This is a genomic window from Shewanella fidelis ATCC BAA-318, assembly GCF_000518605.1.
GTDB lineage: Bacteria > Pseudomonadota > Gammaproteobacteria > Enterobacterales > Shewanellaceae > Shewanella > Shewanella fidelis.
The window spans coordinates 67,741-125,411 of the sequence record NZ_KI912460.1 but is presented as its reverse complement, the minus strand read 5'-3'; the positions used below and the strand labels follow the sequence as shown (position 1 = coordinate 125,411).

The following is a 57,671-nucleotide window of genomic DNA, read 5'->3' as shown; positions in this document are numbered from 1 at the left end:
TTAACGCTGCTATCGAAGCGGCTCGAGCAGGCAGTCACGGTCGTGGTTTTGCGGTTGTGGCCGATGAAGTTCGCGCCCTTGCCAATCGCACTCAAGACTCAACCAACGAGATCCAAAATATCATTAAAGATATTCAATCTGGTGTTAATCAAGTTGTAACCAGTAACGAACAAAATCAAACTCAATCACAACAGGTGCAAACGCAAGCAACTGAAGTAAGTGACTCTTTAAGCGATATTTTACAATTGATTGCCCATATCAGCGATATGAACACACAGCTAGCGAGTGCGACAGAGGAGCAATCTATCGTGACCGAAGAGATAAATCGTAATGTGTGTAAAATTACTGAGTTAACTGAAGTATCAGTAAAAGCAAATGAAAGTAATCATAACGCCGCCGTTTCACTACAAAAAATTAGTCAAGATAGTGCTCAAACACTTGGACAATTTAAAGTGGATTAAACAACGAAACTAAACGTTTTTCTATCAAAGCGCGAGGTGTTTTACACCTCGCGCTTTGTTTAAAATATGGTAAGCTGAATCACTCAAGGGATCGTGAAAGAGTGAGTAATACCTATGGCTAGAATGACGTTAGCAATCCACCCTGCACTTTACACTATTCATAGTTTCTCAGCTGATACGCCAATTCCAGCAGAAGTATTTCAGCAACCTATGTACTTTATTGGCAAAACTAAAGAAGAAGTATCAGTAGTTGTCCCCTCTACGCTTAAGCTCAACAGCCTTGAACAGGAAGATGATTGGCGTTGCTTAGAAGTGTTAGGGCCACTCGGATTTTCTATGACAGGTATTCTCGCTAATGTCTCCGGCACATTAGCTGATGAAGACATCAGTATCTTCGCTATCTCCACCTTTGACACTGACTATATTCTTGTTAAATCAAACACCTTAATTGCCACCATAAAAGCACTAAAAAAGAAAAATTACCACATTATTGATTATCCGAACTAATCTCAATAAATTAATGCTATGTACTGGCGCATATTGCGCTGAGGTATAGCATTAACGCAAACCCTATGAGCCAAACAATATGTATGAAAAAGTAGTCACCATTACAGCAGAACATGGTATCCACACTCGCCCGGCTGCGCTTGTTGTAAAAAAAGCGCGATCATTTCCCTGTGAAATTTGGGTTCAATGTAATGGCAAAGAAGTGAGTGCCAAAAGCTTATTTAAATTACAAACCTTAGGCCTTTATAAAGGCGTATCGGTTAAAGTGATTGCTAAAGGCGAGCAAGCGCAGCAAGCGGTTCAAGAAGTTTCAGAGTTAATTATTACACTAAGCTAAAAAGGGTACATTATGTCGGTTACTGGAATTGTCGTTTCACCGGGTATTGCTTTTGGTAAGGTGTTGCATTTAAATTTTTATCACGAAAAAGTTGATTATCGACTCATACCAACTAACCAACTTTCCGACGAATCCAAACGCCTAAAACAAGCATTCGCCAACCAAAAACAGTATTTAGAACAAAGTTTAAGTAAGCTTGAAACTGATTCAACCCACGCCTCCCTTATTGAAGCTGACCTATTACTTCTTGAAGATGAAGATTTAATATTAGAGATTGATGCCACTATTAGTAAGCTTCAGGTGAGTGCTGCCGTTGCTATTGAGCGGATATTTGGCCATCAGGCCGATGAGCTTGCAGCTTTAGACGATCCATATCTTGCTAATCGAGCTGAAGATGTACTCTGTTTAAGCCGCAGGCTTATCGCTCGCTTAAACGGTGCCCAGCACATTAATTTAAGTCAGCTGCAACAAGACACTATTATTTTAGCTGCAGATTTAACGCCCGCTGAATTTGCCATGCTGCCGCTAGAACATATTGCTGGCATAGTACTAAATACCGGCGGCGTCACTAGCCACACTGCGATTTTAGCGCGAAATGCCGGGATCCCCGCCCTGCTGAGTTGTCAATACGAACCAGCCAATATAGCCAATGGTACAGAGGTTGTGCTCAATGGTGTTGACGGCGAACTGGTTATTGCACCCAATCAAGCAAAAATTGCCGCTTTATCCAGCCTAAAACAGCAAGATGAAGCACGTAAACAACAGTTGTTAATGTTAAAAGATCTGCCTACGCAAACACGAGACGGCAAAGCGATTGGCCTGTTAGCTAATGTGGGCAGCTTAAATGATATTAGCCATTTGGCCGACGTTGGCGCCGAGGGGATTGGGCTTTTTCGAACAGAGTTTATGTTGATGAATACCAACACTCTCCCAGATGAAAAAGCACAATATCATTTCTATTGCGACGCGCTACATTTAATGGCTGGCAAAACGTTTACAATACGTACCTTGGACGTAGGCGCAGATAAGGAACTCCCCTGCTTAGCAAGTATGCAAGAAGATAATCCAGCCCTTGGATTACGGGGGATCCGCTATAGTCTCGCGCATCCAGAACTGTTCAAAACGCAAATTAAAGCCATACTCAGGGCGGCGAATCATGGGCCAATTAGATTAATGTTCCCAATGATTAACCAAGTAGAAGAGTTGGATGCACTATTTGAGCATATCGAACAATGTAAAGCGCAGTTAACTGAACAAGAGAAAGGCTTTGGCGAACTCAGCTATGGTATTGTCGTTGAAACCCCATCTGCAGTACTTAATTTACAGTCGATGTTACCATCACTTGACTTTATCAGTATTGGAACCAATGATTTAACCCAATATACTATGGCTGCAGATAGAACTAACCCAGCCCTAACCAAACAGTATCCATCGCTAAGTCCAGCTGTATTAACTTTAGTCCAACACACCATAGATATTGCGCATCAAAACAAGGTACGCGTATCTCTATGTGGCGAGTTGGCCAGCGATCCTAAGATTGCGCCTTTGCTCGTAGGAATGGGAATTGATGAGTTAAGTGTTAATTTAAGCGCTTTATTAGAAGTAAAGTCAGCATTACGAAATATTAATTATCAAACTTGTTTATCCCAAGCGCAACACGCTTTAAAATTAACAAGAATAGATGAGTTAACGCATTATATTAACGGCATAAATTGAGCCGAATTTTAATCGTTTAATTCTTTCAGAACAATAAAACGCCAAAGGGGCAATGAATGGGATTTTTGAGCCGTATAAGACGCCTGATCTCAGGACAAACCGAAATCTCGGGAGTCGTAAATGTCTATGCGCCAGTATCAGGCAAAGTCGTTGCAATTGAAAAGGTGCCTGATCCGGTTTTTTCAGAGAAAATTGTTGGCGATGGGTTAGCTATTGAGCCAAAAGGCAAACTGATCAAAGCACCAATTGATGGCCGCATAGGTAAAATCTTCGAAACTAACCATGCGTTTAGTATTGAATCTCCCCAAGGGTTAGAGATTTTTGTGCATTTTGGTATAGGAACGGTAGAACTTAGAGGCAATGGATTTAAACGACTCGCAGAGGAAGGCCAAGAAGTAAACATGGGCGATCCGATTTTAGAGTTCGATTTAGATTACCTAAAACAGCACACAGACAGTTTGTTAACGCCGGTACTCATTGCCAATATGGAAGACATTCAGGCAATCGACAAGAATCAAGGTCAACTTGAAGCAGGTAAAGATGTCATCTTTGCTGTAAAGCTATAAGCCTCTATATCTTGTTTAAAGTCTACAAAAGAGCCTATTTATCAACAGGCTCTTTTTCATCACTGCAAACAAATTTCAACATTTGAAACCCTGCTCATCAAAAACTCGTGAATAACGTTCAACAATGCTATTTAGCAGCAATTCACCCTTGAGCAGAATCACAAGCAATGACACAATGCTGGCAACCTATAAAAATTAGATCGGAGTACCCTTTTGATACTTTTTGGAATTAAAAATTGCGATACCGTACGCAAAGCGCGCAAATGGTTGGAAGCGAATCAGTTAGATGTCGCTTTTCATGATTTTCGTGAAGATGGACTCGCAGAAGAACAAATTGAACAATGGGTTGCCGCTGTCGGTTGGGAAAACCTATTCAACAAGCGCAGTACAAGTTTTAGAAACTTAACTGATACCGAAAAAAGCGATCTAAACGAGAAAAAAGCCATTGCCCTTATGGCCTTGTATCCAACGTTAATCAAACGTCCGGTTTTGGTTACTAATGATCAAGTACAAGTAGGCTTCAAAGAAGCAGACTACCGCAAGTGGTTTAACCTATGAGCGGTGTAGAAGATTCTGCCGTTCTCGCGTTAGCGAAAGACCTGATCTCGCGACCATCAGTCACTCCCTTAGATGAAGGCTGCCAACAACTCATGGCAGAGCGACTCGCTAAGATAGGTTTTAACATTGAATCAATGGTCTTTGAAGACACCACTAATATGTGGGCTCGCAAAGGCACGGATGCACCACTATTTTGTTTTGCAGGCCATACTGATGTCGTCCCTGTTGGCGATCTTAACCGCTGGCATACACCTCCATTTGACCCAGTTGTTATAGATGGTTATTTACATGGCCGCGGCGCTGCAGATATGAAAGGTTCATTAGCAGCAATGCTAGTGGCAACAGAGCGCTTTATTGCCAAACATCCTGATCATAATGGCTCAATCGCCTTTTTAATCACCAGTGACGAAGAAGGTCCCTTCATTAACGGCACTACACGCGTTATTGATACCTTAGAAGCGCGTAATGAAAAAATCACTTGGTCTTTAGTTGGTGAGCCTTCGTCGACCCATAAGCTCGGTGACATCGTTAAAAACGGTCGCCGTGGTAGTTTAACAGGTAATCTGACTGTTAAAGGGATCCAAGGACATGTGGCCTACCCTCACCTTGCTGATAACCCGATTCATAAAGCAGCACCTGCATTAGATGAACTTGCGAGAATGAAGTGGGACAATGGCAATGAGTTTTTCCCGCCAACCAGCTTTCAAATTGCAAACATTAACGGTGGTACCGGAGCATCAAATGTGATCCCAGGTACGCTTGAGGTGATGTTTAATTTCCGTTATTCAACTGAAGTGACCGCTGAGATCTTGATTCAACGCGTGCTTAACATACTTGATGCACATGGCTTAGATTACGACATTGATTGGGTATTTAATGGACTACCTTTTCTTACCGGCGAAGGTCCATTATTAGAGGCGACAAAAGCTGCTATTAAGCAAGTAACTGGTATAGATACCGATCCGCAAACATCAGGTGGTACATCTGATGGTCGCTTTATTGCTCCTACTGGTGCCCAAGTGATTGAACTTGGTCCTGTAAACGCCACCATTCATAAAGTGAATGAATGCGTGAAAGTTGCCGATCTTGAACTTCTCACCGATTGTTACCAAGCAATTTTGGAACACTTACTTTGCAAATAAATCAAAGTATTCTGTATGGTCTAGACAGCCAACATTTAGTTGACTGTTTAGGCTATCGTTTGCAACAGCAAACCGCCAACGCTTTTATTGCAATGCAAAGCGCAGCAAAAGCTGATGGTATTGATTTACAGATCTGTTCAGCATATCGAGACTTCGATAGGCAATTGTTGATTTGGAATAATAAAGTCAGCGGCAACCGCCCGGTACTAGACCAAAACTCTGTCCCTGTAGACATTCGGTTTTTGACCGCAAATGAATTGATCGACTACATCTTATTATGGTCAGCCATTCCAGGTATGTCCCGCCATCACTGGGGTACAGACATCGATGTTTTTGATGCCAATAAAATAAACAAGCAAGAACTACAGCTAGTATCAACTGAATATCAAGCAGACGGTCCCTGTTTCAAGCTAAATCAGTGGCTAGCGCAACACGCGCAACAGTTTGGTTTTTACTTGCCCTTTCAACAGGGGCTTAGCGGTGTAAGTCCTGAACCTTGGCATTTAAGTTATTATCCAGTCGCAACGCATTATATTAAACAATTTAATCCAGCCGAGTTAGCGGCGGTACTTACAGCATCAGATGTAAGTTTAAAGCAACACATTTTAGCGCAACTCGATGAGCTCGTAGCAGAATACGTCTATCGAGTCGCCCCTGCGCCTCAAGAAGCATGATAAAGCGCTTATTGTAAGCATATTAATTCAACCTATTTGTTAGAGAATTCACCACACATGAGCACCACTAGCCACTCTTTTAGCCAACATAGACATCAAATTGAAATCGATGACAGTACGCTAAGCTACCTCGATATAGGCCAGGGTCCTGTATTACTTATGGGCCACAGCTATTTGTGGGATAGCCAAATGTGGGCACCACAAATTAGTCTGTTAAGTCAGCATTATCGCTGTATCGTACCCGATCTATGGGGGCACGGTTTTTCCGGTCCGGTACCAACAAGCTGCCGTAATTTAAGAGATGTTGCGGCCAATATGCTATCGCTAATGGATAACCTTAAAATCCAAGAATTTTCAATCATAGGTTTATCGGTTGGTGGCATGTGGGGAGCTGAACTGGCACTTAGTGCCCCATCACGAGTAAAAAGCTTGGTTATGCTAGGTAGCTTTATTGGCTATGAGCCTGAAATCACTCGAGATAAATATTATGCAATGCTTGATGTTATTAAAGCTGAACAGACTATATCGAGTAAAATCACTGCCGCTATTTCGCCACTGTTTTTTGCTAACAATCCAAAGCCGGAGTTAGTTAATCAGTTCGAGCAACATCTGCAGCAAATTACTGCAAATGAAATCGATTCAATTTACCAAGTTGGCAAAATGATCTTCGGCCGCCGTGATACCATGGACGATGTAGAGCAATTTACTCTTCCTTGTCTAATCATGACCGGGGTAGAAGATAAAGCCCGCAGTGTACTTGAGGGCTACTTAATGCATGACGCAATCACTGCAAGTCAGTACATTCATATCCCCGAGTGTGGACATATTTCGACACTTGAACAACCTGAGTTTATTAATAAGCATCTAACTGAGTTCCTGTCGAACAATATCAGTTGATATACGGCTCAGTAAAAGCAATTCTGCCTTTCAGGTTTGATGTTTCCTTTGCCACACATAGATAACAACAGACCTGCAACGCAAAACAAATGAAACCAAATTGCAACAGAATTAACAAACATTTAAGGCAACGAGTCTATATTACTGAGTAGACCAGCAAGCAATAGTAAAAGTGTTAGACTACGTTTGCTAAGCGTTTTTCTTAACTGACCGAATAGATAAGAGCAGCATGAAACTACTAAAACCACTTTTTGATAATAACCGCCGCTGGGCGGGTAGAATTTTAGAAGAAGATCCAACATTTTTCGAAGAACTTGCAAAGCAACAAACTCCAGAATACTTATGGATTGGTTGCTCTGATAGTCGCGTGCCGTCAAACCAAATTATCGACTTAATGCCTGGTGAAGTGTTTGTACACAGAAACATTGCCAACATGGTTATTCATACTGATCTCAACTGCTTATCAGTGCTGCAATATGCAGTTGAAGTGCTAAAAGTTAAGCATATTATGGTTGTTGGTCATTATGGCTGTGGCGGTATTAAAGCTTCAATGGGTACTGATAAATTAGGGCTGATTGATAACTGGCTTGGTCACATTCGTGACATTTATCGTATCCATCGTGCAGATCTAGATAATATGGATGAAGATGAACGTTTTGACCGTTTATGTGAATTGAACGTAATGGAGCAAGTGGCTAACGTAACCAGTTCAACCATAGTTCAAGATGCATGGGATAGAGGCCAAGAACTTGCTGTGCACGGTTGGATTTACAGCGTAGAAAACGGCTTATTGTCTGATCTAGACGTTACCGTCAACAACGAAACAGCTAAAGACTAACAAAACGCCATCTAACCGCTTGGTGAATTGTTGTATGTTAAAGCTAATTCAGTAGATTACTGAGTTAGCTTTTTTGTATCTCAAAGGGTAAAAAAACCATCACTTGCATCAGTAGTTACAGGTGTTTTCTGTAACAACGCAAAAAAAACAACAACCAATAGAGCTTCCAGTTTATAATTATTTTTAGTCAAAACAAAGCAAACGTAAATACGTGTTGATGCTTAGTTTTAAATCACTTAGCCGCATGCGGTAACAAAAACCCGCCGACAAAATGCTCAAAGGGTTGTTTCCGCGGATTTTACAAGCATGTATGGTTTCGAGCGTTGAAGCCGATAATTATTAAATAGGTAAATTGAATGAATGTAACCTTGTTAATCCCTGCCCGTTATGGCTCAAGTCGCTTTCCTGGTAAGCCTTTAGCGCCTATTTGTGGCAAGCCAATGATCCAACATGTGTACGAGCGCGCAGCGTTAGCAAAAGGCATCAAAGAGATCTATGTTGCGACCGATGATGTACGTATTAAAGATGCAGTAGAAGGTTTCGGTGGTAAAGTCGTAATGACTGGTGAAAACGCCGCCTCTGGCACTGACCGTATCGATGAAGCGATTTCAATCCTAGGGCTAGCACAAGACGATCTAGTGATTAACTTGCAAGGTGATCAACCTCTGATTGATCCCATTGCGATTGAGCAACTCGTTAGCCTATGTGAGCGTCATCCGGGTGAGTTTGATATGGCCACTTTAGGTGTAGAGATCAAAGATGAAGCCCAGCTAAACGATCCAAACCATGTAAAAATGGTATTCGACAATAACCATAACGCTTTGTATTTCTCTCGCGCACGCATTCCATTTGGCCGTGACACCAGTGAGTATCCAGTTTACAAACACATAGGTATTTACGCTTATACGCGTAAGTTCATTCAAACATTTGCTAAGTTGCCATTAGGCCGCTTAGAAGAGTTAGAAAAATTAGAACAACTGCGAGCACTAGAGTACGGTTATAAAATTAAAGTGGCTATCAGCGCGTTTGACTTCCCTGAAGTCGATACACCTGAAGACATTCGCATCTGTGAAGCACGACTTGCAGTAGACTAAACATGAGGCTATTTAGGTTATGTCAGATCTTGAAGTTGGACTGTTAATATTACTCGTTTTAGGCGTCATAGGTAGTAATCTTGCAGTATTAAAATATAGCGCTAAGCACAAGATGACTCATTTTGGTAAAGATCACCATAAGCGTGAGAAATCAGAGCAAAAAGATCAACCAGCATCTGCAGATACAAAACCGAGTCAAGCTGAAGATAAAGACAAAGCTTAACTTGAATTTCGATATAACCACAAAAAAGGCGCTTAACGCGCCTTTTTATATCTTGATGATCTAGCAGGCTAGTCAGCCAGCTCCTTCTCAAGTTGTTTAGCTATCATTTCTGGAGAGCCAGAGTTTTTAGCCATTAATGAGTACGCTACAGGAATAACAAATAAAGTAAAGAAAGTGGCTAGCGTAATACCAGACAGTACCACCACACCTATAACAAAACGTGTTTCAGCACCGGCTCCATCAGCGAGAACTAAAGGTATAGCCCCTGCTGCGGTGGTGATCCCCGTCATTAAGATTGGCCTTAAACGCTGACTTGCTGCTTGGATAATAGCATTTTGGAACGCCATACCTTTATCTCTAAGTTGATTAGCAAACTCTACGATCAGAATACCGTTCTTGGCTGCTAGCCCCACCAGCATGATAATCCCAATCTGGCTATAGATATTGAGCGTTTGTCCTGTCGCCCATAACCCAATAAGTGCACCTAAAGTCGCCAAGGGCACTGTTAGCATAATCACCATAGGATGAATGTAACTTTCAAACTGGGCCGCTAACACTAAAAATACAATACCAAGTGCGAGAATAAATACAAAGTACATCGAATTACCAGAGTCTTGGTAATCCAGCGATTGACCTTTGTAGCTGACGATTGCCTCTGCAGGTAGGTATTCATGTGTCAAATCATTCAAATAGTCGAGCGCTTCTCCCAAACTATATCCATCAGCTAAACTTGCCTCTAGGGTAATGGCTCGCATTCGGTTATAACGATTTAGCTGGCTAGCATCCGCATACTCTTCTACATGAACTAAATTCGATAACGGGATCAGCTCTTTAGTTCGATCTGAACGCACATAGATATTTTCCAGATCCGTAGCCGTATTTTGATTATCACGATTACCTTCGATAATCACATCGTACTCTTCACCATCACGCATAAAGGTGGTCACTAATCTTGAACCTAGCATTGACTCAAGTGTACGTCCCACGTGAGAAATAGACACCCCAAGATCTGCTGCTCTGTCTTTGTCGATAATCACTCTTAACTGCGGCTTGGTTTCTTTATAGTCATGATCTAAGCCAACCAGATTAGGATTTTCTTTGGCTTTTTCTAGAATAATATCGCGCCATCTAGCGAGTTCTTCATAACTTGGGCCACCTAGTACAAACTGCACAGGTTTGCCAACGCCTCGGCCAAACGCCTGGCGCATAACCGGAAAAGCGCGAACACCAGCTAAGTCAGATAAGCGACCTCGAATATCACCGATAATTTCAAAAGCACTGCGCCTTACAGCCCAATCTTCGAGAACAATAATAGCCATACCATTTGAAAAGTTTGCACTGCGGCCAAAACCTCTCGGCGCTCGGATCAATAAGCGCTTGATTTCGCCAGCTTCAACCAATGGCATTAAGCGGTTTTCAATCTCATCCATATAGGATTCAATGTACTCGAAACTAGCACCTTGTGGACCGTTAACAATCAAGAACATCGAGCCACGATCCTCACGAGGAGCAAACTCTTGTGGTACTTCTTTCGCTAAAAATACGCTCGTCATTAATGCAATTAGGATGATTGAAGAAACCAAATAAGGATGTGCCATCGCTCGTTTTAAGCTACGACGATATCCCTCTGCAAGTTTATCCATGCCCGCATCGATTTTACGTACTAGCCAAGGGTCTTGTGCCGAAGGTTTGAGCACCTTTGAACACATCATCGGGCTTAATGTAAGCGCAACAATACTTGAGAAAATTACCGCGGCACTCATGGCAACAGCAAACTCTTTAAATAGCTTACCTAAATCTCCCTCTAAAAAGGTGATAGGCATAAACACAGCGACTAAAACAAGGGTTGTTGCAATAACCGCAAAACCGACTTCTCTAGCACCAAGATAAGCAGCTTTTAATGGAGAATCGCCCTCTTCTATCCTTCTATGAATATTTTCGAGCACAACAATGGCATCATCAACGACCATGCCAATGGCTAAAATCATTGCCAGCAAAGTTAGCAAGTTAATGGTGTAGCCTAAAGCGAACAACACAATAAAGGTTGCCATTAACGATACCGGCACAGTCAATGCTGGGATTAACATCGCCCTTACACTGCCTAAGAACAGATAGATCACCACTATGACGAGGAACATGGCAATAAATAAGGTTTGATAAACCTCTTTTACTGATGCCTCAATAAATACTGAGCTGTCATAAGAGCGCTTAATTTCCATGCCAGCGGGCAATGTCGGATTAATTTGGTCAACCAGTTTGTTCGCTGCACGAGCCACATCTAACGTATTCGCGGTTGATTGTTTAGACACCCCAAGACCAATCATATTCTCTCGGTTGCCCCTGAAGGTGATACGCTCCTCTTCAGAGCCTATTTCTACTTTAGCGACATCACCTAGCTTAATCAGGTATCCATCATCGCCTTCAGCTAAAACCAAGTTAGCGAAATCATCGGCGGTTCTAAAGCTTCGCTCCAAGCGCACAGTAAAATGACGCGCTTTTGATTCGACACTACCAGCGGGTAATTCAACGTTCTCCGAGCGCAGAGCCGATTCAATATCCGCAACGGTCAGATTTCGTGCAGCCAATGCCTGACGGTCAATCCATACGCGCATTGCGTAGACTTTACCGCCGCCCAAGCGCATATTCGCCACGCCGTCGATAACAGAGAAACGATCGATAATGTAGCGGCGCGCGTAATCTGTAAGCTGTAATGTGGTCATTTGGTCTGAAACCAAGTTTAACCACATAATCACTTCATCACCGCCATTGGCTTTTTCAACCTCTGGTGGTTCGGCCTCTTCAGGTAAATTGTTTAACAGCCCTGAAACTCGGTCGCGTACATCGTTAGCTGCCGCTTCAATGTCGCGGCCAACTTCAAATTCGAGGGTGACATCAGAGCGACCATCACGGCTAGATGAGGTAATGTGTTTAATTCCCTCAACACCACTAATTCTATCTTCTACTAGCTGGGTGATCCGGCTTTCAACCACCGCAGCACTTGCGCCACGATAATTGGTTTGGATCGACACCACAGGTGGATCAATATTGGGATATTCACGCAGTGGTAACTTTTCGAATGCGACTAAGCCAAAGATAATTAATAATATACTGATAACAGAAGCGAATACCGGCCGCTTAACCGACAGATCAGTTAAAATCATACCACAGGCTCCACACTCGCCTGCTTAAGAAAACTAAAGCGCTCACTGAAGGTCACTTTGACTTTATCACCGGGTCTCACTTTTAAGATCCCTCGCACCACAATTTGCTCATCAAGTGCAATACCATCAAGGATCTCAACCCAGCCACGTTTTCTTAGCCCAAGCTCTACCTGCTTTTGTTCAATCACTCCTTCATCATTTACCCAATAGACATAATGTCTATCTTGGATAGGAATGATGGCTGACTCAGGTAAAATCAGCGCATCACGGCTGGTTTTAATTAATTTCACCTTCATCAACATCCCAGGCAATAGACGTTGATCAGGGTTAGGGATTTCAGCTCTTACAATAACTGCACGAGTGCTTGGATTAATACGGCTATCTATCGATACCACTTTGCCTTGAAACACTTCACCGTCAAAAGCCACAGCTTGCGCTTCAACTTTCTTTCCTAGCGCTAAAGATTGAATAAAACGTTCAGGCACTGAGAAATCAAGTTTAATAACCGATATATCATCTAATGTGGTAATCGCGTTGCCCGGAGACACTAAAGCGCCAGTACTCACTTGACGTAATCCTAAAGCTCCACTAAACGGTGCGATAATTTGGCGATCACTCAATGCTGATTGCGCCTGTGCCAATTCGGCTTTAGCGGTATCGATTAATGTTTGTAGACGGTCTCGCTCAAGCTCTGCAATCGTTTGGCTGGTCACCAAGGTTCTAATCCGCTCAAGCTCCCTTTGATGATCGTTAACTTTCACCTTCGCCACTGTCACACGTGCACGCTGTTCACTGTCTTGCAGTTGCACCAAAAGGCGACCTTTTTTGACTAGATCACCATCATCAAAGTTAACTTGAGTAACCACTTCAGTCACCTTGGGAGTCACAGTAATAGACTCATTAGCCTTACTGGTGCCAAGCGCTTCCACTTCATCCCTAATAGGTTCCATGGTTGCTTTTGTTACCACGACATTTGGTATTGGACGAGATTTTTTGACTTGCTTGACGGGTTGTTGCTGCTGAAAATAGAAATAGCCAGCACCAATTAGGAGGAGTAAGACAATTATTATTTTTTTCATGAATGCCTGCATAAACTTCTTTTATTTTGGCTTAGTTTACTCAGACACAAATTAGCTTCAATACGCTTTACCTTTTCTTACAAATTACACAATTCAGTCACACATAGTATAAGTACAGCGTTAAATCAGTTTACTAGTGAAATATGCGCCAAATAGTCAAAATCACATGCAGTCAATCTACTAACTCTTGTACAGAAGCAATGATCTCTGCAGCCAATGATAATTAAATTACTGCTGCTTTCAATGTCGTTGAAAACAGTTTATTTATATCGATTGGTATTTAAGTACAGTTTCAAAATACAAAAAAGGAGCCATTAGGCTCCTTTTTACATAATTATTTCGTTAACTAACGTACTTTACGGTCTTCTTGCATTAGCTCAGAGAAACCATCATATACTGCGCTAACGACTTCGTTAGACAAAGGTTCATTTTCTGAATTAAGTAAATGGATCTCAGTCTTATCGTCTGCACCATCTTTTAGCTCAATACGGTATGAACCCGCTTCGATTGGTAGCTCTTTTTCACTCCACAATGAACTCCAGAAACCAGAGTCATCGGTTACATTGATATAGAGTAAACCTTTGTTACTATCCATATCGACGATTTCAAAGCCCATTTCAGGCAGTACGATACGTAATCGATCCCAAGTACGCTTAAACTTCGCATCGGCTAACCAATAGGCTTGCTCTTCCGCTTCATTGATTAAATTAACGTCAATACCTAGGCTTTCTTTTAAACGCTTAGCTTTAAGCGCCTTAGCACGCTCGATACTGATAAAACTGATCGAGTCATTTAATCTATCAATCGTGTAGCGACGCTTATCTTCACCACTTAATAAAACATCTTGCAGATCGCCATCATAGCTTTCTTCGTGTTCAACTAAATCAATGGTGAGATTGCCGCTGCGACCATGTGGGCGCACATCAACTGTATACAGGTAGCGTTGCTTAAGTTTATAAACTTTGTCACTGCCCCATAAGCTAGACTCAATGACTTCGTCACTTTCAATCCAATCCGTTTCAAGGGTGCCTTTTTCAAAGTTTTCACTGCGTAATGAAATAGACTTCTTGGCAAAGTACTCTTTAAGCGCGTCAAATAATTCTTGTTTTAACGAAATATCGTTATCGATTGATTCAACAACTACTTTAATATTTTCACTGCCCTCTTCCACACGGGTTCCTTCTGCCATAGGCAAAACCTGTAACGGTGGACGAATATCAAGTCTATTACCAGTTAAGCTTTGGTCAACTTTAGCGCCGACCTCTGGGATCTCGTACTCTTTACTATAAGTTGGTTCATTCAACCCTTCAGGGATGATCAACTTAGGCGTAGCAGTTAAGTCTTGATAGTTTTGATCAATATCATTTGCTAACTTTCTTTCAGTTGGTGTACTGCAAGCAGATACCGCAACAACTAAAACTAAAGGGGTAATTTGCTTTAGCATTTATTATTTAACCTCTATTCGGGCATTCTTCATCGCTTCTAGCAACAGACCATGAAACTCACTAGAAAGTTCAGTCAAAGGTAAACGAATTTCATTTTGACTAATAAGTCCCATGCGGTGAGCAGCCCACTTTACAGGTATTGGATTAGCTTCGCAAAATAGTACTGAAAATAAATCTTTAATCGGTTCTTCAGCTGCAATAGCTGCTGCAACATCGCCAGCAAGTGCAGCAGAGCACATAGCTTTAAATTGCGCAGGAACTATGTTGTTAGCAACAGAAATAACCCCGTTACCACCTAAAGTTAAAAATTCTCTCGCAGTTGCATCATCACCACTGTAAAGCATAAATTCGTCACCGCATAAACGACGCAGTTCTGCCACTCGCGACAAATCACCCGTAGCTTCTTTAACACCAATGATGTTAGCCACATCAACCAATTGCGCCACAGTTTCTGGTTTCATATCAACAGCAGTACGACCTGGTACGTTATATAAAATTTGTGGGATATCGGTACTTTGCGCAACTGCAGTGTAATGTGCAATCAAGCCTTTTGGCGTAGGTTTATTGTAGTAAGGTGTTACACCTAACATTGCTGCCACGCCAGTTGTCGATAGCGCTTTGGTTAACTCAATTGCTTCAGCTGTCGCATTGGCACCATTGCCACCAATAACGGGAATTCGACCGGCGGCAAACTTAACAGTTTGCTTAACAACTTCAATGTGTTCTTTTGGGGGGAGTGTTGCTGACTCGCCAGTAGTACCTACGGCCACTATGGCATCAGTACCTTGGGCAATGTGGTACTCAACTAAACTTTCAAGACTCTTATAATCTACTGTGCCATCACTGTTCATTGGTGTGATTAAGGCAACGATGCTTCCGTATATCATGTGTATTCCCCAAGGGTTCAGGACTGGCTATGGTACTGATGCAATCCACTAAAAACAAGCACTAGAACGCAAGACTTAAGCATAATCGTCATCAAGTTGAAACATATTAAATTAGCCAACAGATCACAATGACAAAGATCGCAAACGTATCAACTTGTGATAGCATAAGCGACCACAAATAAAATACGCTGAAATTCAGGCGAATTTTTAGTCTAAAAATAATAAATATGGGGTATTAAATGTCCAATCACTTAGTCGTTACTGCAATGGGGGCAGACCGCCCTGGTATTGTGAGTAAGTTTGCACGACTTGCGAGTGAGTGTGATTGCGATATCGTAGATAGTCGCATGGCACTATTTGGTAATGAATTTACCTTAATTATGATGCTTGCAGGTTCATGGCCATCAATCACAAAAATGGAAACCTCGTTACCAAGTTTAAGTGTGGAACTTGAATTACTTACTGTAATGAAACGTACGTCTAAGCATACGCCACAAAACTACATTTGCCGTTTCGACATTACTTTCAGCGGCCGCGATCAACGTGGAACAATGGGAAAAATCACCCAGTTTATGGCTGAGCGTTCGCTTGATATCGCCGCGGTAAAATCTCATGCCGAAGAAGATGAATCAGGCAATCCGACTCAAAATATTAATTTAACCATTAATGTACCGGAAAAGGTTGATATCGATAAACTCGAAGTGGGAATACTTGAACTTGCAACTGAGTTAGCACTTGAATGTACCATTGAACGTATGCAAGGTGTAGAAAGCTAAACAACAGGATAATAGAGAGAATATGAATACCTTAACAGCAGGCGATAAAGCGCCACTATTTACTCTACAAAACCAATTTGACGAAACCATTAGCCTAGAAGCAGAACTACAAAAAGGCCCAGTACTGGTTTATTTCTATCCTAAAGCATCAACTCCAGGCTGTACTGTACAGGCATGTGGCTTAAGAGATAGCAAAGAGTCGCTTAACGACCTATCTGTGACCGTTCTAGGCTTAAGCCCAGATCCTGTCGCAAAATTAGCTAAGTTCTCTGACAAACAGTCACTTAACTTTTCACTACTGAGTGACGAAGACCATGCTATTGCAGATGCTTTCGGAGTTTGGGGCGAAAAGAAATTCATGGGTAAAGTTTATGACGGTATTCACCGCTTAAGCTTTTTAATTGGCCAAGACGGTAAAGTAGCCCATGTGTTTAATAAATTTAAAACCAAAGATCATCACGAAGTTGTGTTAGCCCATCTAAAAGGCAATTAAGCATTCGTATAATAAAGATAAAGGAGCCTTTAGGCTCCTTTTTTGATTTGATGACTAAGCCATTATGTATGGATACATAAGCGCTGCGGCAATCGACCACATGGTGACACAAATAAAGCGGTCTAAATAGCACCATGCTTTAGGCTTTTTAAAGATAGGGCTCAAATATTTAGCACCAAGGCTGAGACTAAAAAACCAAACAAATGAGGCAAGTACTGCGCCAGCACCAAACCATTGTTTTTCTACGCCTTCAAATTGCACACTAATACTACCTAGCAGCACAACGGTATCGAGATAAAGATGCGGGTTTAATAAACTGATCGCTAACGTGGTAAGTACCGCCTTTTTTAAACTATCAGCAGCATGCTCCTCATCACTATCAAGTCGGTTTTCATTAAATGATGACTTTAAGGCACTATAGCCATAACACAATAAGAATAGTGCACCACCAAAGCTTGCAATATCTTTAATCAAAGGAAAAGCTAAGATTAAGTGACCTAAACCTGCAACACCCGCGGTAATCATCACCGCATCAATAAATGAACAGATCGCAGCTATAGGTAGAGAATGAGAGCGCTTTAGCCCCTGCTTTAACACAAATGCGTTTTGTGCACCTACCGCCATAATTAGGCTTCCACCTATTCCTACCCCTTGTATAAAAGCTGTTTGCATTTCCGCCTCAAAAACCGTTTAACTCAATTGCTGGCAAGAATATGTGTTGGACAAAAATAAGTACAGCTAATAAATTTAATAAGCCATAAGTTTAACTTATACTCATCACTAGTTACTTCAATTACCAAAGAAAAAGGCCGCTATGTTTGACTATGCCCACTTAAAAGCACTATCAATTGTTGTCTCGCAAGGTGGTTTTGACAAAGCTGCACAACACCTTTTTATTAGCCAGTCAGCAGTTTCACAGCGGATAAAACAGTTAGAAGATAAAGTCGGCCAGTCGTTACTAATCCGCACAAACCCAGTACAGCCAACCGAAACAGGAAAAAGACTGCTACGACATTATGCTCAGGTACAGTTACTGGAAAGCGAACTACGTTCAGAGATGGATGTGGATGACCCCTCATTGCCAACCATTGTGAAGATTGCAGTTAATGCAGATAGTTTAGCGACTTGGTTTCTGCCTGCATTAGCAGAAGTATTTAAACAGCATAAGTGGCTACTTGAATTAATTATTGATGATGAAGCGTATACCCATAACTTACTAAAGAATGGTGAAGCTGTAGGGTGCGTGACAACATCGCAGCTCGCGCTAACCGGATGCAGCAGTGAATTTCTCGGTAATATGGAATATATCTGTGTTGCCACTCCAGAGTTTATCGAGCAATACTTTTTAACAGACCCAAGTATAGATGACATTGCACTTGCGCCCGCGGTGGTATTTTCAACCAAGGACAAGCTTCACGATAAATTCTTAAGCTTCTATTTCGGCATGACGGATAAGAGTTGGCGTGAGCATAAAATCCCCTCTTCCGAAAGTTTTTTAGAAGCGATAAAAATGGGATTGGGTTATGGCTTAGTAGGACATCTTCAAGCACAATCCTTGCTCGATAGTGGCGAGCTAATAGAGGTATTTCCCAATAAAAGAATGCAAGTGCCGCTGTATTGGCAACACTGGAATATCAAAGCAAAACAAACCAGCGTAATTTATCGATCACTGGCCGCCAGTGCCCAAACAGCATTAGTAAATGGCTAGTGCTCCCAAAAGCAAAAAGCAGCAAATTTGCTGCTTTTGCTACACCATTGACAGTGCCCTATTAACTTACCGCTTTTTCATCTTTAGCCGTAGCGTCGTCAATCTGAGTGTTGGCTTTAGGTTCAGGTACTGGCCACGCATTAATCACAGCCTTAACGAGAGACGCTAACGGGATGGCAAAAAACACCCCCCACACTCCCCACAAGCCACCAAAAATTAATACCGCAGCAATAATAAATACTGGATGTAAATCGACTGCGTCAGAAAATAAAATAGGCACTAATACATTGCCATCAAGCGCTTGGATGATGCCGTAGCCGACCATCAAATAGCCAAACTCCGGACTGATCCCCCACTGCACAAACGCGACAAGTGCAATAGGTAAAGTAACCAGTGTTGCACCCACATATGGAATAAGTACCGATAAACCGGTTAATACTCCAAGCAGCGCAGCATAGCGCAGATCCATAAAAGCAAAAAATATGTAACTCACCACACCAATAATGACAATTTCAATCACTTTGCCACGGATATAATTGAAGATCTGCTGATGCATTTCATTCCATACTTTACGCGCTAAATCTCGATTAGTAGGAAAAAAACGCTTACTACCTTGAATAAGTTCGTCTTTATCTTTTAAAAAGAAAAACACCAGTAGCGGGATTAAAATTGCATACACCATCACCACCAGCAAAGAAGCGGAATAACCGAGCAACTGTTTGCCAATATCGAGCAAATGCTGGGTATCAAGCATCTTCTTGATCTCTTCCACCATAATATCGAGCTGATCAGGGTTAACAAATTGCGGATATTGATTGATATAGCTTTGAGCTGTAATTAAGCCTTTGTCTATCATGCTAGGAAGATCGGCAATAAGGCTTACACCCTGTTTCCAAATACTCGGTACTAAACCGAAAGTAATTAATAACATTAGGCCAATAAATAGGACTAATACTAGCGACGCAGCAGTCGTCCGATTGATACCTATCCGCGCCATTTGCGCAACAGGCCATTCAAGTAGGAAAGCTAAAACAAGTGCAATTAATAATGGGGCCAATAAGCCACCAGCAAAATAGAGAGCAAGTGCAAGACCTGCGAGGATAAGGACTAAAGTAACAGCTTGCGGATCACTAAAACGCTCTTTATACCAACGGCTTAAAACAGATAACATTCATACTCCCTAGTTTGACGACTCTTTTATAGTCCTTTGCAGCCATCGTTATAATGAAATTTTCCTATGTAAAATTAATTAAATTCACTTCTACTTGGTAACAGTTAAAGACAATACTGAGCTATTGTCTTCAGTGATAAAATGGCTAACGCCAATTTTTTTTAAATAGCGGGGAACATCTTGTCTAGAGCCGGGGTCGGATAGTAAAACGCTTACACTATCACCGTCTGAAAGCTGCTTTAATGCCATTTTGACTTTCACCAAAGGTAACGGGCAGCGATAAGATGTTAAATCAATAATAATCATAATGAACTTGCTATCAACAATCTAAGGCTATTATCCTAAAGGCCACGCAATCCACAAGCAAGTTCTGTGATCTAATGATATATAGAAGCATAGCCCAAATTAAGGATCCGCTTGAGTAAATTAACATTTTCAAAATCCGTTATCGCTGGTGCGCTGTCATTTATCTTGTGCACAAGCTCTCCCATGGGCTATGCCAATAATGATTTGCCTGATTTAGGTACTGCTGCGGTAAATACGTTTAGCCTAGAGAAAGAAACCGAATTCGGTGATGCCTACATGCGCGTCATCCGTGGCTCAGCACCAATGGTCAATGATCCGGTTTTAAATCAGTATCTAACTGAGCTAGGCAACAAATTAGTTGCCCATGCTACTGGGGTAAAAACGCCGTTTTATTTCTTTTTGCTGCGCAACGATGAGATCAACGCATTTGCATTTTTTGGTGGTCATGTTGGCGTACATACCGGACTATTTCTTAATGCCGATACGGAAAGTGAACTTGCATCTGTACTAGGACACGAGATCACCCACGTTACTCAGCGTCACTTAGCTCGCTCACTTGAAGCTCAGCAAAAAAGCTCTCCAGCAACAATAGCAGGTTTATTGGGAGCGATATTATTAACCATCGCCTCACCTCAGGCTGGTATGGCTGCATTAGCCACCACACAGGCGCTAGCCACTCAATCAAAAATTAACTATACCCGTTTGCACGAAAAAGAAGCAGACCGTATCGGTATGCAGATTATGGTTGATGCCGGATTTGATCCAAATGGTGCTGCTGACTTTTTCGGAAAACTTGCCAGTCGCTACCGATTTACCACTAAGCCACCGCAAATGTTGCTGACTCACCCCTTACCTGAGTCGCGAATTTCTGAAGCACGTATTCGAGCGGAACAATATCCTTTTAGGTATGTGCCTGATAACTTGGATTTCCAATTGGCAAAAGCGCGTATCCAAGTGAGATTCTCTGGCTATAGCGAACAAGCTGCCCTATCAATTTTCGAGCAGCAACTAAAACATAATCGCTATACTTTCAAAAGTGCTGCCGAATATGGCAAAGCATTAGCGCTATTTAGATTGAAGAAATTTGCTGAATCTGAAGCCATCATTGATAAACTATTGGCAAAAAGCCCTAATAACTTGTTTTATATCGACACTAAAACCGATCTGCTTCATCAGCGCCACGCAAATAAAGAAGCAATAGCACTACTCAAAGCACAAAAGCAACTAAAGCCTACATCGCCTGTGGTTAATACTAACTTGGCCAATATCTACATTGAAGACAATCAAATAGATAAAGCCATTCCGTTACTTGAAGATCTCATTTTCCTAGATAAGCAAGATCAGCTCGCGTATTTACTGCTGACTGAGGCCTATAAAAAAGATGGCAACAAAGCGATGCAGTACTTTGTCAAAGCTGAGTCATTAGCCTTAGTCGCCGACTATAAAACCGCTATTGATCAACTTAACTTTGCCTATAAAGAGTCAAAAGGTGATGCGTTACAGCTGGCACGAATTGAAGCAAGAATAAGACAATTTAGAGAAGCCGATAGAGCACTAGAGAAACTGCAATAACTGACGTTAATTGTGACTATTATCACAAAATGCAGTATCATAAGCCAAGGTTTAATAACAAGAATATGACAATGACTAACGTTAAAATTTATCACAACTCTCGCTGTTCAAAAAGCCGTCAAACTTTGGCGTTATTAGAAGAAAATAACTGCAACATCGAAGTTATTGAGTATTTAAAAACACCTGTAACCGCTGCAGAACTTGAGGATATACTCGCTAAATTAGCTGTAGCACCAAGAGAGATGATGCGTGTAAAGGAAGCCGAATATAAAGAGCAAGGCCTAAGCGATGAGTCATTAACTCAAGCGCAGCTGATCCAAGCTATGATTAGCACTCCTAAGTTAATCGAACGCCCAATTGTTATAGCGAACAATAAAGCGGTTATTGGTAGACCACCAGAAAATGTATTAACGATTATCTAAACGGAGCAGATAATGAGCTCAACTACCCTATTTAAACTTTGCCGAGCAGGATATGTGGCATTGGTCATGATGTTAGGGACATGGTTTATTCAGCAAGGAGTTAGCGGTGAATACAGCATGTTATTTAGTCTACTGTGGATTGTGCCGCTGTTGCTGCCGTTAAAAGGAATTTTAACTGGCAAACCATACACCTACGCATGGGCAAGCTTTATTTTATGTCTTTATATGCTGCATGCATTAACCCTAGTGTATGTCACCGAAACTGACACCCTGTTTGCTGTTGCAGAAACACTACTGATTGGCGCGCTATTAATTGGTTTTCCATTCTATGCTCGGATCCGTGGCCGCGAACTCGGACTTGGATTAAAAAAGAAAAAATAACCAGCTTATCTTGGCACACATTGAGCCCTGTCTCGGGGCTCAAATTCCCTCAACAAATCTGTTTTCCATATGCCAAGCAGTGATATTTATTAACAATAAAATATTCTTTATCTGCCACACTTCCGAATTACAACCACGCAACAAACAAGCCACTTTTTAGTAAACTATCTCCGTGCTATATTCAACTTATATCAATCAGTACAAGAATTTGATCAACTCAGAGTGGTTTTCGGCAAGCTAATTCATGGCGAATAGCAAAAGTAATGCTAATTCCCTTATAAAGCGAGTTAACGCAGAAGTAAGCCGCAAAAAACACTCCAAAATAAAGGGTAAATCTATGAAGCAATCCTTAGGTTGGGCTGTACTCAGTGTCATTACGCTCGCCGCGTGCGGCGGCAGTAGTTCTGATGATAACTCATCAGGCGGCAGTAATATTACGCCCCCAACAACAGCTCTTGAACGTTGTAGTGTTCAAACTGATTTAAACATTATAACGACTGATTCACCTGTAACGTTTAGCACTCAACCCCAGTATTTCAGTCAGCAGTCCTCTGCGATTGTGGCAAAAATCGATAACGGCAAAGTCAGTGACTATCAATTTAACTGGTCGCAAACCGCCGGCAATAACCTAGTATTAAAAAGTATTAAAAGCCCTGTACTTGCTTTTACTGCAGAACAAAGTGGAAGTTACTCTTTTAACGTATCCGTCACTTCGGCTGGCGAGACATACAACGAATCAATCGAGATTGATGTTGTTGCTGCAAATTCGGCTAACATCGTCGCGCGTGTAGACCAACAAGCCGCTGAACAAAATGGCGTGAGTTTCAGAGTTGATGACAACCCTAACCTCAGTTCTCTAAGCTGGTGTGTCGCAGCTGGACCCGATCTTGACGTAGACGTGAGTTCGCCATTTCAAGCGCTTTACACCGCACCTAGTGTAAATGAAGACACAATTAGTATTTTACGAGTATCAGGCAACATCAACGGTAACACCGTTACTGACGACGTTATCAGCCTGATCACCGATGAAGCGGCTATCACCTCACCATACTTTGAAGAGCGAGTAGCAAACACTTTTGCTTATAAACCAGACTCGCCCTACGCTGATGCGATTGAGCAATGTGTCTATTCCAATCAACTTCAACAAAGCTGCAGTATCCAAACATTACCGCTAATTGGTCAAACGGGCTCAGTTAACAAACAGGCTATTTTGGATAGATTGCTCGTATCTCATCAATGGATGGGAGAGAATTTTGAATATGTTTTAGATAATTTAGATCCCAATAGTGATTTTGCCACACTGTTGCAATCAGTGACTGCAGTTGTGATCAGTTACGATGTGAGACCATCATTTTATTGGGTTGTCACCGGAGCAATATATTTAGATCCAACAGACCTATGGTTACTCAAAGAGGAACGAGACACCATTAATGAAGCGCCGGATTATCGCAGTGGTTTTGGTAATGATTTACAATTTTTAATGCCATGGCGTTATGTGAAAAATAATAGTTATACCTCCTATATCGTGCCGCGATCAGAACGGGTTAATCGCAGTGCACAGCAGATGCTGCCAGACCTCGCATCATTACTTTATCACGAGCTTGCTCATGCTAATGATTTTTTCCCACGCAGCGTGCATGCAAGTTTAGTTGGACCTACCCTGCTGGATGACTATGAGCGTCGTAGTAATAATTCTGCACTCATTTCAGATCAACTTGCCAATTTCTACCCGCTAAATAGTCAAGAAATGACCCAGCTAGCCAATGTTAGCTTTAGAGGAGAAACAGCGACGAATACCCAAGAAAATTATCTTGCGGCCGATGTCACCAGCTTTTTCTCACCTGATCGTGCCAGTGATTATTATGCTTATTCTACACGGCGTGAAGATGCCGCAATGCTGTTTGAAGAAGCAATGATGAGCCATCGATACGCGATTCAGCGTGATGTAGCTGTTACAGATAAACCAGATAATGCCACTGCAAGTTCTATCATTGTTGATTGGGGGCAAAGGGGAAGAATTGGCGATCCGAAACTTGAAAACCGCGCCGCATTTGTTATTAACCAAATGATGCCGGAGCTGCACGGCAGCACAATCGTTGCGGCGCTTCCAGAGCCAATACCTATGATCCAAGGTAACTCATGGGCCGGCAACCTTGCCATATCACCAGCAACTAATTCACGGTTGAATAGCCCAAGTAAAAGTGCGATTAATGCTCAACCAGTCGTTTCCCCGCCGTTACGGTTTAGTGGCGATAGGCATATAAAGCCAATTGAGTAAGCAAACGACATTTCTCTTGTAAATAAAAGCCCGGTTTAAAACCGGGCTTTCTTTTAGAGCCTAAGCATCTCTTTAATAAATGGGATTGTTAGCTTTCGCTGATGCACCATAGAGGCTTTATCCAATCTATCTAACACATCAAATAACGTTCTTAAATCCCGCGCTAGACGATTTAATAAGAAGCGACCAACATCCTCTGGGAGCTGCAAACCTCGCATTGCCGCGCGGCGCTGCAATGCTGCCAACTTTTCATCATCGGCCATTGGTTGCAATTGATAATTTAGTCCCCACTGCATACGAGAAACTAAATCCGGCAATGCAAAGCCACTGTCGCTTGGCGATACGCTTGCACTGACTATTAGTGAGCAGGTTTTCTGCTCGGAGATACGATTATAAAGATCGAATATCGCTTCTTCCCATAAGGGATGGCCAGCAATGGCATCAACATCATCAATACACACCAGATCCAGCTTTTCTAGCCCTTCAAGCAAAGCAGTTGAAATGCTGGCATGGATCCCCAAAGGTATATAGAAACTGCTTCGGCCTAAATCATTGGCATGAGCGCAAGCTGCGTGCATCAAATGAGTTCGACCAGACTTTTCTGGTCCCCATAAAAATACAGCACCATCAGACTGGCCTTCAGCACAATCTTGTAAGCTTTTTATCAGTTCATCATTACCCGCTGCCGGATAATAACTGTTAAAGGTTTCGTCATCAGGTAGATGAACTGGTAGTGATAATTGTAAAGGAGAGTTTAACTTCACTCAGGGAGTTCTCACAGGGCGCTACATTTCTGATTAAGGCACACATGTTAGCATGTGTGCCTGTTGAATGGGAGTTATTGACCTTTCCAATAATAGATCTGGGTCTCTTTCTCAACTTGTTGTACGGGTTCAAATGATGAATAACTCATATTTTGCTCAGTTGCCGAGTTAATAACAGCTATTCTAGGGTCTAAAGCCATCAAGCGATGCAAGTCCGCTTCATCACCAAACAAGTCAACATTAAACTTTACAGTCTGACCTTGTATTTGAGCGATCTTTGCAGCCTTAATCGCACTGAGTTGACCCAAATAACGCTCAATTTCTACCAAGCTTTGCATATTGGCAACATCCGTAAAAATAACCTTAGTTGTATTCTGTTGACCTGAATCTGCTACAGCATATTGGCTTACATAGTATTCACTGGTTGCTGCCATTATGGCTTTTATCGCATCATCAATAGATGCTGTTTCACCGCTTTTACTAACTAAAGAGGTGATTTGCAGTGCCTGAGGCGCTTTCTCTCGAGGATAAAGATCCATTTGATAACGGTAAGCGGTGCCGTTAGGTTCAATGGTTGCGACAAGCGAGTAGTTTGCTTGATATCTAAGAGAGGCACTCGCAACATTATCAGCAAAGCGGCCGCGAATATCATTAACGCCAACTCGCATTGAATCCTCTAAGTCCATCATTGGGAATAACAACGGTATCCCTTTAATGGCCGACTCTTGATTAAACACCAAACGACTCGGTGCGACAGATGCATCATTGAGTATTTCACGCTGACCATCTTCCGGCGTGGCAAGCCAAACTATGGTTAAAGGCCGCTGTTTGCCCCAAACTGGCAACCCCGCTTCTCTTAATAAAGCAATAAGTCGCTTATGATCAAAATTAACCTTTAAAAATAACTGGCCATCTTGCTCAAAGTAACCGTATTGCGTCATCAATGAACTGGCATTATTCAATTGTTGTTTAATGCGTTCATTATTTAACGCGCTCTGGGTTCCAGAATTTTTCAACACAACATTTTCGAAAGCTTGTTTGATCCCCTGAGATCGTAAACCTGTGGATCGAGAATCGATCGCCACCACACCTTCATCTAACTGCTTTACTTCAGCAGCACTAGCAAGCATGGTAACGCCTGTAAGCGAGTAAAAAATAACACAAATACGTAATAAGATTTTCAGCATGTTTTCAATTCAAAGACGGCTCAGTTATGAAAATTGTACCACATATTTTGCTTTTAATGACGCAGAAAACAGCTCTTCAATAGATAGTTTTCTGCTGGTTATCTGCATCAGCTCACAACAAACAGCAGAATTAACAGTTATTATTGATAGGTTTACTTAAAATAAGAGAGAAAAAATGAAAAATCTGACCATGCCTTTGCAAGGAGCGCAAATGCTGTTCGTCGCCTTCGGCTCATTAGTATTAATGCCCTTGCTGACAGGTTTAGACACAAACGTTGCATTATTCACTGCTGGTATTGGTACATTACTGTTCCAACTAGTTACTAAGCGCCAAGTCCCTATCTTCCTTGCCTCCTCTTTTGCCTTTATTGCCCCTATTATGTATGGCGTACAAACTTGGGGGATCCCATCAACTATGGGCGGCTTAATGGCAGCTGGCCTTGTTTATGTGATTTTAGGTGCTGTGATTAAGGTCAAAGGCGGCGGATTCATCAAACGTCTATTACCACCAGTAGTCGTAGGCCCTGTGATTATTGTTATTGGTTTAGGCCTAGCTCCTGTTGCCGTTAATATGGCTATTGGTAAAACAGCGGATGGCAGTATTGCACTTGTCGAGCAAAATACCGCTTTAATTATCTCTCTTGCTTCGCTATTTACCACTATTGCCGTTGCCATCTTCGCCAAAGGGCTATTAAAGCTCATGCCGATTTTAGCAGGGATCAGTGTTGGTTATAGTTTGAGTTTAGCTTTTGGCATTATTGATTTTACACCAGTAAAACAAGCAGCTTGGATTGCCTTGCCAAACTTTGTCGCACCAGAATTTAACTGGCAAGCTATTTTATTTATGATCCCTGTAGCCATTGCACCAGCAGTTGAGCACATAGGTGATATTCTCGCGATTTCAAATGTTACCGGTAAAGACTACCTTAAAAAACCAGGGCTACACCGCACATTAACAGGTGACGGTGTCGCCACCATTGCAGCATCAGCTTTTGGTGGTCCACCAAACACCACTTATTCTGAGGTGACAGGTGCTGTAACACTAACCAAAAACTTTAATCCAGTGGTAATGACATGGACAGCAATAACCGCCATTTTGTTCTCGTTTGTTGGTAAGCTTGGCGCGCTATTACAAACGATTCCAGTACCGGTTATGGGCGGGATCATGTGTCTGCTGTTTGGTTCGATTGCCGCGGTGGGTCTTAACTCGTTAATTAAAAATCATGTCGATATGAATGAACCACGCAACTTAAGTATTGTTGGCGTAACACTAGTATTCGGTATCGGCGGCATGGCATTTGGTATCGGCTCATTCAGCCTAACCGGGATCAGCTTATGTGGTATCGTTGCCATCACAATGAACCTTGTTTTACCAGATAATGCAGCGGCTCATGCAAAAATCGTTAATGATGAAGTAAGCCACAGCAAATAACTAGAAGACAAATTTACCACCAATAAAAAGCCCCAGAAGGTTAACCTTCTGGGGCTTTTTTACAGTCAAAAATCAAATTTATGCTTGATCGTCTTCTGTTTTATATTTAGCTGCAGTTTCTTTAATAAGGGTTTGCAACTCACCTTTTTGGTACATTTCAGTCAAAATGTCACAACCACCAATCAGTTCGCCTTCAACCCATAGCTGTGGGAAAGTCGGCCAGTTAGCGTATTTTGGTAGTTCAGCGCGGATATCTGGATGTTGAAGGATGTCTACAAATGCAAATTGCTCTTCGCAATTAATCATGATTTGAGCAACTTGAGAAGAAAAACCGCAGCTTGGTAACTTTGGTGAACCCTTCATATATACGATAATTGGATTTTCGGCAATTTGCTGCTTGATTTTTTCTACAGTTTCCATTTTTCTTTCCTGATTAGAACTTCATTACAGAACCCTATTGTACGCCAGTATTCAACAGAACAAAAACCTACTTTTTAAAGGGGTAATAACTAATAGAAATAAACGATTAAGTTAATCGCCCAATTGAAAGAAACAATGATACACTTCACAAGTTTATTAGGTAAAATGTTCCGCAGTGAGCAAGAACGCACAAAATAACAAACTAGAAGTTAACGGAGAAAACTAATGGCTTTTGAATTACCAGCATTACCATACGCAAACAACGCACTTGAGCCACATATCTCAGAAGAGACCATTAACTACCACTACGGTAAGCACCACAATACGTATGTTGTTAAGCTTAACGGATTAGTTGAAGGCACAGACCTTGAGCAAAAGAGCCTAGAAGAGATCATCAAGACCTCTACTGGTGGTATCTTTAACAATGCCGCTCAAATTTGGAACCACACTTTCTACTGGAACTGCCTATCACCAAATGGTGGCGGTGAAGCAACTGGCCCTGTAGCAGACGCAATCAATGCTGCTTTCGGCTCATTTGAAGCATTCAAAGCACAGTTTACCGACGCTGCAGTCAACAACTTTGGTAGCGCTTGGACATGGTTAGTGAAAAATGCAGATGGCACTGTTGCTATCGTTAACACTAGCAACGCGGCTACACCGCTAACTGATGAAGGTGTTACACCAATCATGACTGTAGACGTATGGGAACATGCTTACTACATCGATTACCGTAACGTTCGTCCTGACTACCTAGCCCACTTCTGGGAACTGGTTAACTGGGAGTTCGTAAACGAGAACTTTGCTGGCTAATCAGTATTGCAGCATCGCCTTTTATAGATATTAGGCATTGCTTAGCTGTTAAGATTATAAATACCGCTCACCGTTGAGCGGTATTTTTTTACAACATCAAAACCATAGAACCTATGAAAATTAATTTTATGGTTTTACCATCTATTTATACCAATTAGTATAAGAAGTTGATCTACTCAGAGCGATTTTAGGCAAACTAATTCAAGGCGAATAGTTGTAATAATGGTTATTCCCTTATAAAGCTATTCAACGCAGAAGTAGGCAGCCAAAAACGCTCCAGAATGGCGAGTTTTAGCGATTCTGATGCTGTGTTAACGAGCTTGAACGTAGAACAACTATGCTCTTCACTCGTTGCCTTGCCTCAAAACCGCTAAATTCTCGCTGAGCGACCAAATCTTTATACTAATTGGTATTATTCTAAACTTGCTTACCTATCTATCATATTTGCAGTAAAAAAAATCCGAATGCATTGTGCATTCGGATTTTAATGGTCACTTTGATATCAGCAGTTTAATCAAGCTTTAATAACTGTGCAGAGCGGCGAGCTATTAGTACCAATTAACGGTCAAACTTACTTAAGCGCGCTGATAGCTTCTTTACATAAGTCTGTAATACGTTGCCAATCACCCTGCTCCATTGCATCTGTTGGCGCAATCCAGCTACCACCAATGCAATCAACATTCTTAAGCGCTAAGTAATCTTTATAGCTGCTCGGTGTGATGCCGCCAGTTGGGCAAAAACGAATATCAGCTAACGGGCCTGAAAATGCTTTAAGTGCATTAACACCACCAGATGCTTCAGCTGGGAAAAACTTAAAGTTTGTATAGCCAAGTGCCATGCCTTTCATCACTTCTGATATGCTGGCAACACCAGGAATAAGTGGCGTATTGCCTTGCATTGCCGCTTCTAATAATTCCGTTGTTGCACCAGGGGTTATCACAAACTGTGCACCAGCATTAACCGCTTGTTCAAGCTGTGCTTTGTTTAAAATTGTTCCCGCACCAACAAGTGCTTCAGGTACTTCTTTAGCAATTTTAGTAATCGCCTCTAAAGCACAATCGGTACGAAGCGTAACCTCTAGCACTGAAATACCACCAGCGACTAGAGCTTTAGCTAACGGTACAGCATGTTCGATTTTATTGATCACCATGACAGGAACAATAGGGCTGCGTTTAAAAATATCTTGTGGTTGTAATGACCAGTTATTCTCAAGCATTGCGTTATTCTTCCTTAAAGATTAATAAATTTCATCAATTGCACTGGTGCTACGAGCGCCAGTTTCTGGGCTACTTAGGTTTGCACGTAGCGCACTAAATAGCTCACGTCCCATACCGTAACTTGTTTTATGTAAGTCAACTTTTTCTGCGACTCGAGCATTTAGCACAGCTTCATCAACAAGTAGTGATAACTCACCTGTAGTCGCATTTACGCGCACAAGATCACCGTTTTGAACTTTGGCAATTAAGCCACCATCGAGCGCTTCTGGTGTAAGGTGAATTGCTGCAGGGACTTTTCCTGAAGCACCTGACATACGACCATCGGTTAACAGTGCAACTTTGTAGCCACGGTCTTGCAAGGTACCTAAGATAGGAGTGAGTTTGTGCAGTTCAGGCATACCTACAGCTTTAGGGCCTTGGCCTTTAACCACAACAACACAATCTTTATCTAGATCACCCGCTTTAAAGATAGCTTCTAATTTATTTTGATCATCAATAACAACCGCAGGGGCCTCGACAATACGATGTTGTTCTTGAACCGCTGACACCTTAATAACAGCGCGACCAAGGTTACCTTTAAGTAACTTAAGACCACCATTATTTTGGAAAGGCTTATCTAAACTCGTTAAGACTTCTGGATCTAAACTCGTCTGCTGGCCATCAACCCAGCTAAGCTCACCATTACGTAACTGTGGCTCTTGGGTGTAACGCTTAAGGCCAAAGCCTGCTACTGTTTCAACGTCTTCGTGTAATAAGCCACCATCAAGTAACTGTTTAACTAAAAACGCCATACCGCCCGCTGCGTGGAAATGGTTAATATCCGCATGACCATTAGGATAAACCCGTGCCAGTAACGGAACCGCATCTGAAAGCTCAGAAAAGTCATCCCAGTTCACTATGATGCCAGCAGCACGCGCTGCTGCAACAATGTGCATAGTTAGATTGGTTGAACCACCAGTAGCTAATAGCGCAACAATACCGTTAACGACTGACTTTTCAGAAACAATCTTGCCAATTGGCGTATATTGGGTGCCCATTTCAGTTAAGCGACAAACTTGCTTCGCTGCGGTTTTGCTCAATACATCACGCAATGGATCATCAGGATTAACGAAAGAGGAACCAGGTAACTGTAAACCCATGACTTCGAGCATTAGCTGGTTACTATTGGCTGTGCCGTAAAAAGTACAGGTACCCGCACTATGGTAAGACTTAGACTCAGCATCTAACAGTGCCGCTCTGTCGACCTCACCTTGTGCATACTTTTGGCGAATACGCGCTTTTTCTTTATTTGGAATACCTGACTTCATTGGGCCAGCAGGTACAAATAGCATAGGCAAATGACCGAAGCTTAATGCGCCAATCAATAACCCCGGTACGATTTTATCGCAAATACCAAGTAGTAAAGCACCGTCGAACATATTGTGAGATAGGCCAACAGCTGTGCCCATAGCAATCACTTCACGACTTAAAAGGCTAAGCTCCATACCGGGCTGGCCTTGAGTGACGCCATCACACATAGCTGGCACACCGCCGGCAACCTGAGCCACACTTCCCACTTCATTACATGCTTGCTTTAACATGTCAGGGTATTCGCCATAAGGCTGATGAGCCGAAAGCATGTCATTAAACGAAGTGATAATGCCGATATTCGCTTTCGTTAGTTGCTTAATCGCATTCTTATCGCTTGGGTTACAAGCTGCAAAGCCATGGGCTAAGTTACCGCAGCTTAATGCGCTACGGTGAACGCCTTTATTCTTAGCATCATCGAGCGCCGCTAGGTATTTAGCGCGAGAATCTTTGCTTCGTTCAATAATTCTGTCGGTAACAGATTGTACAACGCTGTGCATAATTACTCCTTAAGCGCTCCAGTAAACGTCAACAGGTGTTTTACGCTGATCCAATACGGCGCGGATAGGCATTTCACGACTGTCATCGCTTGCTAGTGCTTGTCGGTAAACATCAAGTTTTTGTTCACCAACGATATGTAAATAGATTTGACGGCTCGCTAAAATCGCTGATTTTGAAAGCGAGATCCTCGAATGTGGCGCATTGCCGGGTTGAACAGCAACACACAGCTCAGAGGTTGTCAGTGCGTGTTCAAGTTGTGCTTTTTCTGCACATGGGAACCAAGAACATGTATGACCATCGTTACCCATGCCTAACACAACCACATCAAACGGCTTAGGGAAGCAACCTAGTTGCTCTATCGCCATGTCGCAGCCTTCTTGTGGCGTAGAATACATGTTCTTTAAGCCACGAAACTTGGCACTGGCAGCGCGATTTTGCAGTAGGTTATTTCTAACTAAGCGCTCATTTGAGTCACCATGATCTGCACTCACCCAACGCTCGTCAGCTAGGGTGATGTATACATCGCTCCAATCAATCGCTTTCTTGCTCAATAGTTCAAATAACTTCAGCGGTGTTGAGCCACCTGAAACGATAAGGCTTGCTTTACCGCGTGCATCCACCGCTTCTTGTAATTGGTTGGCTATACGTTCAGCAAGTTGAGCTTCAAGTGCATCTTTATTATCGAATGATTTAAAAACCGTTTCTTTAATCATGCTTTCCTCTACTCGTCCCAAGAACGACCGTCTTTAGTGATTAGCGCTACAGAAGCAACTGGGCCCCATGTTCCCGCTGGATAAGGTTTTGGCTTCTCGTCGGTTTCTTCCCATGCTTGAATGATGCCATCAACCCAGCTCCAAGCTTGCTCAACTTCATCGCGACGAACAAACAGTGCTTGATTACCGAGCATGGCTTCAAGCAACAAACGCTCATAAGCATCAGCAATGCGCTCATTTTTAAACGTCTCTGAGAAACTTAAATCCAGTTTTGTTGTTTGTAAGCGTTGTTTTTCACCCAAACCTGGTACTTTATTTAGCATCTGGATCTCAACACCTTCATGAGGCTGTAAGCGGATCGTTAGCTTGTTTGGTGGCAGATTACGGTAGTTTGAGCTGTATAAGTTGTGTGGTGGATTTTTAAAATACACCACAATTTCAGAGCTCTTGAATGGCATGCGCTTGCCACTGCGTAAGTAGAAAGGAACACCAGCCCAACGCCAGTTATCTATGTCTACACGCAGTGCGACAAAGGTTTCAGCATTAGACTGAACATTTGCGCCCTCTTCCTCTAAATAACCAGGAACCGGTGCACCTTTTAAGAAACCAGAGCTATATTGACCACGAACGGTATTTTCGTAGATGTTGTCAGCATTAATAGGACGCAGTGATTTAAGTACTTTTACTTTCTCGTCACGAATATTATCAGCATCTAAGTTTACTGGCGGATCCATCGCCACTAAGGTAAGCACTTGTAATAAGTGATTCTGGATCATATCGCGCATCTGGCCTGCTTTATCAAAGTAACCCCAACGGCCTTCAATACCGACCTCTTCTGCAACCGTTAACTGTACATGATCAATTGTGCGGTTATCCCACTTAGAAGCAAATAAAGAGTTAGCAAAACGCAGAGCAAGAAGATTTTGAACGGTTTCTTTACCTAGATAATGGTCAATTCGGTAAACTTGATTTTCTTCGAAGTAAGCAGAGACTTGGTCGTTGATAATGCGAGAAGTAGCGAGATCAGAGCCGATTGGCTTTTCTAGAACGACACGAGAGTCAGGGAAAATAAGATTTTGTTCGTGCAGGCAACGACAAATATCACCAAAAATAGCGGGCGGAGTTGCGAAGTAACTCACCATGACTCGCTTTTCAGGCTCTAAAATATCATGAAACGCTTGATAGCCATCAGAAACAGTGAAGTTAGTGCCAATATAATGGCAACGCTCCAAGAATCGATTCTTGGTTTCTTCGCAGAGGCCATCTTTGACAAATGTCTCTAATGCGGTGGTAACCAACTCGCGATATTCTTCTTGGCTAAAGTCATCTTTTGCTACGCCGAGAATTTTCGTATCGACATTCAGTAAATTTGCTTTATCAAGTTGGTATAAAGAAGGCAGCAATTTACGCTTTGCAAGATCCCCTTTAGTCCCAAATAGAACAAAATCACAAGCTTTGGCTTCTGGTGTTGTTATGCCCATAGCTTCAAAATCTCCTTTTGACACTGTGCCTCATCATTTTTGACGAGAATTCACACGTTTGTTGTAATATAACAACACAATTTAGTAATTGCATCTAAATTTTATAATAAACTTCAAGTTAGCGTATTAGCTATGTTACGCCATAATCTGATATGCTTTTGTGATAAAATTACTAAAATTTATCGTGTTTGTACCTGTTGTCATTATAAATTAATGTTGGCGTCAACGCTGCGGAAATAATAGGCCTTTGACGACAACCTAAAAGCTGTGATCAAAATATAATAATCTACATTAATACTGAGTGGACGTACGCATATGAATACCCTCGAAAAGGTGCAAAAAAGCCTTACCCATTTTAGTAAGTCTGAACGTAAAGTTGCAGAAGTTATTTTGTCTTCACCCCAGACAGCCATTCACTCAAGTATTGCTACTTTAGCTAAAATGGCTGATGTGAGTGAACCTACTGTAAACCGTTTCTGTCGTCGTTTAGATACTAAAGGCTTTCCGGATTTTAAACTTCACTTAGCGCAAAGCTTAGCTAACGGTACGCCTTATGTAAGTCGACACGTTGAAGAAGATGATAGTCCGGATTCTTACACTACCAAGATCTTCGAATCTTCAATGGCATCCCTTGATACCGCTAGACAAAGTATAGACACTGCAGCTGTCAATAAAGCAGTAGATATATTAACCCAAGCAAAGAAAATTTCTTTTTTTGGTCTTGGCGCTTCAGCCTCGGTCGCTCATGACGCACAAAACAAATTCTTCCGCTTTAATGTTCCTGTCATCTGTTTCGACGATGTTTTAATGCAACGTATGAGCTGCATTAACAGTAATGAAGGTGATGTAGTGGTGCTTATCTCACATACTGGTCGTACTAAGTCACTTATCGATATCGCCAAGCTTGCTAGAGAAAATGGTGCGGCTGTTATCGGCATCACGGCCCGAAATTCACCACTTTCAACTGTGTGTACACTTCCGGTAACAATGGAAGTACCAGAAGATACCGATATGTACTTACCAATGGCGTCACGTTTGGCACAATTGGTTATAATTGATGTGCTCGCTACCGGTTTCACCCTAAGACGTGGACCACGTTTCCGTGAAAACCTAAAGCGCGTAAAAGAAGTATTAAAAGAGTCAAGAATCGACAAAGATCCAATTCTGTAACTGACTTTCTACATGATTTACGGCAACTTGATGAGCTTCAAGTTGCCTTTTTATCAATTAATGTTGGAATATGTCACAAAATTAAAAACTTGAGACAACACATTTTTTTTCGTAATTTTACTACATAGTTGGTTATTGTCTGATAATATAGGGTTAGAATTTATTTAAACTTAACGGAGTATCTCATGTTCCGCAGAACCAAAATTGTAACAACTTTGGGTCCAGCCACAGACCGTGATGACAACCTACGCCGCATTATTGCTGCCGGTGCTAACGTTGTTCGTTTAAACTTCTCTCACGGTGCACCAGAAGATCATAAAAAACGCGCAGATGACACGCGAGCAATTGCAAAAGAGCTCGGGCTTCATGTTGCTGTTTTAGGTGATCTACAAGGTCCAAAGATCCGCATATCTACTTTCAAAGACAACAAAAAGGTGATGTTAGAACTTGGTCAAGCCTTCACCCTAGATGGTGATCTGGCTAAAGGCGAAGGTGACGAAACTCAAGTTGGTATCGACTACAAAGAATTACCACAAGATGTGAGTCTTGGTGATATCTTGATGCTTGACGATGGTCGTGTTCAATTACGTGTTGAGAAAGTTGAAGGTAATAAGGTTCATACAACTGTTACCGTTGCAGGCCCTTTATCAAACAACAAAGGGATCAACAAGCAAGGCGGTGGCCTCTCTGCTGCAGCACTTACCGAAAAAGATAAGCAAGATATCATTACCGCTGCAGCCATTGGCGTTGATTATCTAGCGGTATCATTCCCAAGAAGCGGTGCAGATCTAAACTACGCACGTGAGCTAGCACGCAAAGCTGGTAGCAACGCCCTCATCGTTTCAAAGGTTGAACGTGCAGAAGCTGTTGCAACTGACGAAGCTATGGATGACGTCATTATTGCTTCTGACGCAGTAATGGTTGCACGTGGTGATTTAGGTGTTGAAATTGGTGATCCAGCGCTTGTTGCAGTTCAAAAACGCCTGATCAGCCGTTCACGCCAATTAAATAAACCTGTGATCACTGCGACTCAAATGATGGAGTCAATGATCTCTAGCCCAATGCCAACTCGCGCAGAAGTTATGGATGTGGCAAACGCTGTTTTAGATGGCACCGATGCGGTTATGCTAAGTGCTGAAACAGCAGCTGGTGACTTCCCTGAAGAAACGGTAAAAGCCATGGCTCAAGTTTGTCTTGGCGCAGAATCACACCCAAGTGTGCAAGTATCTAAGCACAGACTTGATCAGCAATTTACCACGATTGAAGAAACCGTAGCCCTATCAACTATGTACGCAGCCAACCACCTTGAAGGGGTTAAAGCGATTATTGCGTTAACTGAATCAGGCGCTACACCACAATTAATGTCTCGCATTAGTTCGGCTCTGCCTATTTTTGCACTATCGCGCCATGAGTCTACACTGGCTAAAATGGCACTATACCGTGGTGTGAAACCGGTATTTTTTGATTCAACTAAACATGCTCCTGAAGCTGTCGCGCAGCAAGCATTAGAAACCTTAGCACAAGCTGGTTACCTAGAAAAAGGTGACATGGCGATGATGACAAAAGGTGATGCTATGGAAACAATTGGCGGCACCAACACCAGTAAAGTGGTTGTTTACGGTTAGTTTATCGGTTTAGCAAACTAACACAGCAACACCTACAAAAAAGGTACGCAATTAATTGCGTACCTTTTTTTATTTCTTATTAGCTGATATTAAAGCGTTTCAAAATCATCCACGTTAATAGCAGCAAGTCTTAGCGCATCTGCATCTACCAATTGTTGATGCTCCTCGGTCGTAATAACAGCAACCTCAAGCGCTGCATTAAACAAAGCTAAAGGTGGTAGCTTGGCAAGTTTACCCTCTTTCTGTGCTTGTTTAAGCTTTTTATAAAGCCCCTTACATCCATGCTTTGCAATGAAAGCCTTCTCTACATCGGCAATGCCACTGGTGTCATCAGCAAAATCTGGACATAGATGAGTCAATCTATCACGAGCAGGCGAAGGTTTACTCATTGCTTCAACTAAATCGATAGATTGCTTATCAGTGGCATCTTTAAAACGGTTACCTAGTGGGAAAATTAAAGCGCGCAATAATAGTGCTACCCCACGGTTAGGGAAGTTACGTATCGCTTCATCGAGTGCTTTGGCTGCTAAATGTAATCTCGTCGCCATTGCATGGCGTACAGCGGGTAAATCATCAAACTGACGACCATTATCTTCAAATAGCTTTAAGGTTGCCGAACCAAGATAAAGTTGGCTTAATACATCGCCTAAACGGGCGCTCAACATCTCTTTGCGCTTTAAATCTCCACCTAAAATTAGCATTGAAACGTCAGTCATAAAGGCAAGACCTGCAGAAAGCCGTGTCATATCTTTATAATACTGCTTTGTTTCACCGCTGACTGGCGATTGACTAAAGCGGCTACCGGTTAATGCATTACCAAGCGCACTAAAGGCATTTCGAGTAGCGTATCCCATATGACCAAGCAGCAGTGCATCAAAGCGTTCAAGTGCCGCTTCAGTATCTTCCATTGCTGCAGCTTCCATTTCAGCGAGAACATATGGATGACAACGCGTTGCGCCTTGACCAAAAATCATCAGGCTACGAGTAAGGATGTTTGCCCCTTCAACGGTAATTGAGATAGGTAACGCCATATAACCATGACCAAGATAGTTTTTAGGCCCCAGCTGAATACCTTTACCCGACTGAATATCCATCGCATCGTCAACAACTTTACGACCAAGTTCGGTCATATGGTACTTGGCAATAGCCGTTACCACTGATGGCTTAACTTTTAAGTCAATGCCGGTTGTAGTTAAACGTCTTGCAGCCTCTAGCTGATAAGTATTGGCAATAACTCGTGCAAGCGCTTCTTGTACACCTTCAAACTGGGCGATAGGCAAGCCAAATTGCTGACGAACAACACTGTAAGCGGTTGTTGTTTTTGTCGCCATATGACCAGATGCGGTTGACAGTGCAGGCAGTGAGATCCCACGACCTGCAGATAGACATTCAACCAGCATACGCCAGCCACGGCCAGCGTATTGCGGCCCACCAATGATCCAATCAAGTGGAATAAACACATCTTCACCTTGAGTAGTACCATTCATAAACGCAAGATTTAGTGGGTTATGACGACGGCCTATTTTAACGCCAGGATGATCAGTTGGGATTAAGGCACAGGTAATTCCAATCTCTTTATTATCACCTAATAGGCCATCTGGATCTGACATTTGAAAGGCAAGACCAAGAACATCAGCCACAGGTGCAAGCGTGATATAGCGCTTGTTCCAGTTTAGCTTTAATCCTAGGGTTTCTTCGCCATTAAACTCTTGACGACACACAACGCCTATATCTGGTATTGCGCCGGCATCGCTGCCCGCTTCAGGGCCTGTTAAAGCAAAACAAGGGACTGCGCGGCCATCGGCAAGCTTTGGCAACCAAAAGTCTTTTTGTTCAGTCGTACCATAGTGGGTCAGTAATTCTCCGGGGCCTAAAGAGTTGGGCACCATAACGGTCACTGCGGCACTAACACTGCGACTGGCGATCTTACTAACGATAGTCGAGTTTGCGTAAGCAGAGAACGCTTTACCGCCGTACTTTTTCGGAATAATAAGCGCAAAGAAGCCCTCTTTCTTAAAGTACTCCCACAGCTCAGGCGGTAAATCTTTTCTTTCATTAACAATGTCATAGTCGTCTATCATTGTTAATGCAGTCATCACTTGATTATCGATGAAATCTTGCTCTTCTGAAGTGAGCGTTGGCTTGCCATAACTATGTAGTACTTGCCAATTTGGTTTACCTTTAAATAACTCGGCTTCCCACCACACATCACCCGCTTCCATCGCTTCCTTTTCAGTATTCGATAACGGCGGCAATACTTTTTTAAAAAAACTAAAAACAGGACGTGTGATTAACTGCATCCTGATATTTTTAACACTGAATACAACAACTATTGCAATAAGCAACAGCATCAATAATGTCGTAGCCATATTTTTAGATTACATCCTTAGTAAGTGGGACAGACACGCCCGCTGATAAATACGGAATAACTTTCCTAATAACCGCTTCAATATCATTGTGCTCGCCAAAATCGGCTTCTGCAATCTCTGTAAGTGCATCGGCAGACGCCATGGTGAAAACAACTGTACCTAAGGTAAAGTGTAATCGCCAAAACATTTCGGCAGGAGGGATATGTGGCGCACTCTCTGCCACAGCATTAACAAACAAACCTAAATACTCACCATAATGGGTGGTGATAAACCAGCGAAGATGACCTTGGCTTTCAATATAGCCACGACCCAATAACTGCAAAAAGGTTGTTGTGCCTTCAGCGCGTAATTGATTTAGATCCAATAGAGGGGCAACGAGTGTAGAAAAGATAGCATCTAATGAAGCGTTAGCATTTTCTTGTCTAACAGCAACAATTGCATCGGCAGCTGCTGGCATAAAGACATCAAGGTAACGGGCTAATACCGCTCTAATTAGCTCTTTTTTCGAGCCAAAATGGTAGTTTACAGAAGCAAGGTTCACTTCAGCTTTACTTGTAATTAATCTTAGTGAGGTCTCTGAGAAGCCTCTTTCTGCAAATAATTTTTCCGCAGCGTCCAGTATTCTTGTTTTTGTATCGGAGCGATTTGCCATTCCGTTGCCTTTATATCTATTTAAAACACTCGTTTAAATTAAACATTCGCTTTGTGCTTGTCAAATTAAATACCTTTTATATAAGAATAATCTTAGCTATAGACTAACAAACGACATCTGCCTATAAAGAAGGACTTTGTCCCCGTAAACAAAGTACCTGTCCTATGAAATATGTCTAGCCACCGTATTCATAACCTCTTTCATTGTTACAAAGCCAGCACCCGCTACTTAAAATTATGGCTCAATGGTTACTGCAACAATCTGCTCATTTTGATCGAACTTTAAACATAAACCACCAGCTATGAGGCAACCTTCTTTTATGAAAGGTTTCGTTGCGTTACTCTGTTCAGCTAATACCCTCTCCGCACGGGTTAAAGTGTCACCAACTAAATTGTTATTAGCTACAACCAGCAATTTTTTAAGCATCCTTTGGTTTCGTTGGTAACTCGCGTCATGATAAGTAAGCGTGACTGCATGATCAATTCGTGTATACACAAGATTAACCAACCACAACAGATTTGACGTTATCAATAAAACTAACAAGATCACTGTTCCTTTGCGCATAGCTATTCTCTATTAATACCTTTGTTATCTGTAGTGTTTAAATTAATATTTTCTTAATAAATTAAATTTATAAACCTTGGTCTACCATGTTTATAATCTTATGTGCTTTTTCAAAATGATCTAACCTATGGGTTTCAATCCACCATGTTGCCGCTTCCATTAATAATTCCGGTTCATTATTTTTATTGGCAAAAAATGCATAAAATGACACAGCTACATTATCCCCTTTTTGGGAAGTTTTTTTATTGCAAACAGTAATGATTCTACTTCTTAGTGATCCACGCATTTTATACAAGGCTCCTAGGTTTACTGATTAGCGACTCTTCGCTTCTTTTTACAATGTCACCATATATTTCGCCGTTTAACAAAGCAATATCCACAACGACATATCATTATTTACTGCAACAATCATGAACTTGCATATCGTCAAGCTTAAATAAAAATCTGTTCAACTTTTCTACTGATGACACAAAACTTAAACAGTACACTGCGATATGGTCACTAATGGCTTACATTAATTAACCCTAGAATAACCTTAACAACATTTTAAATGCCTGTATAAAATTACTTTTTTTATAAGCGCTTGCATCGAAGGTGATGAGGCGTATAATGCCGCGCTTCATCACTCGCAACCCCAACTAGACGTACTTTAATCATCGGTAAAATAATGACTTCAGGTTATTTAAAACTAGGCAATTTTTATTGGAAAAAAGGCTCGCGCACTCTTTTTATTAAAAATAGTGATTCGGTCAATGATTATTTTGACGCAACTGTTCTCACGCAAAAGCAATATGATTTACTCAGTTGTTTAATCACCGCTTACCCAGCAACATTGACAAAAGAGCAAATTATTGAGGTTGTATGGAAGACCAAACATATTTCTAGTGAAAGCTTACCGCAATTAATTATTCGTACTAGACAAGTTTTACAAGATAGTAAAAAAGAAATCTTAATAAACGATCCGGGTATTGGCTATCGATTAAATTTTGAAAGAGAACCCGCAACTGCGTTAGCCACTCCTTTAAACCAACCGGCTTGTGCAACTGTTGAGCAAAACACTTTTGACGTGGCTGAAGAACAAGCTGTTAACAGCGATTTGTTTGCAGGCTCCACAAAACGCGACAAACCTTGGCTACTGTTTTTAGTCTTAATGCTCACAGGAGTAACGCTCTTTCAGGTTATAAGGCTATCAGAGGCCATTCATTTTAAAGCCGCTTATGAAAGTCATGCAGACTTAGCCCCATACCCATATATCATTGAAAAGAATAACCGTACCATAGTAACTATTGATAACCATGAATGTATTTATCTCAAAAGCCAACAATTACTGCGTTGCCAATAAAGCAGTTATTCTTACCACTTTATTGGTAATAAATATACTGTTACTCGCTGCAACTCAAATGCAACAAAGCCATTGGATGGGAACAATTGAAACCCCTAAAGCACACTGGTCAACCTATATACAGCAGCACGCTGACCAACTTGCAATTAGCAGAACATATTCAAATTCAGGCACGGTCTCCCCATCAGAAAGCGGTGCTTTTTTTAACTTTACTTATCAACCGTTAATCAATAACGAGTTCATAATGTACAACCCTGATATGTCGATAAAATTTTACCGTCTCAGAGCTTACAACCTTGATGATAAATGCAGGCTAATATTTAGAGGCCGAAAAACACAAAAGCTCTATAACGTTAATATGACTTGTAAAATGTAAATATGTTTAGCTGTAAGCTATTAGCCTCAGCTTGCAGCCATACGTAAAAAATAACTAATCCCCAACCTACTAGTCTTTCTCAGTCCACCCATTACCATCACACAGAAACGATTCAGATCCTCTAAAAATATAAAACCTAGGTTGCAGCCAAACTTCTAGACACTTTAAAGCCTGCCCCTAACAAGACTCGGCTGTTGCTGCGTTTTATTTCAACTTTACAGAACACCGCTATTAATTCGCAACAAATTCAGTAGAATATGCAACACAAAAACAACAAAGGGATTAGAGAATGAACAAGAGCCTCAACAAGGTGACCACAGTGTCAAAACTTGCGGCACTGATCGCCATAGCGCTTAGTACCTCAGCCTGTAATAAAACTGAAGCTGAGCCGACCAAGGTTACAGTGGACAAAACAGCTGAAGCTAAACAGTTTATTCAAGATGCTGAGTCAGCGATGGCAGAGCTATCAATTGAAATTAATCGTTCTGAATGGATTTACAGCAACTTTATTACTGAAGACACAGCAGCGCTTTCAGCAAGTGTCGCCGAAAAATACACAGCTAAATCAGTAGAACTGGCGACTCAGGCAGCGCAATACTCAGATCTGGCTCTCAGTGAAGAAGAAAAACGTAAATTAAATATGTTACGTAGCTCTATAGTGTTACCCGCTCCTTTAGATCCCGCAAAAAACGCAGAACTTGCCGGGATCACTTCTGAATTAAACGGCTTATACGGCAAAGGGAAATATTGCTTTGAAGATGGTCGCTGTCTAACTCAGCCTGAGCTTTCCGCCATTATGGCAACGTCCAAAAACCCAGATGAATTACTCGAGGTTTGGCAAGGTTGGCGAGAAATAGCCAAACCTATGCGGCCGCTATTTGAAAGAGAAGTCGTGCTCGCCAATGAAGGAGCTAAAGATCTTGGTTATGCCAACTTATCTGAACTTTGGCGCAGTAATTACGATATGAAACCCGATGAGTTTTCAACTGAACTCGACCGCTTATGGGGTCAAGTAAAACCGCTATACGACTCACTTCACTGTTATGTTCGTGGTGAACTAAATGAGCAATACGGTGATGAGGTTGCACCAGCAAATGGCCCGATCCCAGCGCATTTATTAGGTAATATGTGGGCCCAGAGCTGGGGCAATATTTACAATCAAGTTGCCCCACAAGATGCCGATCCCGGCTATGATGTAACTGCACTTTTAGCGAAACATAATTACGATGAAATTAAGATGGTAAAGCAAGCAGAAAGCTTCTTTACTTCTTTAGGGTTTGAGCCATTACCAGAGACTTTTTGGCAACGTTCTTTGTTTGTCCAACCAGAAGATAGAGATGTCGTGTGTCACGCCTCAGCTTGGGATCTTGATAACCTCGATGATATCCGCATCAAAATGTGTATCCAAAAGACGGCAGAAGACTTTACCGTTATTCATCATGAATTGGGACATAACTTCTATCAACGTGCCTATAAAAACCAGCCTTTCATCTTTAAAAACAGTGCTAATGACGGCTTCCATGAAGCTATTGGTGACACCGTTGCTTTGTCAATAACACCTAACTATTTAAAGCAGATTGGTTTATTGGATGAAGTACCTGATGCGTCAAAAGATATTGGTTTATTGCTAAAACAAGCGTTAGATAAAGTTGCCTTTTTGCCATTTGGTTTAATGATAGATCAATGGCGCTGGAAGGTGTTTAGCGGTGAAATTACCCCTGAGCAATATAACCAAGCATGGTGGGAACTACGGGAGCAATATCAAGGAGTGAAAGCACCTATTGCACGTAGCGAAGCTGACTTTGATCCAGGGGCTAAATATCACGTACCGGGCAACGTGCCTTATACTCGCTATTTCTTGGCTCATATTCTGCAGTTCCAGTTCCATAAATCATTATGTGAGATCGCTGGCGACACCGGACCAGTTCATAGATGCAGTATTTATGGCAATAAAGAAGCCGGCGCTAAGCTTAATACCATGTTAGAAATGGGACAAAGCCAGCCTTGGCCTGAAGCGCTAGCCGTAGTCACTGGCACTAAAGAAATGGATGCGAAAGCGGTACTTGATTACTTCGCACCATTGCAAACATGGTTAGATGAGCAAAATAGCGCAGCTAACCGTCAGTGTGGTTGGTAACAAAAAGCAGATTAGCGCTGCGACTAGAGATTATGCTAATTAGTATTAATGCCAATTCTTAGCGTTCAATTTTGAGTCGCTCATATAAAGCCATTTCACTCGGGCGTGAAATGGCTTTTTACTTTGCTTGTCGCTAGCGAACATTGACACCTTTATGGTTGGTTTCTTTGGTTTCAATACGCTTTTGCTCAGACTTTGCTAACATCACATATAACGCTCCCGCACCGCCGTGTCTTAATTGTGCAGAGTGAAAAGCTAATACCTCATCAATCTGCTCTAACCAATTAATCGCAAATGATTTCATCAATGCAGGATAAGGCTTAGTTTTAGCACCTTTACCGTGGATCACGATTATGTTTCGTTCACCACGCTCTCGAGCTAATATAATTTGCTGGTATAACACTTCCCTCGCCTGCTGAGGCTTTAGCATATGTAGATCGATTTCAAACTTACTCGGATAACCGCCTAAACGCAGGCGGTGAAATACAGCCTCTTGTACGCCGTCTCGTTTAAACTCCACAATTGCATCCGGCTCACTCGCAGTAATAAGGTGTGGATCTAACGTTAGCAGTGCGAGTTGCTCACTCATCTGCAACTGTTTTCTGCGGGCATCTTGCGCTTGAGTGGACACCGCTTTTTCATTAATTGTTGCAGTAGTATTATTCTTAAGTGGTTGTACACCGGCCATTTCTTCAAGAAAAAGGCTCATTTCATCATCACCCATAATGTCTCCACTTAGTACCACTTTCAAACGTTACCGCAGCTTAGGAGCCTAAACTGACTGAACTAAACAAGTATTAACACATCTTGTAAAGATCTAATACTTTAGTTCACCCAAGCCATCTATTATAGTGTTACCTATTATATTCTTAGTGTCTCCTATTACATGCTTAAAAAAGTTGCAACCGCCTTTACATTATTCAGTTTGCTCTATTTCAGCGCAATCACAACCGCTACAGCTGATGATAACCAAGCATTAAACCAGGTTTACAGCCAATTTAGCCAAGCATTCAATGAATTAGATGCCAGTAGAATGGTGTCTATCTATTCTGAAGATGCTTGTTATATACCTGAAAGCCAAGGCGAAGAGATCACCATAGGTCGTGATAATATCGTGGCTTTATATGAAAACTTTTTCGGTAAGATTAAACATAAGAATGCCAAAATCGAAGTAGACTTTAGAGTCATTGAACGCAACATTGAGGGGCGAAGCGCCACCGACATAGGCTATTACCTTATTCGCTTTCATCCACCAATTGATAATGGTGAACCAAGTAGTGAGTTTGCGGGTAAGTTCGTTGGCGTGTCGAAAAAGAAGCAAGACGGAAAATGGTACCTAACTGTTGATACCAACAATCGTGCTGAAGCATCTTTTTATTTTAATGCTAAACCCAGCCCAAACCTTTATTATGGCCGCCAATTTCCTTCAATTATCCAAAATTCATTGTCAATCCAAGATGAAAAACCTCAACATTGACCCACAATCAACCTGCCCTTGCTGCTCGGAACAAACATACCAAGACTGTTGCCTAGTATTTCATAGCAAAAGCCAATTGCCTGACACGCCAGAGCAGTTAATGCGAAGCCGTTTTTGTGCCTTTTATCTAGGCCTAAACTCGTATCTTATCGATACTCATCATCCCGACTTTCTGAATGGCTTGACCGAAGCAGATTTAACTCAAGAGCCACTCCCTGAATGGCTGAGTTTACATGTCATCGCAAGTGATCAGCGAGGCGATAGCGGTTACGTAACATTTCAAGCCTGGTATAAACTTGATGGCCAATTAGACGCTATTCATGAACACTCTAGTTTCGAAAAGCTAGCTGGCCGCTGGTTATATACAGAGGGAAAACAAAAAGCTGCAATACTGCCTAAGCGCAATGACCCCTGTGTTTGCCGAAGTGGTAAAAAGTTTAAGCAATGTTGCTGGCGCTAAAAACAGCCTTAACTAGTGGATAGCAGCTTTATTAGTTAAAAAGTCGCTAAACTCTGATACCCTCAATGCAGGGCTATATAAAAAGCCTTGCGCTTGATGGCAGAAGTGTTCTGCAAGAAACAGTTCTTGCTCTTTTGTCTCTACTCCTTCGGCCGTCAATGAAATATTTAACGCAGATGCCATTGCAATAATGGCACTGACAATTTCTCGGCTTTCATGACTGACTGAAAGATCAGAAATAAACGAGCGATCAATTTTAAGTTTGCTAATAGGAAACTGCTTTAAATAGCGCATAGAGCTATAACCAGTACCAAAGTCATCAATTGCCAAACCCACACCGAGATCTGATAACTCATTACATAAATTGGTTGCCGAGCGAATGTCTTCCATAAGCTCTGTTTCGGTGATTTCAAGGATAAGGCTTTGAGGTTTTAAACGATAGCGGGTAACGAGCTCCCAGACTTGTTCAAATAAACTGCCGCTGAAAAACTGCCTTGCAGATACGTTGACATGCATTGAGATATCGATTTGATGTCGTTGCCACAAATTTAACTGCTTACATGCAGCTTCTAACACCCATGAGCCAATGTCGTTAATCAAGCCTGATTGCTCAGCGATATCGATAAATGCCCCAGGATATAACACACCTTTTTTAGGATGATGCCAACGAATCAACGCCTCAGCGCCTATGTAAGCTTGTTTTTTAAGATCTTTTAACGGTTGATAGTAGAGCTCAAATTGACGACCTTTTATGGCCGCAACCAAATCTCGTTCAATTTGCGCATCTTCTTTAAAGGCATTAAGCAGCGCGGAATTAAATACTTGGATTGCACTGCCTTGCTTAGCTTTAGCGTACTGTAACGCGATATCGGCACAGGTCAGTGGAGAAAACAGTTGTTCAATTGATTCAAGATCAACGCGTGCTAATGCTGGTTTTGGTTCAACCTGCTCAATACCTATGGTTATTGGAATTTCAAGTTGACGATATAGTCGTTCAGTCGCCTCTTCAATTAACGATTCATTTTCTTCATTTTCAAAAAGAATCGCAAACTCATCACTGCCTATACGCGCAATTTCTGATAGTTGATTGACTTCAGCAAAGTGTCTTATACGTCTAGCCACTTCAACTAACATGACATCGCCATTTGCATGACCGTAAGTGTCGTTAAAGCGCTTAAAACCTCGCAAATCAACCAAGACTAAATGGCCTTTTTTTTGCTGTTCCAATACGCGACTAAAGTGGGTCCGATTAAATAGACCGGTTAATCCACATCGCCATGCTAACCGAACCAACTCGCTTTGATGGTGATGTTGCTCTGTACAGTTTTCGGCATTAACTAAGGCAAAGTGGTTGCCACGCTCAGAAATAAAGCGCTTAACCGAAAGGCGCATCCAATAGTTACTACCATCTTGTCGGGTCAGATTGATCTCTTCTTGGGCACTCTCACCGTTACGTGCTTTAGCAAGAACCTGTTCAGATAAGCTCGGATATTGTTTAAAAAAGTCCAGTACTCTGACCTTACGACCAACAATGCGCTCTTTAGCTACTTGGGTTAACTCAAAATGCGCCTTATTGACGTATTCAATTATCTCGGTGTTTAAATTAACCACCATCATAATTTGGTCAGACTGCTCTGCAGCCGATAAGAACAGCGTTATACGCTCATCTTTGTCATAGCCATGTTGGGTTGCTAGGGCTAAAGCTAGCTGATCCGCCACTTGAGAGCAGAGTTGCACATCATTATCATGCCAAGGCTCCGATGACTCACAGCGCTCCAACGTTAATACGCCCTCTAAATGCCCATTAATCCGGATAGCAACTTCAAGGACAGAAACAACGCCATGGGCTTGGTAATAAGCCGTTAATTCATGTAAGCGGCTATCATGAGCACAATCTTCAGATGAGATATGGCGTTCGTTTATAAGCTGCTTAATAAAAGCATGACTTGCAGAAGGGTTTGGGCGATGAACACAAGAGATAGGATTGGCGTGTAAATTGGAAAGGCGAATAATTTGTTCTAGTTTGTCATCTAAATGACAAAGAGCAGATACGACAACATTGGAAACATTAAGCTGCTGAGAAAGCAACTCTGCGGCGATTTGAGCGGTAGCTTTAAAATCACCTTGCTGCTTGGCTTCTGAATTAACAATGTATTCCAACAACTGTTGAGATTTCTGCTTCTTCACACGTTATCCTGTTGAGTAAACAATCGTTTACTAATGGCTTTAAATTAGATAAAGCTAACATATTATTTTTATAGGGTACAAGATTACACGAGTTAACGTATTTTCAGCAAGTTAACAACAGTCAATTACAGACCATTTTCAAGCTGAAATATCATTTTTTCAGCGCTATAAGAGAAGGTAATGTTCACTTTTGCACTGTCACCAGCAAATTCTGATTCCGCAGTGACACCGTCAAAACGACTTTGCGCTTTTGCAATAACATCTTTGGCTAATTGCTGGCAGTTTTCACCATTAAGCTCAAGCGCTAAAACAGTATCAAACTCGTCAATTACCGCACCAACATCCACAAAGCTGCCACAGTCTGTACAGGTATCATTCACTAAAACCGATTGTGCTTGTTGAATATTTTTCATATCAGATTAATCTCTACTTACATTAATGAGTGCCAATTATATATCAGCAATCCAAAATAAAGCAGGATCATCTTCAAGCTTGCGCAATAAACTCACTCATTTTGCGTTGCATTTGCAACTGATCAACAAAATGTGTCAGCTGTAGTTCAGCGCTGGCGTTAACTCGTTTATATTTATTGCGAACATTTAGTTCGCAATTAGCCAATACCTCTTCCATATCTAGCGATTCATTTCTACGGATCACCATTGCTTCTTCATGTATGGCGTTGGCTAATCTAAAAGCGGTAACACCGCCCTGCTGGTATACTTGGCTATTATCAATACATAATTCGTCTGTATCGAGTTGATTAAGTAACCTCTGTTGCTCTGGTAAATCAAACTTAGCTCTTAAATCTGCTAATTTATACTTTTCGGTATTAAATTGAGCCATATCACGAGCGTCAATAGATAACAAAGAGAGTAATAGCCCAAACTCACCACGTCGGTTTGAGCCAATCGCTTGATTAAGCCTCACACCTAACTGTGATTCGTTGACTAAAACACTATTTGTTTGAATAGCACTCATATTGAACAGAAATAAACCTATAAAACAACTCGTTGTAAGTTAATCGGCTAGTACAACAATTACTTTAGTGTTTATTTTATAAATTAAACTGATTTTTTATCTAAATAAGTCACTGCCGATATACCTTTCCTAGTTGTGGCCATTTTCATCTCAACATAAACAGTAACCTTTAACAGCCAAACGTAACGCTGCAGCAATTAAACTGCTCACTACAAACATCGCCAAAAAGGCAACAGCTTGATAATTGATTCAAATATAACCAAGTCGCAGTTGTTGTCTGTAAAATGTACCCAAATTGAATAAGAATGCATCGAGGAAACAACTCGTTGTAAGTTAATTGAGCAAACAGTCAGTTATTTTATATTTAGGCTTTACAGCAGAAAAAATTCTGACTACTATTGCCGCCGCAATTGAGGAGGGGTTCCCGAGTGGCCAAAGGGATCAGACTGTAAATCTGACGGCTCAGCCTTCGAAGGTTCGAATCCTTCTCCCTCCACCATTTCTTGTCAAATTGAAGTAAACGCTACAAACACAGCAGGCCAATGTTGTGTGCAAGACCGAAGTTAAGAAAAATGTGGAGGGGTTCCCGAGTGGCCAAAGGGATCAGACTGTAAATCTGACGGCTCAGCCTTCGAAGGTTCGAATCCTTCTCCCTCCACCACTTCTTAAGTTCAAAACAAAGTAAAGCTATAAACATTGCAGGCCAATGCAATGTGCAAGATGAAGTAACAATGTGGAGGGGTTCCCGAGTGGCCAAAGGGATCAGACTGTAAATCTGACGGCTCAGCCTTCGAAGGTTCGAATCCTTCTCCCTCCACCACTTCTTAAGTTCAAAAAAAGTAAAGCTTTAAACATTGCAGGCCAATGCAATGCGCAAGACCGAAGTTAAGAAAATCTGGAGGGGTTCCCGAGTGGCCAAAGGGATCAGACTGTAAATCTGACGGCTCAGCCTTCGAAGGTTCGAATCCTTCTCCCTCCACCATTTGCGTACAATTTGTAGAGAAATACTCAGGAGGGGTTCCCGAGTGGCCAAAGGGATCAGACTGTAAATCTGACGGCTCAGCCTTCGAAGGTTCGAATCCTTCTCCCTCCACCACTTCAACCTCTATTTAGTTCTCCTGCGATAAAATCTCACTTACTAGCAACAATCCCCCAATACAAGACAACGCATCACTTTAAAAGCACCAAACGTCACTAAACATCTTGTCAAACACTAACGCTACAAACTGTTATACCTTTTCACTATGATTGTTTTAGCAATTTGCTCTACTCAGGGCGTTTTGTACAAATTAATTTAAGGTTAATACCTGCAATAATTGCTATTCCCTTTATGCTTGTTGCTTGGTCTCGAAACCGCTAAGCTCTGTTTTAGATATTTATACTAAGAGGCAATAACGTGACTAATTCTTGGGTCAATCAAGCAATTGAAAAAATTGAAGCAGACTTTCAGCGCAGTGCCGATACTCATTTGATTAAGCTAGAAACACCTAACCTTGAAGGTATCGATATCTATTTAAAAGATGAAAGTACCCACCCAACAGGTAGCCTTAAACACCGTCTCGCGCGTTCACTTTTTCTATATGCACTATGTAATGGATGGATCAAACAAGGCACGACTGTAATCGAATCTTCATCTGGTAGTACCGCGGTATCAGAAGCTTACTTTGCTAGATTACTGGGACTGCCCTTTATCGCCGTTATGCCAAGCACTACAGCCAAAAAGAAAATACAGCAAATTGAATTCTACGGTGGCCAATGTCACTTCGTTGATCATTCAAGCAAAATATATGCAGAATCAGAACGCTTAGCAGCGCAGTTAAATGGCCATTACATGGATCAGTTTACCTATGCAGAACGCGCAACGGATTGGCGTGGCAATAACAATATTGCCAATTCTATCTTCAATCAGATGGAAAAAGAGCAATATCCAATCCCAACATGGATTGTTATGAGTGCGGGTACGGGGGGCACCTCTGCGACTATTGGTCGCTATATCCGCTATCAACAATTGAACAGTCAACTTTGTGTAGTTGATCCTGAAAATTCGGTATTTTTTGACTATTACAATAGTGGCAATAGCAAGGTTACTTGCACAGCAGGTAGTAAAATAGAAGGCATTGGCCGTCCCAGAGCTGAGCCTTCATTCATCCCAGGTGTTGTCGATCAGATGCGTAAAATTCCAGATGCGGCTTCGATAGCCACCATTAACTGGTTAGAAACGATTATAGGCCGAAAAACCGGGCCTTCTACCGGCACTAACTTATATGGGGTACTGCAACTCGCAAGCGAAATGGTAGCAAACGGTCAATCTGGTTCAATCGTGACTTTGTTATGTGATTCAGGCGAACGCTATTTAGATACTTATTATAACGCTCAGTGGATTGCGGATAATATCGGTGATTTAACACCGTACGCAAACGCATTACAGCAGTTTAGTGCCACAAATAAGCTAGACTTTCCAAGCGAATAATATGCGCTACAACTACAAAAAAGCCCTTAATATCTAAGGGCTTTTAGTTACTTGTACTTAATCGATATCTAAATACTTGTGGGTTTGAATGGAAAGGCGCCAATTACGCGCAATACATGTTGCCATCGCCAACTCAGTAGCGCGACTCTTCTGGCTAATAGGCTGTAAACACACTGTTTTATCAGTTAACTCAATTCCTGCTAACAATTCATCAAGTTCAGTTATGTGCTTTTCTGTCGCAACTGGGTGCTTGATTTCATTTGCACGGGTTAAAGCCTGCTTAAGTACTTGGTAGCCACCTTTCATATTCACCTTAGGAGACACTGTCACCCAAGTATCGGCAGCACACTGCACCTCAAAAGTACCACTTGTTTCAATTTGAGTCTGATAACCTTGGCTATGTAAATAATCAGTCATTTCAGTCAGATCATATAAACAAGGTTCGCCACCCGTGATCACCACATGTTTGGCATTAAAACCCTTAGCGTTAAACGCTGCAACCAATTCACTAGCAGTTAATTCAGCCCAACGACCAATAGCACCATCAACTTGAATAACATCTTCTGGAGCGACTCTATTTGACTCTAATAATTCCCACGTCTGTTTAGTATCACACCAAGAGCAACCAACAGGGCAGCCCTGAAGTCTTACGAATATAGCTGGGACGCCGGTAAAAGTCCCCTCGCCTTGTATGGTTTCAAATACTTCATTTACTGGATACTTCATGATTTTGCCTCTTGGTTAACCGGAGCGAAGTTATAGAGGATTTCAGCTATAGTCGCAAGTAGTTTCAAAGCCAAGTATTTTCAAAGCACAGACGGCTGCGTTAAACTATTGGGTCTTACTTATTACTAGATTAGATTTTATTATGTCAAAAGCCGTTGTAGTTTTTAGTGGTGGTCAAGACTCGACCACCTGTCTTATTCAAGCCCTTCAACAATTTGATGAGGTTCACGGCATTACTTTCGATTATGGTCAAAGACATAGACAAGAGATAGACATTGCCAAAGAACTCGCCAGCAAACTAAAACTTGCGAGTCATAAAGTGATGGATGTGACTCTACTCAATGAATTGGCAATTTCGGCCCTAACAAGAGATGCTATTCCAGTCTCTAATGAATTGATGGAAAACGGTTTACCCAATACCTTTGTACCAGGCAGAAACATTTTATTTTTAACCTTGGCGGGGATCTATGCTTACCAATTAGGTGCAGATACGGTGATCACTGGGGTTTGTGAAACTGACTTTTCCGGTTATCCAGATTGCCGCAATGATTTTGTCAAAGCGATGCAAAACGCACTTGAGCAAGGCATGGATAAAAAACTGACAATTTCAACTCCGCTAATGTGGTTAGATAAAGCTGAAACTTGGGCGCTAGCAGATAAGCTTGAGAGTTTATCCCTTGTTCGTCATGAAACACTGACTTGTTATAACGGTTTTAAAGGTGATGGCTGCGGTACATGCCCTGCTTGCCTATTGCGCCAGCGTGGCCTTGAAGAATACCTAAATAATAAAGAGGCGATCCAAGCGCAGTTAGCAAGCAAAACTGCTAACGATTAACTCAGGCTATAGCAAAATTAACCCAAAGGGACTGTTTACTTGCTCAGATCTAACCATAATAAAGTAAGACTTTGGCTAACGAGCCCTTACGTGTTGGCCTTTGTGGTGAGCATTTTATCTGTCACGCTATATTTTACAAACCTTGCACCGACACTCGCTTATCAAAGAGAGCTAATCTTAGACGGTCAATGGTGGCGTTTAGTGACAGGCAACCTACTGCACACAAATCTTTGGCATTTGGTGATGAACCTTGCTGGTATGTGGGTCATTGTAGCGCTACATGAACAACATTATCGACTCAAAGCATTAAGCCTTTTACTTGTGTGCTTATGTTTGTTGCAAGGATTAGGTTTACTGATATTTTATCCGGCACTAATTGGCTATGTGGGTCTAAGCGGCGTATTGCATGGACTGTTTGCCTATGGCGCAGTATTTGATATTCGCGATGGTTATAAGTCTGGTTACTTATTATTGTTAGGCATAATAGCTAAGGTTGCCTATGAGCAATATTTTGGTGCCAGTGTAGAAGTAACCGCATTAATTGATGCTCGTGTCGCCACTGAAGCGCATTTAATCGGTATGTTAACGGGGATGAGTTGTGCACTCATTGTGATTGCTAGTAAAGTAATATTCGCAACAAGGGTCACAGCTAAATAAGCTGTTTACCCTTAAAAGCAATTGGTGCAAAAGCAAACCGTGTTTGTTTGGTACGCAGCCTAACCTCATAAAAAAGCCAGTTTAAGTCACCTTAAACTGGCTTTATTTAGGCCTTAATAAATTGCTCCCTCAGCTGGCTCACTTGATCACGAATAGCAGCTGCTTGCTCGAATTCAAGATTCTTAGCATGTTCATGCATCTGCTTTTCTAGCCTATCAATTTCGTGGCTAATATCTGCAGGTCTTGCATGATAAGTCGCGTTAGGCTCAGCGACACGCTTGAGGTTATCTTGACTGATGTCCGACGTATCACCCACGTCCATTACATCTGTGATACGTTTAACCACCCCTTTCGGTGTGATGCCATTATCCACATTGAACTTATGCTGCTTCTCTCGGCGACGATTGGTCTCTGTTATCGCTTTGTCCATTGACTTAGTGATGCGATCCGCATACAGAATAACTTTACCATTCACATTACGTGCTGCACGACCTATGGTCTGAATAAGTGAGCGTTCAGAACGTAAAAAGCCCTCTTTATCTGCATCTAAAATACAAACTAACGAGACTTCAGGCATATCTAGCCCTTCTCGTAATAAGTTAATACCGATCAATACATCAAAAACCCCAAGTCTTAGATCTCGAATAATCTCAACCCGTTCAACTGTATCGATATCTGAGTGTAAATAGCGAACTTTAACTCCATGCTCATCTAAATACTCAGTGAGATCCTCAGACATGCGCTTGGTTAGTGTTGTCACCAGCACACGTTCATTGACCGCAACCCGCTTGCCTATTTCAGACAACAAGTCATCAACTTGAATACCGACCGGCCTGACTTCAATCTCTGGATCGAGCAGTCCTGTAGGGCGCACTACCTGTTCAGCTATTTCGCCATCCGACTTTTCAATCTCATACTCGTTGGGGGTTGCTGAAACGAAAATACTTTGCGGCATCAGCGCCTCAAACTCTTCAAATTTCAGCGGTCGATTGTCAAGCGCCGAAGGGAGTCGAAAGCCATACTCAACAAGATTCATTTTTCGAGAGCGATCACCCTTATACATGGCACCAATTTGTGGCACAGTGACATGGGACTCATCGATAATCAGCAAGCCATCTTCAGGCAGATAATCTAATAGCGTTGGTGGGCCATCCCCAGGAGCACGACCTGATAAATATCGGGAGTAGTTTTCAATGCCAGAACAATAACCAAGCTCTGTCATCATTTCGACATCATATTGCACCCGTTCAGTGATCCGCTGCTCTTCAATTAGCTTATTTAAATCAAGTAACTGCTTTTTACGTTCTCTCAGTTCTTGTTTAATTTCTTCGGTGGCAGCTAATATGGATTCTCGAGGTGTCACATAATGGCTCTTAGGGTAAACCGTAGTCCGAGCAATCCGTTTAAAAATATGTCCAGTTAATGGATCAAATAAACTCAAGCGCTCTATTTCATCATCAAACAGTTCAATGCGAATCGCGTGTTTGTCTGAATCAGCAGGGAAGATATCAATAACCTCACCTCTCACCCGGTAAGTACCACGCTGCAGTTCAATATCATTACGAGTATATTGTAATTCGCTCAGACGTTTGAGTATGGCTCTTTGCTCCATAATTGCACCTTCTCTTAGGTGCAATAACATCTGCATATACGCTTTAGGGTCGCCCAAACCATAAATTGCTGATACAGAGGCGATTAACACAACATCTTTGCGCTCAAGTAAGGCTTTGGTTGCCGATAATCGCATCTGTTCAATATGCGCGTTTACTGAAGCATCTTTTTCGATGAATGTACCAGTAGACGGCACGTAAGCTTCGGGTTGATAGTAATCGTAATAAGAAACAAAGTACTCAACAGCGTTATGAGGGAAAAACTCTTTCATCTCACCATATAACTGTGCAGCTAAGGTTTTATTCGGCGCCATAATAATGGTTGGTCGCGACATCTTTTCGATAACATTAGCAATGGTAAAGGTTTTACCTGAGCCAGTAACACCTAACAGTGTTTGGCAAGCGATACCCGACTCGAGTCCATCGACAAGTTTATTAATAGCAGTAGGTTGATCGCCCGCAGGCTTATATGAAGATTCTAACTGAAATACAGATTCTGACACTCAAACACTTCCTTCTAAAGATATGTATACATACTACCTTAGTTTGCTTATTAAAGACGCTGTTTTATCTATCTTTAATCTAGCAAGAATATTATACACCACTGTTACCAGTGAATTATGCCGCTTAAGTGCTGTCACTAAGTATGAAACAGGTACTATACATCAAGCTACAACAGCGTTATCTGTTGTTAAGGTGTTTAAACTGAGAGCTTATTGATGTGCTCACGACATAATATGAGCCGCAATACTGCAGTCCTGTACTTTATTGAAACTTTATAACGCCCAAAAATATCCAACTTTAGAACTAACGTCAGCGTCAACACTAGCAAAACAGCCGCATTAATTCACAATAAATATCGTCGGATATATTACAAGACTGTAACAATAACGCTAGGAGTCCAAATTAACTGTTGATTTTTGCATCACATTGTTTTCTATACTTAAAAAAAACAGACGATATTTTCGTTCAATTTAAGCCCAAGTCCCTATCCATCGGCATTTGCTGGCCGTTTTTGCCACTAACCCACAGGCTTATCCACAGATTTAGTGGATAACTCATGCAAAGCTTGCAGTACTGGGTGTTCTAGTAAGTCGTATCTTGAATGCCCCGAACTGGATTCATTGAAAGTTTCTTACAAATGAAAGTTTGTTCGATAAAAATTCAGCTGAAATCGCAATCGTTAAAAAGGCTTAGCAATAAAACCTTGATTAAGTCATGGGCTTACCATTTATAACTGTTCACTATTTAACAAAATTGCTGCATTCATCAACATTGTGCGCGTTAGGTAACCACTTAAGCGTATAATTTCATTTTTTTTCCCTTGTCGAGTTGACTCAGTTGTAAGAGCGATTTAATATGCGCTCCGTCTTCAACGAGACGTAACTCAACCGATTCCCCTGTAGTTCAGTCGGTAGAACGGCGGACTGTTAATCCGTATGTCACTGGTTCAAGTCCAGTCTGGGGAGCCA

54 protein-coding genes and 6 tRNA genes (1 of these 60 running past the window's edge) are annotated in these 57,671 nt (G+C 41.8%); 36 read left to right on the top strand and 24 right to left on the bottom strand.

From position 1 onward, the window contains the following. From L884_RS0118405 to L884_RS0118350, 12 genes are all read left to right on the top strand, one after another. Positions 1-461, top strand: the 3' end of a protein-coding gene (locus tag L884_RS0118405; protein WP_028768865.1) for a methyl-accepting chemotaxis protein. Its footprint begins 1,180 nt before the window's first position; the window shows 461 of its 1,641 coding nt (coding positions 1,181-1,641); its start codon lies beyond the left edge, outside the window; its stop codon occupies positions 459-461. A 114-nt stretch (positions 462-575) separates the two neighbouring features. Further along, positions 576-968 carry an ACT domain-containing protein gene (locus L884_RS0118400; RefSeq protein ID WP_028768864.1) on the top strand — a complete coding sequence of 131 codons (393 nt, stop codon included), beginning with the start codon at positions 576-578 and terminating at the stop codon, positions 966-968. 79 nt (positions 969-1,047) lie between these two features. Beyond that, positions 1,048-1,305, top strand: a complete 258-nt coding sequence (locus L884_RS0118395; protein ID WP_028768863.1) for an HPr family phosphocarrier protein — start codon at positions 1,048-1,050, stop codon at positions 1,303-1,305. A 12-nt stretch (positions 1,306-1,317) separates the two neighbouring features. Beyond that, the gene (gene ptsP, locus L884_RS0118390; protein ID WP_028768862.1) at positions 1,318-3,021 is read left to right on the top strand and encodes a phosphoenolpyruvate--protein phosphotransferase; all 1,704 of its coding nucleotides are present in this window, start codon (positions 1,318-1,320) and stop codon (positions 3,019-3,021) included. Between the two features lie 56 nt (positions 3,022-3,077). Next, positions 3,078-3,587, top strand: a complete 510-nt coding sequence (gene crr, locus L884_RS0118385) for a PTS glucose transporter subunit IIA (protein WP_028768861.1) — start codon at positions 3,078-3,080, stop codon at positions 3,585-3,587. Between the two features lie 213 nt (positions 3,588-3,800). Then, positions 3,801-4,145 carry an ArsC family reductase gene (locus tag L884_RS0118380; RefSeq protein WP_028768860.1) on the top strand — a complete coding sequence of 115 codons (345 nt, stop codon included), beginning with the start codon at positions 3,801-3,803 and terminating at the stop codon, positions 4,143-4,145. Further along, complete coding sequence (gene dapE / locus L884_RS0118375; RefSeq protein WP_028768859.1) at positions 4,142-5,287, top strand: succinyl-diaminopimelate desuccinylase; 1,146 nt, start codon at positions 4,142-4,144, stop codon at positions 5,285-5,287. Before L884_RS0118380 ends, dapE begins: the two co-directional genes overlap by 4 nt. Beyond that, entirely contained in the window at positions 5,278-5,961 is a 684-nt protein-coding gene (locus tag L884_RS0118370) for a M15 family metallopeptidase (protein ID WP_028768858.1), read from the top strand. The genes dapE and L884_RS0118370 overlap by 10 nt, the downstream gene beginning before the upstream one ends. 57 nt (positions 5,962-6,018) lie before the next feature. Continuing rightward, a complete protein-coding gene (locus L884_RS0118365) occupies positions 6,019-6,858 on the top strand; it encodes an alpha/beta fold hydrolase (protein WP_028768857.1) in 840 nt (279 codons plus the stop codon). A gap of 229 nt (positions 6,859-7,087) precedes the next feature. Then, positions 7,088-7,696, top strand: coding sequence for a carbonate dehydratase (gene can, locus L884_RS0118360; protein ID WP_028768856.1), 609 nt, complete (start codon positions 7,088-7,090; stop codon positions 7,694-7,696). A gap of 356 nt (positions 7,697-8,052) precedes the next feature. Next, on the top strand, positions 8,053-8,790 hold the full coding sequence (kdsB, locus tag L884_RS0118355; RefSeq protein WP_028768855.1) for a 3-deoxy-manno-octulosonate cytidylyltransferase: 738 nt from the start codon (positions 8,053-8,055) through the stop codon (positions 8,788-8,790). A 19-nt stretch (positions 8,791-8,809) separates the two neighbouring features. Next, positions 8,810-9,013 carry a DUF2897 family protein gene (locus L884_RS0118350; RefSeq protein WP_028768854.1) on the top strand — a complete coding sequence of 68 codons (204 nt, stop codon included), beginning with the start codon at positions 8,810-8,812 and terminating at the stop codon, positions 9,011-9,013. Between the two features lie 68 nt (positions 9,014-9,081). Here the strand turns inward: L884_RS0118350 and L884_RS0118345 are convergent, their stop codons facing one another. The 4 genes from L884_RS0118345 to dapA form a co-directional block, all read right to left on the bottom strand. Beyond that, entirely contained in the window at positions 9,082-12,174 is a 3,093-nt protein-coding gene (locus tag L884_RS0118345) for an efflux RND transporter permease subunit (RefSeq protein ID WP_028768853.1), read from the bottom strand. Further along, positions 12,171-13,253 carry an efflux RND transporter periplasmic adaptor subunit gene (locus tag L884_RS0118340; RefSeq protein ID WP_028768852.1) on the bottom strand — a complete coding sequence of 361 codons (1,083 nt, stop codon included), beginning with the start codon at positions 13,251-13,253 and terminating at the stop codon, positions 12,171-12,173. Before L884_RS0118340 ends, L884_RS0118345 begins: the two co-directional genes overlap by 4 nt. Positions 13,254-13,599: 346 nt before the next feature. Next, positions 13,600-14,697: an outer membrane protein assembly factor BamC gene (gene bamC, locus L884_RS0118335; protein WP_028768851.1), complete on the bottom strand. Its 1,098-nt coding sequence runs from the start codon at positions 14,695-14,697 to the stop codon at positions 13,600-13,602. 3 nt (positions 14,698-14,700) lie between these two features. Further along, complete coding sequence (dapA, locus tag L884_RS0118330) at positions 14,701-15,585, bottom strand: 4-hydroxy-tetrahydrodipicolinate synthase (protein ID WP_028768850.1); 885 nt, start codon at positions 15,583-15,585, stop codon at positions 14,701-14,703. Between the two features lie 239 nt (positions 15,586-15,824). Here dapA and L884_RS0118325 point away from each other — a divergent pair, with 239 nt between their 5' ends. Together L884_RS0118325 and bcp are read left to right on the top strand one after the other, a co-directional pair. Beyond that, complete coding sequence (locus L884_RS0118325) at positions 15,825-16,361, top strand: glycine cleavage system transcriptional repressor (protein ID WP_028768849.1); 537 nt, start codon at positions 15,825-15,827, stop codon at positions 16,359-16,361. A gap of 22 nt (positions 16,362-16,383) precedes the next feature. Beyond that, positions 16,384-16,854 (top strand): thioredoxin-dependent thiol peroxidase, encoded by a 471-nt coding sequence (bcp, locus tag L884_RS0118320; protein WP_028768848.1) that lies wholly within the window; start codon positions 16,384-16,386, stop codon positions 16,852-16,854. A gap of 54 nt (positions 16,855-16,908) precedes the next feature. Here bcp and L884_RS0118315 read toward each other — a convergent pair whose 3' ends face one another. Further along, positions 16,909-17,526 (bottom strand): LysE/ArgO family amino acid transporter, encoded by a 618-nt coding sequence (locus L884_RS0118315; RefSeq protein ID WP_028768847.1) that lies wholly within the window; start codon positions 17,524-17,526, stop codon positions 16,909-16,911. A 142-nt stretch (positions 17,527-17,668) separates the two neighbouring features. Here L884_RS0118315 and L884_RS0118310 point away from each other — a divergent pair, with 142 nt between their 5' ends. Continuing rightward, the gene (locus tag L884_RS0118310; protein ID WP_028768846.1) at positions 17,669-18,562 is read left to right on the top strand and encodes a LysR family transcriptional regulator ArgP; all 894 of its coding nucleotides are present in this window, start codon (positions 17,669-17,671) and stop codon (positions 18,560-18,562) included. A 61-nt stretch (positions 18,563-18,623) separates the two neighbouring features. Here L884_RS0118310 and L884_RS0118305 read toward each other — a convergent pair whose 3' ends face one another. Together L884_RS0118305 and L884_RS0118300 are read right to left on the bottom strand one after the other, a co-directional pair. Next, the gene (locus tag L884_RS0118305) at positions 18,624-19,733 is read right to left on the bottom strand and encodes an AI-2E family transporter (protein ID WP_028768845.1); all 1,110 of its coding nucleotides are present in this window, start codon (positions 19,731-19,733) and stop codon (positions 18,624-18,626) included. 90 nt (positions 19,734-19,823) lie between these two features. Further along, the gene (locus L884_RS0118300; RefSeq protein ID WP_028768844.1) at positions 19,824-20,039 is read right to left on the bottom strand and encodes a sulfurtransferase TusA family protein; all 216 of its coding nucleotides are present in this window, start codon (positions 20,037-20,039) and stop codon (positions 19,824-19,826) included. 111 nt (positions 20,040-20,150) lie between these two features. Here L884_RS0118300 and bepA point away from each other — a divergent pair, with 111 nt between their 5' ends. From bepA to L884_RS0118280, 4 genes are all read left to right on the top strand, one after another. Continuing rightward, positions 20,151-21,611, top strand: a complete 1,461-nt coding sequence (gene bepA / locus L884_RS0118295) for a beta-barrel assembly-enhancing protease (protein WP_028768843.1) — start codon at positions 20,151-20,153, stop codon at positions 21,609-21,611. A gap of 71 nt (positions 21,612-21,682) precedes the next feature. Then, positions 21,683-22,033: an arsenate reductase (glutaredoxin) gene (gene arsC / locus L884_RS0118290; RefSeq protein ID WP_028768842.1), complete on the top strand. Its 351-nt coding sequence runs from the start codon at positions 21,683-21,685 to the stop codon at positions 22,031-22,033. 12 nt (positions 22,034-22,045) lie between these two features. Next, positions 22,046-22,414, top strand: a complete 369-nt coding sequence (locus tag L884_RS0118285; RefSeq protein ID WP_028768841.1) for a DUF2069 domain-containing protein — start codon at positions 22,046-22,048, stop codon at positions 22,412-22,414. 337 nt (positions 22,415-22,751) lie between these two features. Beyond that, positions 22,752-24,692 (top strand): hypothetical protein, encoded by a 1,941-nt coding sequence (locus L884_RS0118280; RefSeq protein WP_028768840.1) that lies wholly within the window; start codon positions 22,752-22,754, stop codon positions 24,690-24,692. A gap of 53 nt (positions 24,693-24,745) precedes the next feature. On the opposite strand, the gene hda is transcribed toward L884_RS0118280, so the two are convergent. After that, positions 24,746-25,456 carry a DnaA inactivator Hda gene (hda, locus tag L884_RS0118275; RefSeq protein ID WP_028768839.1) on the bottom strand — a complete coding sequence of 237 codons (711 nt, stop codon included), beginning with the start codon at positions 25,454-25,456 and terminating at the stop codon, positions 24,746-24,748. Between the two features lie 74 nt (positions 25,457-25,530). Beyond that, positions 25,531-26,643, bottom strand: coding sequence for a DUF2066 domain-containing protein (locus L884_RS0118270; protein WP_028768838.1), 1,113 nt, complete (start codon positions 26,641-26,643; stop codon positions 25,531-25,533). Between the two features lie 175 nt (positions 26,644-26,818). Between L884_RS0118270 and L884_RS0118265 the strand changes: the two genes are divergently transcribed. Next, entirely contained in the window at positions 26,819-28,075 is a 1,257-nt protein-coding gene (locus L884_RS0118265) for a uracil-xanthine permease family protein (RefSeq protein WP_028768837.1), read from the top strand. 78 nt (positions 28,076-28,153) lie between these two features. On the opposite strand, the gene L884_RS0118260 is transcribed toward L884_RS0118265, so the two are convergent. After that, the gene (locus L884_RS0118260) at positions 28,154-28,495 is read right to left on the bottom strand and encodes a Grx4 family monothiol glutaredoxin (protein WP_028768836.1); all 342 of its coding nucleotides are present in this window, start codon (positions 28,493-28,495) and stop codon (positions 28,154-28,156) included. 225 nt (positions 28,496-28,720) lie between these two features. Between L884_RS0118260 and sodB the strand changes: the two genes are divergently transcribed. Beyond that, positions 28,721-29,305, top strand: a complete 585-nt coding sequence (gene sodB / locus L884_RS0118255; protein ID WP_028768835.1) for a superoxide dismutase [Fe] — start codon at positions 28,721-28,723, stop codon at positions 29,303-29,305. 571 nt (positions 29,306-29,876) lie between these two features. On the opposite strand, the gene L884_RS0118250 is transcribed toward sodB, so the two are convergent. Genes L884_RS0118250 through zwf form a run of 4 tightly spaced genes read right to left on the bottom strand, consistent with a single transcriptional unit; the run spans position 29,877 to position 34,564 of the window. Continuing rightward, complete coding sequence (locus L884_RS0118250; RefSeq protein ID WP_028768834.1) at positions 29,877-30,521, bottom strand: bifunctional 4-hydroxy-2-oxoglutarate aldolase/2-dehydro-3-deoxy-phosphogluconate aldolase; 645 nt, start codon at positions 30,519-30,521, stop codon at positions 29,877-29,879. Positions 30,522-30,542: 21 nt separating this feature from the next. After that, positions 30,543-32,369 carry a phosphogluconate dehydratase gene (gene edd, locus L884_RS0118245; protein ID WP_028768833.1) on the bottom strand — a complete coding sequence of 609 codons (1,827 nt, stop codon included), beginning with the start codon at positions 32,367-32,369 and terminating at the stop codon, positions 30,543-30,545. 9 nt (positions 32,370-32,378) lie between these two features. Continuing rightward, positions 32,379-33,083 (bottom strand): 6-phosphogluconolactonase, encoded by a 705-nt coding sequence (gene pgl / locus L884_RS0118240; protein WP_028768832.1) that lies wholly within the window; start codon positions 33,081-33,083, stop codon positions 32,379-32,381. An 8-nt stretch (positions 33,084-33,091) separates the two neighbouring features. Next, positions 33,092-34,564, bottom strand: coding sequence for a glucose-6-phosphate dehydrogenase (gene zwf, locus L884_RS0118235; RefSeq protein WP_028768831.1), 1,473 nt, complete (start codon positions 34,562-34,564; stop codon positions 33,092-33,094). A 315-nt stretch (positions 34,565-34,879) separates the two neighbouring features. Here zwf and L884_RS0118230 point away from each other — a divergent pair, with 315 nt between their 5' ends. After that, complete coding sequence (locus L884_RS0118230; RefSeq protein WP_028768830.1) at positions 34,880-35,734, top strand: MurR/RpiR family transcriptional regulator; 855 nt, start codon at positions 34,880-34,882, stop codon at positions 35,732-35,734. A 185-nt stretch (positions 35,735-35,919) separates the two neighbouring features. Beyond that, complete coding sequence (pyk, locus tag L884_RS0118225) at positions 35,920-37,359, top strand: pyruvate kinase (protein ID WP_028768829.1); 1,440 nt, start codon at positions 35,920-35,922, stop codon at positions 37,357-37,359. 89 nt (positions 37,360-37,448) lie between these two features. Here the strand turns inward: pyk and L884_RS0118220 are convergent, their stop codons facing one another. The 4 genes from L884_RS0118220 to L884_RS0118205 form a co-directional block, all read right to left on the bottom strand. Further along, positions 37,449-39,728 carry an acyl-CoA dehydrogenase gene (locus L884_RS0118220; RefSeq protein ID WP_028768828.1) on the bottom strand — a complete coding sequence of 760 codons (2,280 nt, stop codon included), beginning with the start codon at positions 39,726-39,728 and terminating at the stop codon, positions 37,449-37,451. A gap of 4 nt (positions 39,729-39,732) precedes the next feature. Beyond that, on the bottom strand, positions 39,733-40,380 hold the full coding sequence (psrA, locus tag L884_RS0118215) for a TetR family transcriptional repressor PsrA (protein WP_028768827.1): 648 nt from the start codon (positions 40,378-40,380) through the stop codon (positions 39,733-39,735). Between the two features lie 234 nt (positions 40,381-40,614). After that, positions 40,615-40,806, bottom strand: a complete 192-nt coding sequence (locus L884_RS23105) for a hypothetical protein (protein ID WP_156925719.1) — start codon at positions 40,804-40,806, stop codon at positions 40,615-40,617. 205 nt (positions 40,807-41,011) lie between these two features. Continuing rightward, positions 41,012-41,230: a DUF6500 family protein gene (locus L884_RS0118205; RefSeq protein ID WP_028768826.1), complete on the bottom strand. Its 219-nt coding sequence runs from the start codon at positions 41,228-41,230 to the stop codon at positions 41,012-41,014. 381 nt (positions 41,231-41,611) lie between these two features. Here L884_RS0118205 and L884_RS22375 point away from each other — a divergent pair, with 381 nt between their 5' ends. Then, positions 41,612-42,286, top strand: a complete 675-nt coding sequence (locus L884_RS22375) for a winged helix-turn-helix domain-containing protein (protein ID WP_051435691.1) — start codon at positions 41,612-41,614, stop codon at positions 42,284-42,286. Between the two features lie 665 nt (positions 42,287-42,951). Next, positions 42,952-44,799: a M2 family metallopeptidase gene (locus tag L884_RS0118190; protein WP_028768824.1), complete on the top strand. Its 1,848-nt coding sequence runs from the start codon at positions 42,952-42,954 to the stop codon at positions 44,797-44,799. 133 nt (positions 44,800-44,932) lie between these two features. On the opposite strand, the gene smrA is transcribed toward L884_RS0118190, so the two are convergent. Further along, positions 44,933-45,523: a DNA endonuclease SmrA gene (gene smrA, locus L884_RS0118185; RefSeq protein WP_028768823.1), complete on the bottom strand. Its 591-nt coding sequence runs from the start codon at positions 45,521-45,523 to the stop codon at positions 44,933-44,935. A 162-nt stretch (positions 45,524-45,685) separates the two neighbouring features. Between smrA and L884_RS0118180 the strand changes: the two genes are divergently transcribed. Both L884_RS0118180 and L884_RS0118175 read left to right on the top strand, forming a co-directional pair. Next, positions 45,686-46,276 (top strand): YybH family protein, encoded by a 591-nt coding sequence (locus L884_RS0118180; protein ID WP_028768822.1) that lies wholly within the window; start codon positions 45,686-45,688, stop codon positions 46,274-46,276. Next, positions 46,257-46,736: a YchJ family protein gene (locus L884_RS0118175; RefSeq protein ID WP_028768821.1), complete on the top strand. Its 480-nt coding sequence runs from the start codon at positions 46,257-46,259 to the stop codon at positions 46,734-46,736. Before L884_RS0118180 ends, L884_RS0118175 begins: the two co-directional genes overlap by 20 nt. Positions 46,737-46,748: 12 nt before the next feature. Here the strand turns inward: L884_RS0118175 and L884_RS0118170 are convergent, their stop codons facing one another. The 3 genes from L884_RS0118170 to L884_RS0118160 form a co-directional block, all read right to left on the bottom strand. Then, a complete protein-coding gene (locus tag L884_RS0118170; RefSeq protein ID WP_028768820.1) occupies positions 46,749-48,923 on the bottom strand; it encodes a putative bifunctional diguanylate cyclase/phosphodiesterase in 2,175 nt (724 codons plus the stop codon). Between the two features lie 125 nt (positions 48,924-49,048). Next, entirely contained in the window at positions 49,049-49,336 is a 288-nt protein-coding gene (locus L884_RS0118165; protein WP_028768819.1) for a DUF406 family protein, read from the bottom strand. A gap of 73 nt (positions 49,337-49,409) precedes the next feature. Then, the gene (locus L884_RS0118160) at positions 49,410-49,901 is read right to left on the bottom strand and encodes a VC2046/SO_2500 family protein (RefSeq protein ID WP_084221466.1); all 492 of its coding nucleotides are present in this window, start codon (positions 49,899-49,901) and stop codon (positions 49,410-49,412) included. A gap of 414 nt (positions 49,902-50,315) precedes the next feature. Here L884_RS0118160 and L884_RS0118155 point away from each other — a divergent pair. The 6 genes from L884_RS0118155 to L884_RS0118130 all read left to right on the top strand — a co-directional run bounded on the left by L884_RS0118155 (position 50,316) and on the right by L884_RS0118130 (position 52,371). Next, positions 50,316-50,400 (top strand) — tRNA-Tyr (locus tag L884_RS0118155). A gap of 77 nt (positions 50,401-50,477) precedes the next feature. Next, positions 50,478-50,562, top strand: a tRNA-Tyr gene (locus L884_RS0118150). Between the two features lie 74 nt (positions 50,563-50,636). Continuing rightward, a tRNA-Tyr gene (locus L884_RS0118145) sits at positions 50,637-50,721 on the top strand. 77 nt (positions 50,722-50,798) lie between these two features. Next, positions 50,799-50,883: transfer RNA gene (locus L884_RS0118140), tRNA-Tyr, on the top strand. A gap of 29 nt (positions 50,884-50,912) precedes the next feature. Beyond that, positions 50,913-50,997, top strand: a tRNA-Tyr gene (locus L884_RS0118135). Between the two features lie 300 nt (positions 50,998-51,297). Continuing rightward, positions 51,298-52,371 carry a PLP-dependent cysteine synthase family protein gene (locus tag L884_RS0118130; protein WP_028768817.1) on the top strand — a complete coding sequence of 358 codons (1,074 nt, stop codon included), beginning with the start codon at positions 51,298-51,300 and terminating at the stop codon, positions 52,369-52,371. A gap of 57 nt (positions 52,372-52,428) precedes the next feature. Here the strand turns inward: L884_RS0118130 and queE are convergent, their stop codons facing one another. Beyond that, positions 52,429-53,097: a 7-carboxy-7-deazaguanine synthase QueE gene (gene queE / locus L884_RS0118125; protein ID WP_028768816.1), complete on the bottom strand. Its 669-nt coding sequence runs from the start codon at positions 53,095-53,097 to the stop codon at positions 52,429-52,431. Between the two features lie 142 nt (positions 53,098-53,239). On the opposite strand from queE, the gene queC reads away from it, so the two are divergent. Both queC and rrtA read left to right on the top strand, forming a co-directional pair. Further along, on the top strand, positions 53,240-53,932 hold the full coding sequence (gene queC, locus L884_RS0118120) for a 7-cyano-7-deazaguanine synthase QueC (RefSeq protein WP_028768815.1): 693 nt from the start codon (positions 53,240-53,242) through the stop codon (positions 53,930-53,932). 105 nt (positions 53,933-54,037) lie between these two features. Further along, positions 54,038-54,589 carry a rhombosortase gene (gene rrtA / locus L884_RS0118115; RefSeq protein ID WP_245603166.1) on the top strand — a complete coding sequence of 184 codons (552 nt, stop codon included), beginning with the start codon at positions 54,038-54,040 and terminating at the stop codon, positions 54,587-54,589. A 106-nt stretch (positions 54,590-54,695) separates the two neighbouring features. On the opposite strand, the gene uvrB is transcribed toward rrtA, so the two are convergent. Then, positions 54,696-56,702 carry an excinuclease ABC subunit UvrB gene (gene uvrB / locus L884_RS0118110; RefSeq protein ID WP_028768813.1) on the bottom strand — a complete coding sequence of 669 codons (2,007 nt, stop codon included), beginning with the start codon at positions 56,700-56,702 and terminating at the stop codon, positions 54,696-54,698. Between the two features lie 893 nt (positions 56,703-57,595). Between uvrB and L884_RS0118105 the strand changes: the two genes are divergently transcribed. Next, positions 57,596-57,671, top strand: a tRNA-Asn gene (locus L884_RS0118105).

Coding starts and splice junctions, on each gene's coding strand:
- L884_RS0118400 (WP_028768864.1), top strand. CDS start 576: ATGGCTAGAATGACGTTAGCAATCCACCCTGCACTTTACACTATTCAT.
- L884_RS0118395 (WP_028768863.1), top strand. CDS start 1,048: ATGTATGAAAAAGTAGTCACCATTACAGCAGAACATGGTATCCACACT.
- ptsP (WP_028768862.1), top strand. CDS start 1,318: ATGTCGGTTACTGGAATTGTCGTTTCACCGGGTATTGCTTTTGGTAAG.
- crr (WP_028768861.1), top strand. CDS start 3,078: ATGGGATTTTTGAGCCGTATAAGACGCCTGATCTCAGGACAAACCGAA.
- dapE (WP_028768859.1), top strand. CDS start 4,142: ATGAGCGGTGTAGAAGATTCTGCCGTTCTCGCGTTAGCGAAAGACCTG.
- L884_RS0118365 (WP_028768857.1), top strand. CDS start 6,019: ATGAGCACCACTAGCCACTCTTTTAGCCAACATAGACATCAAATTGAA.
- can (WP_028768856.1), top strand. CDS start 7,088: ATGAAACTACTAAAACCACTTTTTGATAATAACCGCCGCTGGGCGGGT.
- kdsB (WP_028768855.1), top strand. CDS start 8,053: ATGAATGTAACCTTGTTAATCCCTGCCCGTTATGGCTCAAGTCGCTTT.
- L884_RS0118350 (WP_028768854.1), top strand. CDS start 8,810: ATGTCAGATCTTGAAGTTGGACTGTTAATATTACTCGTTTTAGGCGTC.
- L884_RS0118345 (WP_028768853.1), bottom strand. CDS start 12,174: ATGATTTTAACTGATCTGTCGGTTAAGCGGCCGGTATTCGCTTCTGTT.
- L884_RS0118340 (WP_028768852.1), bottom strand. CDS start 13,253: ATGAAAAAAATAATAATTGTCTTACTCCTCCTAATTGGTGCTGGCTAT.
- bamC (WP_028768851.1), bottom strand. CDS start 14,697: ATGCTAAAGCAAATTACCCCTTTAGTTTTAGTTGTTGCGGTATCTGCT.
- dapA (WP_028768850.1), bottom strand. CDS start 15,585: ATGATATACGGAAGCATCGTTGCCTTAATCACACCAATGAACAGTGAT.
- L884_RS0118325 (WP_028768849.1), top strand. CDS start 15,825: ATGTCCAATCACTTAGTCGTTACTGCAATGGGGGCAGACCGCCCTGGT.
- bcp (WP_028768848.1), top strand. CDS start 16,384: ATGAATACCTTAACAGCAGGCGATAAAGCGCCACTATTTACTCTACAA.
- L884_RS0118315 (WP_028768847.1), bottom strand. CDS start 17,526: ATGCAAACAGCTTTTATACAAGGGGTAGGAATAGGTGGAAGCCTAATT.
- L884_RS0118310 (WP_028768846.1), top strand. CDS start 17,669: ATGTTTGACTATGCCCACTTAAAAGCACTATCAATTGTTGTCTCGCAA.
- L884_RS0118305 (WP_028768845.1), bottom strand. CDS start 19,733: ATGTTATCTGTTTTAAGCCGTTGGTATAAAGAGCGTTTTAGTGATCCG.
- L884_RS0118300 (WP_028768844.1), bottom strand. CDS start 20,039: ATGATTATTATTGATTTAACATCTTATCGCTGCCCGTTACCTTTGGTG.
- arsC (WP_028768842.1), top strand. CDS start 21,683: ATGACTAACGTTAAAATTTATCACAACTCTCGCTGTTCAAAAAGCCGT.
- L884_RS0118285 (WP_028768841.1), top strand. CDS start 22,046: ATGAGCTCAACTACCCTATTTAAACTTTGCCGAGCAGGATATGTGGCA.
- L884_RS0118280 (WP_028768840.1), top strand. CDS start 22,752: ATGAAGCAATCCTTAGGTTGGGCTGTACTCAGTGTCATTACGCTCGCC.
- L884_RS0118270 (WP_028768838.1), bottom strand. CDS start 26,643: ATGCTGAAAATCTTATTACGTATTTGTGTTATTTTTTACTCGCTTACA.
- L884_RS0118265 (WP_028768837.1), top strand. CDS start 26,819: ATGAAAAATCTGACCATGCCTTTGCAAGGAGCGCAAATGCTGTTCGTC.
- L884_RS0118260 (WP_028768836.1), bottom strand. CDS start 28,495: ATGGAAACTGTAGAAAAAATCAAGCAGCAAATTGCCGAAAATCCAATT.
- sodB (WP_028768835.1), top strand. CDS start 28,721: ATGGCTTTTGAATTACCAGCATTACCATACGCAAACAACGCACTTGAG.
- L884_RS0118250 (WP_028768834.1), bottom strand. CDS start 30,521: ATGCTTGAGAATAACTGGTCATTACAACCACAAGATATTTTTAAACGC.
- edd (WP_028768833.1), bottom strand. CDS start 32,369: ATGCACAGCGTTGTACAATCTGTTACCGACAGAATTATTGAACGAAGC.
- pgl (WP_028768832.1), bottom strand. CDS start 33,083: ATGATTAAAGAAACGGTTTTTAAATCATTCGATAATAAAGATGCACTT.
- zwf (WP_028768831.1), bottom strand. CDS start 34,564: ATGGGCATAACAACACCAGAAGCCAAAGCTTGTGATTTTGTTCTATTT.
- L884_RS0118230 (WP_028768830.1), top strand. CDS start 34,880: ATGAATACCCTCGAAAAGGTGCAAAAAAGCCTTACCCATTTTAGTAAG.
- pyk (WP_028768829.1), top strand. CDS start 35,920: ATGTTCCGCAGAACCAAAATTGTAACAACTTTGGGTCCAGCCACAGAC.
- L884_RS0118220 (WP_028768828.1), bottom strand. CDS start 39,728: ATGGCTACGACATTATTGATGCTGTTGCTTATTGCAATAGTTGTTGTA.
- psrA (WP_028768827.1), bottom strand. CDS start 40,380: ATGGCAAATCGCTCCGATACAAAAACAAGAATACTGGACGCTGCGGAA.
- L884_RS23105 (WP_156925719.1), bottom strand. CDS start 40,806: ATGCTTAAAAAATTGCTGGTTGTAGCTAATAACAATTTAGTTGGTGAC.
- L884_RS0118205 (WP_028768826.1), bottom strand. CDS start 41,230: ATGCGTGGATCACTAAGAAGTAGAATCATTACTGTTTGCAATAAAAAA.
- L884_RS22375 (WP_051435691.1), top strand. CDS start 41,612: ATGACTTCAGGTTATTTAAAACTAGGCAATTTTTATTGGAAAAAAGGC.
- L884_RS0118190 (WP_028768824.1), top strand. CDS start 42,952: ATGAACAAGAGCCTCAACAAGGTGACCACAGTGTCAAAACTTGCGGCA.
- smrA (WP_028768823.1), bottom strand. CDS start 45,523: ATGGGTGATGATGAAATGAGCCTTTTTCTTGAAGAAATGGCCGGTGTA.
- L884_RS0118180 (WP_028768822.1), top strand. CDS start 45,686: ATGCTTAAAAAAGTTGCAACCGCCTTTACATTATTCAGTTTGCTCTAT.
- L884_RS0118175 (WP_028768821.1), top strand. CDS start 46,257: ATGAAAAACCTCAACATTGACCCACAATCAACCTGCCCTTGCTGCTCG.
- L884_RS0118165 (WP_028768819.1), bottom strand. CDS start 49,336: ATGAAAAATATTCAACAAGCACAATCGGTTTTAGTGAATGATACCTGT.
- L884_RS0118160 (WP_084221466.1), bottom strand. CDS start 49,901: ATGAGTGCTATTCAAACAAATAGTGTTTTAGTCAACGAATCACAGTTA.
- queE (WP_028768816.1), bottom strand. CDS start 53,097: ATGAAGTATCCAGTAAATGAAGTATTTGAAACCATACAAGGCGAGGGG.
- queC (WP_028768815.1), top strand. CDS start 53,240: ATGTCAAAAGCCGTTGTAGTTTTTAGTGGTGGTCAAGACTCGACCACC.